52 protein-coding genes and 2 pseudogenes (1 of these 54 running past the window's edge) are annotated in these 55151 nt (G+C 67.9%); 25 read left to right on the top strand and 29 right to left on the bottom strand.

The genetic code is table 11. The annotated features are described in order from the left end of the window. The 4 genes from DFS13_RS35410 to DFS13_RS35395 form a co-directional block, all read left to right on the top strand. On the top strand, positions 1–183 hold the 3' portion of the coding sequence (locus tag DFS13_RS35410) for a 2-keto-4-pentenoate hydratase (protein ID WP_034203682.1). Its footprint begins 579 nt before the window's first position; the window shows 183 of its 762 coding nt (coding positions 580–762); the start codon falls outside the window, past its left edge; it ends in the stop codon at positions 181–183. A gap of 31 nt (positions 184–214) precedes the next feature. Then, positions 215–1627 (top strand): 3-deoxy-D-arabino-heptulosonate 7-phosphate synthase, encoded by a 1413-nt coding sequence (locus DFS13_RS35405; protein ID WP_111442748.1) that lies wholly within the window; start codon positions 215–217, stop codon positions 1625–1627. Positions 1628–1746: 119 nt separating this feature from the next. Further along, positions 1747–3915: a hypothetical protein gene (locus DFS13_RS35400; protein WP_111442747.1), complete on the top strand. Its 2169-nt coding sequence runs from the start codon at positions 1747–1749 to the stop codon at positions 3913–3915. A 7-nt stretch (positions 3916–3922) separates the two neighbouring features. Then, complete coding sequence (locus DFS13_RS35395) at positions 3923–4630, top strand: DUF3142 domain-containing protein (protein ID WP_077057187.1); 708 nt, start codon at positions 3923–3925, stop codon at positions 4628–4630. A gap of 42 nt (positions 4631–4672) precedes the next feature. On the opposite strand, the gene DFS13_RS35390 is transcribed toward DFS13_RS35395, so the two are convergent. Next, positions 4673–5047 carry a gamma-glutamylcyclotransferase family protein gene (locus DFS13_RS35390; RefSeq protein WP_006498446.1) on the bottom strand — a complete coding sequence of 125 codons (375 nt, stop codon included), beginning with the start codon at positions 5045–5047 and terminating at the stop codon, positions 4673–4675. Between the two features lie 57 nt (positions 5048–5104). Further along, entirely contained in the window at positions 5105–5755 is a 651-nt protein-coding gene (locus DFS13_RS35385; protein ID WP_111442746.1) for a LysE family translocator, read from the bottom strand. A 165-nt stretch (positions 5756–5920) separates the two neighbouring features. Between DFS13_RS35385 and DFS13_RS35380 the strand changes: the two genes are divergently transcribed. Continuing rightward, positions 5921–6841, top strand: a complete 921-nt coding sequence (locus DFS13_RS35380; RefSeq protein ID WP_109343123.1) for a LysR substrate-binding domain-containing protein — start codon at positions 5921–5923, stop codon at positions 6839–6841. Between the two features lie 96 nt (positions 6842–6937). On the opposite strand, the gene DFS13_RS35375 is transcribed toward DFS13_RS35380, so the two are convergent. Continuing rightward, positions 6938–7774: an alpha/beta fold hydrolase gene (locus DFS13_RS35375; RefSeq protein ID WP_034203689.1), complete on the bottom strand. Its 837-nt coding sequence runs from the start codon at positions 7772–7774 to the stop codon at positions 6938–6940. Positions 7775–7918: 144 nt separating this feature from the next. Further along, on the bottom strand, positions 7919–8752 hold the full coding sequence (locus DFS13_RS35370) for an oxidoreductase (RefSeq protein WP_111442745.1): 834 nt from the start codon (positions 8750–8752) through the stop codon (positions 7919–7921). 94 nt (positions 8753–8846) lie between these two features. Between DFS13_RS35370 and DFS13_RS35365 the strand changes: the two genes are divergently transcribed. Beyond that, positions 8847–9818 (top strand): AraC family transcriptional regulator, encoded by a 972-nt coding sequence (locus tag DFS13_RS35365; RefSeq protein WP_043205938.1) that lies wholly within the window; start codon positions 8847–8849, stop codon positions 9816–9818. Positions 9819–9866: 48 nt separating this feature from the next. Here the strand turns inward: DFS13_RS35365 and DFS13_RS35360 are convergent, their stop codons facing one another. After that, positions 9867–11072: an MFS transporter gene (locus DFS13_RS35360; RefSeq protein WP_109343125.1), complete on the bottom strand. Its 1206-nt coding sequence runs from the start codon at positions 11070–11072 to the stop codon at positions 9867–9869. Next, positions 11069–11434 (bottom strand): RidA family protein, encoded by a 366-nt coding sequence (locus tag DFS13_RS35355; RefSeq protein WP_006498454.1) that lies wholly within the window; start codon positions 11432–11434, stop codon positions 11069–11071. The genes DFS13_RS35360 and DFS13_RS35355 overlap by 4 nt, the downstream gene beginning before the upstream one ends. Before the next feature lie 133 nt (positions 11435–11567). On the opposite strand from DFS13_RS35355, the gene DFS13_RS35350 reads away from it, so the two are divergent. Together DFS13_RS35350 and DFS13_RS35345 are read left to right on the top strand one after the other, a co-directional pair. After that, positions 11568–12386: a TrmB family transcriptional regulator gene (locus tag DFS13_RS35350; protein WP_006498455.1), complete on the top strand. Its 819-nt coding sequence runs from the start codon at positions 11568–11570 to the stop codon at positions 12384–12386. Positions 12387–12402: 16 nt separating this feature from the next. Continuing rightward, positions 12403–13263 carry a PhzF family phenazine biosynthesis protein gene (locus DFS13_RS35345; protein ID WP_059721769.1) on the top strand — a complete coding sequence of 287 codons (861 nt, stop codon included), beginning with the start codon at positions 12403–12405 and terminating at the stop codon, positions 13261–13263. A gap of 27 nt (positions 13264–13290) precedes the next feature. On the opposite strand, the gene DFS13_RS35340 is transcribed toward DFS13_RS35345, so the two are convergent. Further along, the gene (locus DFS13_RS35340; protein ID WP_111442744.1) at positions 13291–14454 is read right to left on the bottom strand and encodes an aldose epimerase family protein; all 1164 of its coding nucleotides are present in this window, start codon (positions 14452–14454) and stop codon (positions 13291–13293) included. 106 nt (positions 14455–14560) lie between these two features. Here DFS13_RS35340 and DFS13_RS35335 point away from each other — a divergent pair, with 106 nt between their 5' ends. Next, positions 14561–15238 (top strand): hypothetical protein, encoded by a 678-nt coding sequence (locus DFS13_RS35335; RefSeq protein WP_111966243.1) that lies wholly within the window; start codon positions 14561–14563, stop codon positions 15236–15238. A gap of 125 nt (positions 15239–15363) precedes the next feature. On the opposite strand, the gene DFS13_RS35325 is transcribed toward DFS13_RS35335, so the two are convergent. From DFS13_RS35325 to DFS13_RS35300, 6 genes are all read right to left on the bottom strand, one after another. Further along, the gene (locus tag DFS13_RS35325; protein WP_111442742.1) at positions 15364–15633 is read right to left on the bottom strand and encodes a hypothetical protein; all 270 of its coding nucleotides are present in this window, start codon (positions 15631–15633) and stop codon (positions 15364–15366) included. Further along, on the bottom strand, positions 15630–15908 hold the full coding sequence (locus DFS13_RS35320) for a DUF4148 domain-containing protein (RefSeq protein WP_084752940.1): 279 nt from the start codon (positions 15906–15908) through the stop codon (positions 15630–15632). Before DFS13_RS35320 ends, DFS13_RS35325 begins: the two co-directional genes overlap by 4 nt. 173 nt (positions 15909–16081) lie before the next feature. Then, entirely contained in the window at positions 16082–16831 is a 750-nt protein-coding gene (locus tag DFS13_RS35315) for an amino acid ABC transporter ATP-binding protein (RefSeq protein ID WP_006493844.1), read from the bottom strand. After that, positions 16818–17468 carry an amino acid ABC transporter permease gene (locus DFS13_RS35310; protein ID WP_006484388.1) on the bottom strand — a complete coding sequence of 217 codons (651 nt, stop codon included), beginning with the start codon at positions 17466–17468 and terminating at the stop codon, positions 16818–16820. The genes DFS13_RS35315 and DFS13_RS35310 overlap by 14 nt, the downstream gene beginning before the upstream one ends. Next, a complete protein-coding gene (locus DFS13_RS35305) occupies positions 17465–18151 on the bottom strand; it encodes an amino acid ABC transporter permease (protein ID WP_006484385.1) in 687 nt (228 codons plus the stop codon). Before DFS13_RS35305 ends, DFS13_RS35310 begins: the two co-directional genes overlap by 4 nt. Positions 18152–18240: 89 nt before the next feature. Further along, a complete protein-coding gene (locus tag DFS13_RS35300; protein ID WP_006484387.1) occupies positions 18241–19047 on the bottom strand; it encodes a transporter substrate-binding domain-containing protein in 807 nt (268 codons plus the stop codon). Between the two features lie 471 nt (positions 19048–19518). Here DFS13_RS35300 and ansP point away from each other — a divergent pair, with 471 nt between their 5' ends. After that, on the top strand, positions 19519–21009 hold the full coding sequence (ansP, locus tag DFS13_RS35295) for an L-asparagine permease (RefSeq protein ID WP_069353387.1): 1491 nt from the start codon (positions 19519–19521) through the stop codon (positions 21007–21009). Positions 21010–21080: 71 nt separating this feature from the next. Here the strand turns inward: ansP and DFS13_RS35290 are convergent, their stop codons facing one another. From DFS13_RS35290 to DFS13_RS35280, 3 genes are all read right to left on the bottom strand, one after another. Then, entirely contained in the window at positions 21081–21386 is a 306-nt protein-coding gene (locus tag DFS13_RS35290; RefSeq protein WP_034204054.1) for a DUF4148 domain-containing protein, read from the bottom strand. Between the two features lie 180 nt (positions 21387–21566). Further along, positions 21567–21965 carry a PIN domain-containing protein gene (locus DFS13_RS35285; RefSeq protein ID WP_006484379.1) on the bottom strand — a complete coding sequence of 133 codons (399 nt, stop codon included), beginning with the start codon at positions 21963–21965 and terminating at the stop codon, positions 21567–21569. Beyond that, positions 21962–22207, bottom strand: coding sequence for an AbrB/MazE/SpoVT family DNA-binding domain-containing protein (locus tag DFS13_RS35280; RefSeq protein WP_012493780.1), 246 nt, complete (start codon positions 22205–22207; stop codon positions 21962–21964). Before DFS13_RS35280 ends, DFS13_RS35285 begins: the two co-directional genes overlap by 4 nt. A 208-nt stretch (positions 22208–22415) precedes the next feature. Here DFS13_RS35280 and DFS13_RS35275 point away from each other — a divergent pair, with 208 nt between their 5' ends. Genes DFS13_RS35275 through DFS13_RS35265 form a run of 3 tightly spaced genes read left to right on the top strand, consistent with a single transcriptional unit; the run spans position 22416 to position 28685 of the window. Continuing rightward, entirely contained in the window at positions 22416–25655 is a 3240-nt protein-coding gene (locus DFS13_RS35275) for an efflux RND transporter permease subunit (RefSeq protein ID WP_111442741.1), read from the top strand. 53 nt (positions 25656–25708) lie between these two features. Then, complete coding sequence (locus DFS13_RS35270; RefSeq protein WP_111442740.1) at positions 25709–27118, top strand: efflux RND transporter periplasmic adaptor subunit; 1410 nt, start codon at positions 25709–25711, stop codon at positions 27116–27118. A 31-nt stretch (positions 27119–27149) separates the two neighbouring features. After that, positions 27150–28685, top strand: coding sequence for an efflux transporter outer membrane subunit (locus DFS13_RS35265; protein ID WP_111442739.1), 1536 nt, complete (start codon positions 27150–27152; stop codon positions 28683–28685). Here DFS13_RS35265 and DFS13_RS35260 read toward each other — a convergent pair. The 3 genes and pseudogenes from DFS13_RS35260 to DFS13_RS35250 form a co-directional block, all read right to left on the bottom strand. Beyond that, positions 28663–30123, bottom strand: a complete 1461-nt coding sequence (locus DFS13_RS35260) for a heavy metal sensor histidine kinase (protein ID WP_111442738.1) — start codon at positions 30121–30123, stop codon at positions 28663–28665. The genes DFS13_RS35265 and DFS13_RS35260 overlap by 23 nt on opposite strands. Continuing rightward, positions 30120–30797: a heavy metal response regulator transcription factor gene (locus DFS13_RS35255; RefSeq protein WP_006489720.1), complete on the bottom strand. Its 678-nt coding sequence runs from the start codon at positions 30795–30797 to the stop codon at positions 30120–30122. The genes DFS13_RS35260 and DFS13_RS35255 overlap by 4 nt, the downstream gene beginning before the upstream one ends. A gap of 256 nt (positions 30798–31053) precedes the next feature. Beyond that, positions 31054–31425: pseudogene (locus DFS13_RS35250) on the bottom strand (2Fe-2S ferredoxin); the annotation flags it as partial. Positions 31426–31610: 185 nt separating this feature from the next. On the opposite strand from DFS13_RS35250, the pseudogene DFS13_RS35240 reads away from it, so the two are divergent. Continuing rightward, a pseudogene (locus DFS13_RS35240) lies at positions 31611–31889 on the top strand (LysE family translocator); the annotation flags it as partial. 30 nt (positions 31890–31919) lie between these two features. On the opposite strand, the gene DFS13_RS35235 reads toward DFS13_RS35240, so the two are convergent. Continuing rightward, positions 31920–33197, bottom strand: a complete 1278-nt coding sequence (locus tag DFS13_RS35235) for an ATP-binding protein (protein WP_034203719.1) — start codon at positions 33195–33197, stop codon at positions 31920–31922. Continuing rightward, positions 33181–33930: a response regulator gene (locus DFS13_RS35230; RefSeq protein WP_006489715.1), complete on the bottom strand. Its 750-nt coding sequence runs from the start codon at positions 33928–33930 to the stop codon at positions 33181–33183. Before DFS13_RS35230 ends, DFS13_RS35235 begins: the two co-directional genes overlap by 17 nt. A gap of 325 nt (positions 33931–34255) precedes the next feature. Between DFS13_RS35230 and DFS13_RS35225 the strand changes: the two genes are divergently transcribed. The 6 genes from DFS13_RS35225 to DFS13_RS35200 all read left to right on the top strand — a co-directional run bounded on the left by DFS13_RS35225 (position 34256) and on the right by DFS13_RS35200 (position 43897). Then, positions 34256–35512 carry an efflux RND transporter periplasmic adaptor subunit gene (locus tag DFS13_RS35225; protein WP_111442737.1) on the top strand — a complete coding sequence of 419 codons (1257 nt, stop codon included), beginning with the start codon at positions 34256–34258 and terminating at the stop codon, positions 35510–35512. Between the two features lie 12 nt (positions 35513–35524). After that, positions 35525–38719, top strand: a complete 3195-nt coding sequence (locus DFS13_RS35220; RefSeq protein WP_111442736.1) for an efflux RND transporter permease subunit — start codon at positions 35525–35527, stop codon at positions 38717–38719. Then, positions 38716–40143: an efflux transporter outer membrane subunit gene (locus DFS13_RS35215; protein ID WP_111442735.1), complete on the top strand. Its 1428-nt coding sequence runs from the start codon at positions 38716–38718 to the stop codon at positions 40141–40143. Before DFS13_RS35220 ends, DFS13_RS35215 begins: the two co-directional genes overlap by 4 nt. Positions 40144–40501: 358 nt before the next feature. Then, the gene (rbsK, locus tag DFS13_RS35210; protein ID WP_006489721.1) at positions 40502–41428 is read left to right on the top strand and encodes a ribokinase; all 927 of its coding nucleotides are present in this window, start codon (positions 40502–40504) and stop codon (positions 41426–41428) included. Positions 41429–41468: 40 nt separating this feature from the next. Continuing rightward, positions 41469–42842: an L-fucose:H+ symporter permease gene (gene fucP / locus DFS13_RS35205; RefSeq protein WP_048986049.1), complete on the top strand. Its 1374-nt coding sequence runs from the start codon at positions 41469–41471 to the stop codon at positions 42840–42842. A gap of 2 nt (positions 42843–42844) precedes the next feature. Further along, on the top strand, positions 42845–43897 hold the full coding sequence (locus tag DFS13_RS35200) for an aldose 1-epimerase family protein (protein WP_080324525.1): 1053 nt from the start codon (positions 42845–42847) through the stop codon (positions 43895–43897). A gap of 64 nt (positions 43898–43961) precedes the next feature. On the opposite strand, the gene deoR is transcribed toward DFS13_RS35200, so the two are convergent. Then, positions 43962–44732, bottom strand: a complete 771-nt coding sequence (deoR, locus tag DFS13_RS35195) for a DNA-binding transcriptional repressor DeoR (protein WP_006491525.1) — start codon at positions 44730–44732, stop codon at positions 43962–43964. A 146-nt stretch (positions 44733–44878) separates the two neighbouring features. Here deoR and deoC point away from each other — a divergent pair, with 146 nt between their 5' ends. The 3 genes from deoC to DFS13_RS35175 all read left to right on the top strand — a co-directional run bounded on the left by deoC (position 44879) and on the right by DFS13_RS35175 (position 47955). After that, the gene (gene deoC, locus DFS13_RS35190) at positions 44879–45559 is read left to right on the top strand and encodes a deoxyribose-phosphate aldolase (RefSeq protein ID WP_034203726.1); all 681 of its coding nucleotides are present in this window, start codon (positions 44879–44881) and stop codon (positions 45557–45559) included. Between the two features lie 433 nt (positions 45560–45992). Next, complete coding sequence (locus DFS13_RS35180; RefSeq protein ID WP_111442734.1) at positions 45993–46904, top strand: phytanoyl-CoA dioxygenase family protein; 912 nt, start codon at positions 45993–45995, stop codon at positions 46902–46904. Positions 46905–47088: 184 nt separating this feature from the next. Next, positions 47089–47955, top strand: coding sequence for a DUF2071 domain-containing protein (locus DFS13_RS35175; protein ID WP_012493784.1), 867 nt, complete (start codon positions 47089–47091; stop codon positions 47953–47955). Between the two features lie 8 nt (positions 47956–47963). On the opposite strand, the gene DFS13_RS35170 is transcribed toward DFS13_RS35175, so the two are convergent. After that, a complete protein-coding gene (locus DFS13_RS35170; RefSeq protein WP_069353749.1) occupies positions 47964–48905 on the bottom strand; it encodes an ATP-binding protein in 942 nt (313 codons plus the stop codon). 32 nt (positions 48906–48937) lie between these two features. Further along, positions 48938–49846 (bottom strand): DMT family transporter, encoded by a 909-nt coding sequence (locus DFS13_RS35165; RefSeq protein ID WP_006489731.1) that lies wholly within the window; start codon positions 49844–49846, stop codon positions 48938–48940. Between the two features lie 90 nt (positions 49847–49936). Here DFS13_RS35165 and DFS13_RS35160 point away from each other — a divergent pair, with 90 nt between their 5' ends. After that, a complete protein-coding gene (locus DFS13_RS35160; RefSeq protein WP_059721730.1) occupies positions 49937–50737 on the top strand; it encodes a helix-turn-helix transcriptional regulator in 801 nt (266 codons plus the stop codon). Positions 50738–50751: 14 nt separating this feature from the next. On the opposite strand, the gene DFS13_RS35155 is transcribed toward DFS13_RS35160, so the two are convergent. Together DFS13_RS35155 and DFS13_RS35150 are read right to left on the bottom strand one after the other, a co-directional pair. Further along, entirely contained in the window at positions 50752–51237 is a 486-nt protein-coding gene (locus DFS13_RS35155; protein WP_034203731.1) for a DUF1772 domain-containing protein, read from the bottom strand. Beyond that, positions 51234–52064: an NmrA family transcriptional regulator gene (locus tag DFS13_RS35150; protein ID WP_034203732.1), complete on the bottom strand. Its 831-nt coding sequence runs from the start codon at positions 52062–52064 to the stop codon at positions 51234–51236. The genes DFS13_RS35155 and DFS13_RS35150 overlap by 4 nt, the downstream gene beginning before the upstream one ends. Positions 52065–52158: 94 nt before the next feature. On the opposite strand from DFS13_RS35150, the gene DFS13_RS35145 reads away from it, so the two are divergent. Next, a complete protein-coding gene (locus tag DFS13_RS35145) occupies positions 52159–52824 on the top strand; it encodes a TetR/AcrR family transcriptional regulator (protein ID WP_006489724.1) in 666 nt (221 codons plus the stop codon). A gap of 71 nt (positions 52825–52895) precedes the next feature. Here DFS13_RS35145 and DFS13_RS35140 read toward each other — a convergent pair whose 3' ends face one another. The 3 genes from DFS13_RS35140 to DFS13_RS35130 all read right to left on the bottom strand — a co-directional run. After that, positions 52896–53750: a 3-hydroxybutyryl-CoA dehydrogenase gene (locus DFS13_RS35140; protein ID WP_006489742.1), complete on the bottom strand. Its 855-nt coding sequence runs from the start codon at positions 53748–53750 to the stop codon at positions 52896–52898. A gap of 38 nt (positions 53751–53788) precedes the next feature. Beyond that, positions 53789–54982 carry a beta-ketothiolase BktB gene (gene bktB, locus DFS13_RS35135; protein WP_034203733.1) on the bottom strand — a complete coding sequence of 398 codons (1194 nt, stop codon included), beginning with the start codon at positions 54980–54982 and terminating at the stop codon, positions 53789–53791. 49 nt (positions 54983–55031) lie between these two features. Continuing rightward, a partial coding sequence (locus tag DFS13_RS35130; RefSeq protein ID WP_010091541.1) for a 4Fe-4S dicluster domain-containing protein occupies positions 55032–55151 on the bottom strand: 120 nt, incomplete at its 5' end.

Raw genomic sequence — 55151 nt, 5'->3', positions numbered from 1 at the left:
GGCGATCCGCTGAAGCCGCTGGTGTGGCTCGTCAATTTCCTCGCGTCGCGCGGCGACGCGGTGCGCGCCGGCCAGATCGTGACGACGGGTTCGTACGCGGGTGCGATCGAGGTGCCGCTCGGCGATGCGCTGACGGTTCGCTTCGGCGAGCTCGGCAGCCTGTCGGTGACGTTGACGGCGTGACGGGTCACGTCTCTTTCACGCCCAACCCGCCATGTCGCTGACACCGCTTCCCGCCCTGCTCGACGCCACCCTGCGCACCGTCGCGCGCCGTTACCGGCTGCCGCCGCTCGAACGCGCGTCGTCGCTGACCGACGCGACGAACCCGGCCACCGCGCTGGCGATCGTGATCGAGGAAGCGCGCAGGGTGCGGGCGGATGGCCACGCGCCCGGCGCGGACTTGCGGCAGCGCTTCATCGATGCGCTCGCGCGGATGATCCGCGACGCGATGGACCCGTCATCCGGCGATCCGTCGTTTCAGGCGTCGGTGCTGCGTCACGATGCGCAGAACGTACGCGAATACGCGTCGTTGTCCGCGCACGCCGAGCAGGACCGGCGCGCGCTCCACTCCGCCGTCAATGCGATCGCGCATCCGGCCAAGCTCGAACGCAGCGCGCAGGCCTGGCAACGCGACGGCCTCGCGCGCCTGCATGCGGCCGCGACCGCGGCATCGTGGGCCGAACTGCATGCCGCGCTCGCGCAACTGCTCGCGCTGCCCGAGATGGCGACCGACGCGGCGTTCGAGCAGGACATCGTGAAGCTCAAGGACAGCCCCGCGCTCGAACGCATGCTGCGGCTCGACGCGCTGGCCGCGGACGAGGACGTCCGTCGATATCGCGCGCTGTGGGTCCGCCAGGGTCCGCTCGTCGGCAGCACGGTCGCCGTCGCGCAGGGCGCCGCGTCCCAGCAGCGCGGCGCCGCCGTCGAAGCACTGGCGGCGCAGGCGCTCGACGCACTGGCGCGCCGGCTCGACGCGGTGGACGCGCAGCGCACCTACCGCGTGGTCACGTCGATGCGCGTGCCTTCGTCGATCCCGGGCCGGCACGACCGCGCGAAAACCGAATGGGACGCGATCCTGCTCGAACGCGCGCGCGGCAGCGACCCGGCGTCCCCGTGGAACGTGCGCTTCCTCGTCGAAGCGAAGGCCTCCGCGGATGCCGCGACGACCGACCTGCCGCGGCTGCTGCGCGGCCTGACCCTGCTCGCGCAGGCGGCGCCCGACACGGTCTATGCATTCGAGACGCATCAGGGCACGGTGCACGTGCACGGCGCATCGCTGCACGCGTTGACGACCGACGAAACGACGCTGCCACGCGAAGTGCTGTATTGCTGCGACGCGTCCGCGGACACGACGCCGCGTCTGCTGGGCGCCGCGAGCCGGATGCAGTTGCTGTCCGCGCAGGCGAGCCTCGAATACGCGAGTGCGCTCGCGCAGCAGCCGGATGCCGATCCGGATGGCCTCGGCGTCATCTGGCATGCGCTGCTGACCCTGCCGCAATGGCAGGCCGTGCTGCATCAGTACCCGTCGTTGCGGCAGGTCCGCGAATTGATGGTGGCGATCGACGACTTGCGCGCCGCGATCGAAGACATCGACGAAGGCGGCATCGCCAGCAGCGTGTGCGCGTGATGCGCGAGCAGGGCCGCCGCTCGACGGGCGTGTGCGCGCCGTGAGGTACGATACGCGCCGGGGCAAAGCGCCCCCCTGAGAGACCCGGCCGTCGCGGCCCCCTACCCAGCACAACAAAAATGCGAAGAAACCCGACGCTGCACCGCAACCTGTTCGCCGCGCTGGCGGCCAGCCTGCTCTGGATGCCGGCCGCCCACGCCAGCGGCGACGACGGCTGCTACGTACCGAACACGCTCCGGCAGACTTCCTACTCGTGCGGCAACATACCGATGCTGACGCCCGCCAACGACACGCGCATCAACGCGATGCTGATGATGGTCGACAGCGCCAAGGTCGCGCAGGTGTTTCCGGACCCGAGGACCATCCCCGCGAAAGAGCGGATCAACCAGATCGTCGTGCCGTTCCCGATGGATTTCTCCGGCTGGATCTACATCGGTCAGAAGGAGCCCGACAAGGCCGGCGGCGCAGCGGATGCCGATGCGTCGTCGAGCCGGTACGCCGACGGCGAAGGCAGCATCTGCCGCAGCATGAGCGCGGGCGCGGCAGCGTTCGACGACGCGTTGGGCGGCGCAGGCGGCCTGCCCGCGGACGAAGCCGCCCGCCTGCGCGCGGCACGCGCCGACATCGCGCAGAAGACCTGCACCGCGGGCGGCGCGGGCGCCGCGTGGACGAAGCCGCCGGTCAAGTCGCCGCTCGGCCAGCAGTTCGCCGCGTACCTCGACGGCACGAACGCGTTCTACCGCGCCGACTTCCTCACCGCGACGCGGGCCTTCGCGAACGCATCGCACAGCGCGGACCCGTGGCTGAAGGAAACCGGCCTCTACATGGCCGGCCGCGCGCAGCTGAACGCCGCGCAGGCCAACGTATTCGACAACGACGGCCCGATGCCGTCGCGCGCACGCGTGACGAAGGTCTCGCTCGACGCGGCGAACACGGTATTCCGGACCTACCTGAAGGTGTATCCGAAGGGGCGCTATGCGGTTTCCGCGACCGGGCTGCTGCGGCGTGTCGCGTGGCTCGGCGGGAACGTCACGCAGCAGGCCGACCTGTACGGCCACGCGCTCGCGCGCTGGTCGCCGGCCACGTCGAACGTGCCGCTGATGCAGTTGGCGAACGAACTCGACAGCAAGCTGCTGTTCGGATCGGAATTCGACGCGAGCCAGATCCAGTCGCCGACCGTGCTCGCCACCGTCGACCTGCTGCGCATGCGCGCGTCCGACAGCAGCGACGCGAGCCGCAAGCCGATGACGCTGGACGAGCTGCAGGCGCAGAAGCCGCGCTTCGCGAACGCGCCCGCGCTCTACGACTACCTGCTCGCGACCTGGTACGTCCAGATCGGGCACAAGCCGGATGCCGCCCTCGAGTTGCTGCCGCAAGCGCCCGCCGCGCCGCTCGACTACTTCGGCCTGAGCCAGCAGGCGCTGCGCGGGTTCGCGCTGGAAGACAGCGGCCAGAACGACAAGGCCCGCCAGCTGTGGCGCGACCTGATCCCGCTCGCGAAATTCCGCTTCCAGCGCGAAATGCTGGAACTCGCGCTCGCGATCAACCTGGAGCAGGCCGGGCTCGTCAACGACGCGTTTGCCGACGATTCGCTCGTGCAGAACGCGGCGATCCGCGCGGTGCTGCTGCAGCGCGCGGCCAATGCCGACCTGCTGCGCGCGCAGGCGCAAAACCAGGCGACCGGCGGCGCGCTGCGCGACACCGCGCTGTACACGCTGCTGTACAAGGAGCTCACGCGTTCGCACTACGCGGACTTCCTCGCCGATACCGCGCTGGTGTCCGGCACGCCCGCCGATCCGTTGAAGCCGTTCGTCGCAGCCGGCGCGAAAAACGAGGACGGCTACACGTGCCTGTCGGCGCGCGACATCGCCGCGACGCTGCAGCAGAATCCCGCCGACCCGAAAGGGCTGAACTGCCTCGCGGATTTCGTGCGCCTGCATCCGCCCGCGGCCGGCATCGAAAGCGATCCGGTGCCGCCGTGGGTCCGCAATGCGTCGAGCACGGCCGCCACGCGCGTGCCGCCGACGCTAGGTGCGGCGCCGTCGCAGTTCGCGGGCAAGCCGTACGAGCGGATGTCGAGCTACGTGACGGTGATGGCCGATACGCAGGCGAACCCGAACGATCGCGCGTACGCGTTCTACCGCGCGATCAAGTGCTATGCGCCGGCCGGCGCGAACGAATGCGGCGGCAAGGAAGTGTCGAAGAGCACGCGCAAGCGCTGGTTCGACACGCTGAAGACCGCCTATCCGGGCAGCCCGTGGGCGCAGAAGCTCCGCTACTACTGGTAAGCGGCGCATGAAGCGCATCGCGGGCATCGCGCTGCTGCTGGCCGCGCGCGTCGCGCTGGCCGGCACCGTCGACGCCGCGCGGTACGACGCGTTCTGGCTGTGGGCGGGCGTGAAGCCGCAGGCGGTCGTGCACGGCGCGCGCGCCGTCTATGTGCTGCAAGGGCAGATCGAAGCGTCGCAGCGGGACGAGTCGCAGGTGCGAGTGATCGCGCAGGGCGTCGCGCTGCCGCCCGCGCCCGACGCGCGCGTGTGGCTCGTCTATCGTGCGCATACGCTGCGCTGGACGCCGCGCGTCACGCAGATCATGCTCGCGCAGCTCGCGCGCTGGCGTGCGTCGGGCCGCACGATCGCCGGCATCCAGATCGACTTCGATGCGGGCACGCGCCACCTCGAGGATTACCTCGCGTTCCTGCGCACGCTGCGCGACACCCTGCCCGCCGATTGCCGGCTGAGCATCACGGGGCTGCTCGACTGGAGCAGCCGCATCGATACCGACCAGGTCAACCAGCTCAAGGGCATCGTCGACGAGGTGGTCGTGCAGACGTACCAGGGCCGCCGCACGATTCCCGACTACGCGGCCTACCTGCCGCGCGTCGCGCGGCTGCAGCTGCCGTTTCGCATCGGCGTGATCCAGGGCGGCGAATGGGACGCGCCGCCGTACCTCGCAACGAATCCGTGGTTCCGCGGTTACGTCGTGTTCCTGCGCAACGGCTAGCGGCCGCACACGCGACGGCGTCGATCCGCCCGCGCAGCGGATTCAGTCGGCGCGCGGCGAACGCGCGTCCACGTACACCCATGCGGCGACACCCGATTCGAGCACGACGCGCTCGCGCCGATACGCATCGACTTCATAGTCGTCCGCGTGCTGCAGTTCGTCGCGGGTGATCGCGAACACGGTGCCCGTGACGCGGTCGCCCGTCTGCCCCGTATAGGTCACCACCGGATGATGGGTCCTCCCGCTCGTCGCGACCACGTCCGGATCGTCGATCCGCAGCATCGTCATCGCATAGCCGGGCATCGCGTCCGCGTGACCGTCGAGCTTGCGGCCGAACGTGGCGAGCTGCACCTGATCGAGCTGCAGCGTGCCATACGAGAAAAGGTGCTCGGAGAAAGCCGGGGCGGAACGGGACATGGTAGAACTCGATGAAAGAATCGGTGCCGACGAAGCGTAACGCAGATCGCCGATGCGCTACGCGGCGCCCGCGATCGTGCTGCCGAGCCCGGCGAGCGCAATCGCGAGCAGCGCAAGCGCCGACGAGGCCGAGATCCAGCGCTGCTTCCGATGAATCGCCGGATGGTTGATCGCGGCCATGTAGCCGGCGAGGATCGTGAAATCGACCACGATCCACAACGCGGCGAGGATCGCGAGGCTCACACGCGAATCGGGCGTGATGCCGACGAACTGCGGAAAGAACGCGACGAAGAACAGCAGGTCCTTCGGATTCGCGATGCCGACGAGGAAGCCGCGCACGACGCCGGGCAAACCGCGCGGCTGCGGTATCGGTTCGCCTGCCGCCGCGCCATCGCCATGCCGTGCGCGGTTGGCGCGCCATTCGCCGAGCAGCGTCCGGATCGCGAGCACCGCGATGAACAGGCACCCCGCGACATGCAGGCCGGCAAGCAGGCGAGCGCTGACCATCACGACGCCGAACACCATCAGCATCGCGCCCGCGATCATCACGAGGCTCGCGGCATTCGCGCCCACCGCGGTCAGCACGCCCTGGCGGAATCCGCGCCGCGCGACGGTGCCCGTCACGAGCATGACGACCGGGCCGGGCGTCGCGACGAGCAGCACGATCGCGGCCAGATAGGCGAACAGCAGCGGGTAATGGAGTGTCATGACAAAAAGTTGTTCGATGAGTCGAGAAGCACGCCCGTCACGATGGCATCATGGAGACCCGATGGATCGAAAAGCGCGGTTTCTGGCAGTATCACGCGCCCGGGCCGCCGACCGAAAACGGAAAATCCTGTCTGATGACATGAGTTTTATTCATACTCGAAACCCATGAAGGCCAAACCGCTTCCCCCCGTCTATGCGTTGCGCGCGTTCGAGAGCGCCGCGCGCACCGGCTCGTTCACGCTGGCCGCCGAGGAACTGAGCCTGACGCAAAGCGCGGTCAGCAAGCACGTGAAGACGCTGGAGGCCTACTTCGGCCGGAAGCTGTTCGTCCGGCGCGGGCCGAAAATGACCGTGACGGCGGAAGCCCACATCTTCGCGGCCGGCCTCAGGCGCGGCTTCCGGCAGGTCGAGGAAGCGTGCATGCTGTTCCGCACGCAACGCGACGTGCTGCGGCTCAAGGCGCCGTCCACGCTGACGATGCGCTGGCTGCTCGACGCGCTGGCCGCGTTTCGCGGCACGCGGCCGGCGTTCGAGGTGCAGATCGCGAGCGTGTGGATGGACGTCGATACCGTCGATTTCTTCAGCGAATCCTACGATTGCGCGATCCTGCTCGGCGCGGGCAGGTTCGGCGAGAGCACGCATTGCGTGAAGCTGTTCGACGAATGGCTGATTCCGGTGTGCTCGCGGGCCACCGCCACGGTCGCGCGCGCGAATCCCGCCGCGTGCGAGCTGATCCACCCGTCGCCCGACCGGCGCGACTGGCGCCGCTGGCTCAACGGCAGCGGTCACGATCTGGACCTGGACATCACGCGCGGGCAGGTGTTCGACATGCTCGAACAGGGCATCTCGGCGGCCATCGCCGGCCACGGCCTGTCGATCAGCGACCTCGCGCTGTGTGCGACGGCCATCGACGAGAAGCAGCTCGTGCTGCCGTTCAAGACGGCCGTCAGCACCGGCGATGCGTATTACCTCGTGTGGCCGGAAGATTCCGCCAAGGTCGCGCAGGTACGCGAACTGCACGCGTTCCTGGCCGGCCGGATGCCGCGTCTCGCGCATCCGGGCGTTCGTTTCGTCGGTCCGGGGTGAAGCAGATGGCGGGCGATCCGTCCTTTTCCACGCGCGTCCGGATCGCCCGCCTTCGATCGCGGCGCCGCCCGCCACGGCGGGCCGGCGCCGCCGTCATTACGCCCGTACGAACGCGAGCAAGTCGGCGTTGAGCACGTCGGCGTTGATCGTCAGCATCCCGTGCGAATAACCCGGGTAGGTCTTCAGCGTGCCGTTCTTCAGCAGCTTGACCGACTTCAGCGCGGAATCCGCGATCGGCACGATCTGGTCGTCCTCGCCATGCAGCACGAGCGTCGGGACGGAGATCGACTTCAGGTCTTCGGTCTGGTCCGTTTCCGAAAACGCCTTGATGCCGTCGTAATGCGCCTTCGCGCTGCCTTCCATCCCCTGCCGCCACCAGTTGCGGATCACGCCCTGGTGCACGGTCGCGCCTTCGCGGTTGAACCCGTAGAACGGGCCGCTCGGCACGTCGAGGAAGAACTGCGCGCGGTTGTCGGCGAGCGCTTTGCGAAAACCGTCGAACACGTCGAGCGGCAGGCCTTCGGGGTTCGAATCGGTTTTCAGCATCAGCGGCGGCACCGCGCTGACCAGCACCGCCTTCGCGACGCGGCCAGCCGGCTCGCCGTGCTTCGCGACGTAGCGCGCCACCTCGCCGCCGCCCGTCGAGTGACCGATATGCACCGCATTGCGCAGATCGAGCGCTTCGACGACCGCGAACGCGTCCGCCGCGTAATGATCCATGTCGTGGCCGTCCCAGACTTGCGCCGAGCGGCCATGGCCGCGGCGATCGTGCGCGATCACGCGATAGCCGTGCTGAACGAAGAACAGCAGCTGCGCATCCCAGTCGTCGCTGGACAGCGGCCAGCCGTGGTGGAACATGACGGGCTGCGCGTCTTTCGGACCCCAATCCTTGTAGAAAATCTCGACGTTGTCCTTCGTGGTGACGTATGGCATCGCGATGCTCCTGTGAGGTGGATGAACGTGGCGAACGGGCCGGTTGCCATTATCGGCCATTATTGTGAAACCACGATGCCATCGTGCAATGCAACGGCCGATCATCCACCGGCAGGAAACGAACGACACCGCGCGCGTCGGCCGTCAGCCGTCCGTCGACACCGTCACGGCTTCCCACGCGCGGATCTCGTCGTCCAGCGCCGCCAGCTTGTTGCGCACGAGCCGCAGCGCATCGCTGCCGAGCAGCAGATGCGCGGGCGGATGGTCGGCCGCGATCACGGCGAGCATCGCCCGCGCGGCCTTCGCCGGATCGCCCGGTTGTTTGCCGCTTTTTTCCTCGCGCGCGCGGCGGATCGGATCGAACAGCGCGTCGTAATCGGCAATCGAGCGCGGCGTGCGCGCCATCGAACGGCCGGCCCAGTCGGTGCGGAACGAACCCGGCGCGACGGCCGTCACCGCGATGCCGAACGGCGCCAGCTCCTTGCCGAGCGTCTCGGAAATGCCCTCCAGCGCGAACTTGCTGCCGCAGTAGTACGCGATGCCCGGCATCGTGATGTGGCCGCCCATCGACGTGATGTTCAGGATGCGGCCGCGCCGGCGTTCGCGCATGAACGGCACGACGGCCTTCATCATCGCGACCGCGCCGAACACGTTCACGTCGAACTGCCGGCGCAGCTCGCCGAGCGGCGCTTCCTCCAGGATCCCTTCGTGTCCGTAACCCGCATTGTTCACGAGCACGTCGACGGGCCCGACGTTCGCCTCGATGTCCGCGACGACGCCGTCGATGCGCGCGAAGTCGGTCACGTCGAGCACGCGCGCGACGGCCGCCTGCGCGGACAGCGCTTCGAAGTCGCGCGCCGCCTGCGCGCTGCGCACCGTGCCGACCACCGTGTGACCGGCGGCCAGCGCTTCCTGGGCCAGCGCACGGCCGAAACCGCTGCTGACGCCGGTAATGAGCATGATGTTGCCGGATGCCATCTGAGCTTCTCCCGAATGTCGATTGAAGCGTGCATACTAGTCTGACGAACCACGCCGAATAAGCCCGATTCCGCTGATTTTCTTGCACAAAACTATGAGCATCTCGCCCGCCTCCGTTCGCTCTTCAGCGCTGCCGCCGCGCGACCGGAAACGCCTGGTGACACTGCTGCGCACGCTGGCGCCCGACGAAGGCTACAACCTGACCGCGCTGCCGAGCGTGCGCATCCTGCGCGCGAACCGCGCGCTGTCGCGCACGCCGGTGCTGTACGACCCGGGCATCGTGATCGTGTGCCAGGGATCGAAGCGCGGCTACTTCGGCGGCGAGCGCTATCTGTACGACGAACACCATTACCTGGCCGTCTCCGTACCCGTCCCGTTCAGCATGGAAACCGACGCCACGCCCGAGCGCCCGCTGCTCGCGCTGTACCTGCACCTCGATTTCACGCTGGCCGCCGAACTCGCCGCGCAGATCGACCGCGCTGGCCGCGCGGAAACCGTGCAGGCGCCGAAGAGCATGATGTCGACGCCGATGGATCAAGCGATGCACGCGTCGGTGCTGCGGTTCGTCGAGGCGCTGCAGCGGCCGCTCGACGCCGCGGTGCTCGGCCCGGCGCTGCTTCGCGAGTTGTATTTCCGCGTGCTGACCGGCGCGCAAGGTGACGCGATGCGCAGCGCACTGGCGATGCGCGGGCAATTCGGCCGGATCGGACGATCGTTACGCATGATCCACGCCGATTACGCGCGGCCGCTCGACGTGTCGCAACTGGCCAACGAAGCCGGCATGAGCGTGCCGAGCTTTCACAGTCACTTCAAGGCGGTCACGCAGGTGTCGCCGATGCAGTACCTGAAATCGACGCGCCTGCATCAGGCGCGGTTGTTGATGGTGCGCCAGGACCTGACGGCGGAGGCGGCCGGCTACGCGGTCGGCTATACGAGCCCGTCGCAGTTCAGCCGGGAATTCAAGCGCCTGTTCGGGTTGACGCCGGCGAAGGAAACACAGCGCATGCGCGCGAGCTTCGCGATTCCGCAAGCGTTCGACGATGCGGTGTTCGTGTCGTCGCATTGAGGTGGGCGCGAACATCCGGCCGATGACCGTCGCCCGTCCCGCACGCACTCAACCGGCGGACGTCGGTTCGCCCGAGGCATCGACGCTCACGCGTGCGGCCCCGACCCACCCGGCTGCCGCCAGGGCAACGGCCGCGACGAACATCATCGCACCCCACCCGATCCGTTCGACGAGCATGCCTGCCGCCACGGCGCCGCCCGCGCCGGCCGCGTAGTACAGCGTCAGGTACGCGGCGCTCAATGCACCGGCCCGTGCGGGCTGAATCGCCACGACGCGGGCCTGGTTCGCGACCTGGGCAGCGAAACAACCGGCATCGAACCACGCCAGCCCGACGCCCAGCCAGCCTGGATGTCCGAGGGCGACGCCAAGCAGCAACGTGGAAAGCGCGGCCACCGCGAGCCCCCAGCCGATCACCGCCCGATCGCCGAAGCGATCGGTGAGCTTGCCGGCCACGCGCGTCACGCCGAGGCCGAGCACGCCGGCGAGACTGTATGCGCCGATCGCGGCCGCCCCCATGCTGTACGGCGGCGCGGCCAGACGGATCGCCAATCCGACCCAGACCAGATTGAACGCGAAGAACCACAGCATGCCGGCGCCGGTGCGGCGCCTCAATGCGGTGCTGTCGCGCAACAGCCGCGGAATCGCGCCGATCGTGGCTGCGTGGCCGGAACGCCGTTCGGGCCGACCGCCGGGCAACAGCACGCCACTGCCGACGGCCGCCAGCGCCACGCAGCCGGCCAGCGCGAGCAGCGCGCCCCGCCATCCGCACCACTGCGACAACGCGCCGCCGACGAAACGGCTCAGCAGGATGCCGGCGGAAATGCCCGCGGAAACCACGCCCATCGCCGCGCCCCGCCGACGCGGCTCCGCATGCTTGCCGACCACCGCGCTGCATTGCGCCGCGACCGTGGTGGCGGCCCCCACCAGCACGAAGCAGGCGTCGAGCGCGAGCGGCGTCGACGACAGCGACGCGCACGCGAGCAACACCGCGAGCCCCCCCATTTGCGCCGGAATGAGCGTGCGCGGACCGAACCGGTCGACCAGCGGCACCAGCAGCGCCAGGCCGGCCAGATAGCCGAGCATCGTCACGGACGCGAGGGTCGCCATCCGCGCAGCCGACACGCCGAAATCGCCGGCAATGGCCGACAGCGACGGCTGCAGCGCATAGCCGTTGGCGATCGCGACGCCGGCCGCGAGCGCCAGCATCGCGATCGCGGTGCGGGACAGGTAGGCGGGCGGGCCGGCGACCGTCATGCGGCGGTCCGCACCGCGATCGCCTCGACCTCGACGCGAATCTCAGGATCGACGAACGGCAACGCATGGACCAGCGAGAATGCCGGCCGGATCTCGCCGTATATCTCGCCGTGCGCACGTGCGGCGTCTTCCCAATGGTCGAAATCCGCGACCACCAGCCGGCTCTGGACGACATCCGACAGTGCGAATCCGCTGTCCGCGAGGACCTTGCCGAGCGTCGCCAACGCATCGCGCGTCTGCGCATACACGTCGTCGCCTTTGCCGGCCGTCCCCGATACGTAGATCGTGTTGTCGACGACCACGGCACGCGAATAGCCCACCTTCGGCTCCCACGGGGAGCCGGTACTGATCCGTTGACGCATCTCGATGATCCTCCTCGGTAAGGTTGGGAAATCTCGCTTACTACTTCAGTAGTAAGCGAGATCGATTCTATACTACTTCGGTAGTTAATCAAGCATCCCCTGAAGCGCGTCACGGCAATCCGAATCCATCCACATGAACGACAACGCGGAACTGATCACGTCACTGATCCGGCTTGGCTTCACGCAATACGAGGCGCAGGCGTACGCGGCGCTCGTCGGCCAAGCCGCGCTGACGGGTGCGGAAGTCGGCCGGCGCGCCGGCATGCCGCCATCGAAGGTCTACGAGACCCTGGGCCGCCTGGAGGCGCGCGGCGCGGTGCTCGTGAACCGCTCCGAACCGGTCCGCTATGCGGCCGTGCCGCACCGGTCGCTGCTGGAAGAACTGCGCACGCGCTTCAACGCGGATCTCGAGCTCGCAGCGGACGCGCTCGACCGGTTGCCGGTGCGGCAAGAGCCGGGGCTGGTCTGGTCGTTGAGCGGGCGGGAGGCGATCGTCAGCGCCTTCGCGCGCGTGATCGACCATGCGAAGACGGCGATCTTCGCGGGTGTCTGGGACGAAGAAATCGACGATCTCGGGCCGCTGCTCGAAGCAGCCGCGGCGCGCGGCGTGGATACGCACGTGGCGATCTACGGCAATCGCACGCTCAACGGCCCGCGCTGCTACGACATGGCCAAATGCGGCGCCAGCGCGCGACTTCGGCTGTCGGGGCGGAGGCTGGCCGTCGCGATCGCGGACGACACCGAAGCCGTGGTCGCGGAATTCGGCGATCAGTCGCCCGACCATGCGACGTTGACGACCAATCCGGTCATCGCGCTGCTCGCGGTCGAGTACATCAAGGCCGACGTGAGCGGCCGCGTATTGATCGACGCCATGAGTCCGGCGGAATACCGGAAAGTACTGAAGCATCCCGACATGCAGGCGATGCTTGCGCCGCTCGACAAGCCGAGCTGACCCGTACGAGATATCGATGCCCTCCTACACCTTCCGTCTGTTGAACGTCTTCGCCGAATCGACGTTCGGCGGCAACCCGCTTTGCGTATTCGACGATGCGCGCGGCATGGACGATGCGACCATGCAGGCGCTGGCCGTGCAGTTCAACCTGTCGGAGACGACCTTCGTGCTGCCGTCCGAACGCGCGCATGCACGCGTTCGCATCTTCACGCCCGGCTACGAGATGGCGTTTGCCGGCCATCCGACGCTCGGCACCGCGCACGTCGTGCGCGAGCGGCTGAATGCCGGCGACGCGCTCACGCTCGAATTCAAGGCCGGCGTCGTCGACGTCACGGCGCGCGACGACGTGTGGACCTTCACCGCGCCGCACTCAGGCATGCCGAACACGGCGCCGTGCGCGTTGTCCGCTGCGCAGGTCGCGGCGCTGCTCGGGCTCGCCGAGGACGATCTGCTCGCGCCGCCGCTGTGGGTCAATACCGGTGCCGACCAGTTGCTGGTCGCGCTCAAGGACCCGGCCGCCGTGCGGCGCGCACAACCCGACAGCGCGCACCTCGACATCTGGCCCCGGAGCAGCCTCGGCCGCAAGACCGCGTATGTGTTCGCGTTCGACGACGCACGCCCGGGAACGGTCGTGTCCCGCTATTTCTTCGTGAAGCAAGGCGGCGGCGTGTCGGAAGATCCGGGCACCGGTTCGGCCTGCGCGAACCTGGGCGGCTGGCTGCTGGCCGGAGGGCACGACCTGCCGGCCGCATTTCGGATCGAACAGGGCGAAGCCGTCGGCCGCCCTTGCCTGCTGCGCCTGTCGGTCAATGCCGCGGGCGAAATCGGCGTCGGCGGGCGCGTGATCGAAATCGGGCGCGGCGTGATCAACGTTTGACGAACGCGATGCGGCCGACGCCGACGCTCACCGCGCGCCCACCCGCCACACCGTCACTTCGTGCAGCGTCTCGCCGGGCTTCAGGACCGTCGACGGAAACGCCGGACGATTCGGCGAATCGGGAAAATGCTCGGCTTCCAGCGCGAACGCATCGGTTTGCCGGTAGATCGCGCCGCCCTTGCCCGCGACGCTGCCGTTCAACCCGTTGGCCGTATAGAACTGCAGCCCCGGCTGCGTCGTGTACAGCTCGAGGAAACGCCCCGACGCCGGGTCGTAGGCGCGCGCGGCAAACGCGGGAGCCGACTGGCCGCCCTGGTCGAGCACCCAGTTCTGGTCGTAGCCATGCGCGATCGCGAGCTGCAGATGTGCATCGCGCACATGCGCGCCGATCGGCGTCAACTGGCGCAAGTCCATCGGCGTGCCCGCGACGCTCGCCAGTTGCCCGGTCGGAATCGACGTATCGTCGGTCGGCGTGAAACGCGATGCGGCGATCTCGATCAGTTGCCGCTCGACGCTGCCGCCCGCCTGCCCGGCCAGATTGAAGTAGCTGTGGTTGGTCAGGTTGACGACCGTGTCCTTGTCCGTCGTGGCGCGGTAGTCGATGCGGATCTGGTTGTCGCGGGTCAGCGTGTAGGTCACGTCGGTCGTCAACGTGCCGGGGAAGCCGTTCTCGCCGTCGGGGCTCACGTAGCGCAGCGTGACGCTCGAACCGGTCGCGTCGCTGTGCGTGCCGGTAACCGTCCAGACCTTCGCATCGAAACTGTCGGGGCCGCCGTGCAGCGTGTTCGGCCCGTCGTTGACCGGCAGCTTCCACGTCTTGCCGCCGAGCGTGAAACGGCCGCCCGCGATGCGGTTCGCATACCGGCCGATCAGCGCGCCGAAATGGATGTTGCCGTTGTGCGCCTCGTAGTCGCGCAGCGAATCGAAGCCGAGCACGATGTCGGCCGCGTGGCCGGTTCGGTCGGGCACGTCCAGGGCGGTCACGATGCCGCCGTACGTGATGACTTTCAGCGTCACGCCGTGCCGGTTCGCGAGCGTGTACTGGCTCACCGCCTGCCCGGTCGCGGTCGTGCCGTAATCCGCGCAGCTGATCGAGACGTCGGGCGCCGCCGATGCAACGGCTGCGTGCAGCGCGAAGGCCGAGGCTGCACAGATCGCAAGCAGCGGACGTCGCGGCGGGATTCGTTTCATGGAAACCTCCGAAGTCGTGCGGTCCGTGCCCGCGCGCAAATTGCATGCCTGCACGGCGCGGCGTTTGCTATGCTGCGCGCATCGTCCGCCCGAGCCGAGCGCCGCCATGCACGCCGTCACCCCTGATCTCGAACGCACACTGCAGGTCGCGTGCGACGCGTGCTTCGGCACGGCGGCCGTGTGGCCGCTCGTCGCGCGCGCGTATGGCGAGCCGCAGCGCTTCTATCACACGCTCGCGCATCTGGCGGAACTGTTCGCGCACCTCGCGCCGTATCGCGCGGAACCGCTGTGGCCGGCCATCGAGCTCGCGGTATGGGCCCACGACGTCGTCTACGCGACGACGCTGCCGGACTACGCGGACAACGAAGCGCGCAGCGCGCAATGGCTCACGCAGGTCACGAACGCGCACTGTACCGCGTCATGGTTGCGCGCGCACGCATCGCATCGGTCCATGGCCCGCGATCTCGTGCTGGCGACGCGGTCGCACCGGCTATCCGACACGTTCGCCGCCGATCCGGAACGGCAGCGCGCGGGGCAGATTTTTCTCGATGCCGATCTCGCAATCCTCGCGGCCGCGCCCGATCGGCTTCGCGAGTACGACCGTGCGATCGCGCGCGAGTGGGCGCAGGATCCCGATGCGCCGTCGGCCAGTTTTCGCGCCGGGCGCAGGCGGGCGCTCGAACGTCTGCGCGGGCAGGCGCCGCTGTTTCGGTCGGTGGAATTCGCGCCGCTCGAGCGACGCGCGCAACGCAATCTCGACACGCTGATCGACTTCTACGCGTAAGCGCCGCGCATCGTGCGCCCGCACACGGCGGCGCGCGTCACGAAAGCGGCTGATCACACGCTCGGTCTTGCCGAAGCTTTGCGCGGCGCCGCGTTCGATGCCGCGCTGGCGGGCTGGGACGCCCGTCAGCGCGCCGCCAGCGCATCGATCGCCGCGCGCGGGATCGCACTCGGCGCGCGGCTGATGGGCGCGGCGTGAACATGCGCCGGCCGGGGGTCGACTGCATGGCGGTGCGGATCGAATTCGGGATTCATCGCGCGCAGCACGCTGGCGCGCCCGCCGTCGTCATCGGGCAGCTGCGGCTGCCCGCGCGCGAAACCCGGGGTCGCGACCGCCGCGAGCCACGCGGCGATCGCCAGCCCCGTCACGCGTCTCGATACGGCGCCCCGCTTCATTGCGCGCTCGCGGTCGATACGGCGGCCGACGTCGCGGTCATTGCCGAGTGCCGGCCGCCATGCGCGATCGCATACAGTTCGCGATTGCGCGCGATCGTCTGCGCGCTTGGCGGATAGTCCGTGTTCAACGTCGGCAGCGACCCGTCGCGCTCCGCCTGAATCAGGTCGGCGCGCACGTCGGCCCGCGTGACCGGATGGCCGGTGGTCTGCGCAAATGCGACGATCGGTGCGCTCAGCGCACAGGAAAGCAATGCTGCACGAATCAGGTGGTTCATGATGTTCACCTCTCGAAGATAGCGTGTTAGCGTCCGCAGATCAGGCCGGACATCCGCTCCGCATCGATGCGATGAGGAGTGGTGTCCATTCTGCGATTCGCGCGCTTTCCGGAAGGTGAGGCTTCGATTACGGTCCTGTCATCTATCGCGGCCGGGCTGCACCGCAGCGCCGGTCAGCGCGTCACGGTTTCGGTGTTTCGGACGCTGCCCAGAAACCGCGTCAACTCCACCGTCTGCGGCCGCTCGAAGATCTCGTCGGCCGTCCCGCTCTCCCACACGCGCCCCTGATGCATGAACACGATCCGGTCGCTCACCGCACGCGCGAAGTTCATCTCGTGCGTGACCATGATCAGCGTCATGTCCTCGCGCGCGAGTTGCTCGACCACGCCCAGCACCTCGCCGACCAGCTCGGGATCGAGCGCGGACGTGATTTCGTCGCACAGCAGCACGCTCGGCTTCATCGCGAGCGCCCGCGCGATCGCGACGCGCTGCTGCTGGCCGCCCGACAACTGTTCCGGAAACGCGTCGAACTTGTCGCCGAGGCCGACGCGCTCGAGCATCAGTTCCGCGATCGCGCGTGCCTGCTGGCGGTGCGCCTTCTTCACCACCGACTGCGCGAGCATCACGTTCTGACCCGCGCTCAGGTGCGGAAACAGGTTGTACTGCTGGAACACCATGCCGACCTTCAGCCGCAGCGCACGCAGGTCCGCGTGCCGCGCATCGACGCGTTCGCCGTCGACCGAAATCGTGCCCGCGTCGATGCTCTCGAGCCCGTTGAGCGTGCGCAGCAGCGTGCTCTTGCCCGAGCCGCTGCGCCCGATGATCGAGACGACCTGCCCGCGCTCGACGGAGAAATCGATGCCCTTGAGCACATGATGGGTGCCGAAGTTCTTTTCGAGACCCCGGGTTTCAACGAGCGGCATGCCATCTCCTTTGCAACGTGCGCGCATAACGGGTAAGCGGATAACAGAGCGCGAAATAGATCAGCGCGACGAGGCCATACACGACGAACGGCCGGAACGTCGCGTTCGAAATCGCGATGCCGACCTTCGTCAGCTCGGTGAAGCCGATGATCGACACCAGCGCCGTGTCCTTCACGGCCTGCACGCCGAAACCGACCGTCGGTGCGATCGCGATGCGCGCGGCCTGCGGCAGGATCACGTGACGCAACTGCTCGACGTAGCTCATCGCCAGGCTGGCCGACGCCTCCCACTGCCCTTTCGGCACGGCCTCGACACAGCCGCGCCAGATCTCGGCCAGATACGCGCTGGTGAAGAACGTGAGCCCGGCCGTGGCCGCGACCCACGGCGGCACGTCGAGCCCGACGAGCGGCAGGCCGAAAAACACGATGAACAGCTGCATCAGCAACGGGGTGCCCTGGAACACCTCGATATAGAGCTTCGCGACGCCGCGCAGCACCGTCGAGCCCGACACGCGCATCACGAGCAAGCCGAGGCCGACCAGGCCGCCCGTCACGAACGACACGATCGACAGCACGATCGTCCAGCGTGCGGCCAGCAGCAGGTTCGCGAGAATCTGCCCCAACGTGAAATCGGTCATCGCGCACCTCGCACGCGGCGGGTGAACAGGCGGCGGCCCATCGCGCCGAGCGTGGCGCGCAGCAGCAGCGCCATCGCCAGATACGCGAGCGTGATCACGAAGTACGTCTCGAAGGCGCGGAAGTTGCGCGACTGGATGTAGCTGGCCGCATAGGTCAGATCGGCCACCGAGATCTGCGACACGACGGCCGAGCCGAGCATCGTGATCACGATCTGGCTCGACAGCGCGGGAAACACCTTGGCGAGCGCCTGCGGCAACACGACGTGACGCAGCATCTGCGCGCGCGACATCGCCAGCGCGGACGCGGCCTCGAGATGCCCTTTCGGCACGGCGGCCACGCCGGCGCGCACGATCTCGACCGAGTACGCGCCGAGATTGAGCGTCATCGCGAGGATCGCGGCCGTGTACTCGTCGATGTGCACGCCGAGCGCCGGCAAGCCGAAGAAGATGAAGAACAGCTGGACGACGAACGGCGTATTGCGAATCGCCTCGACGTACGCGCCGATCAGCGGGCGCAAGCGCACGGCCGCGCGCGCGTCGGCGCTGTACGCGGCCGCGCCGAGCACGCCGACGGCGACACCCAGCACGGTCGCGACCGCGGTCAGCGCGAGCGTGATCGCCGCGCCGCTCGCGAACACGCCGACGTACTCGGCGAGCTCGCCGAATTGAAGCTGGTAGCTCATGGGAAGGGGATAAATTCAGGTTCGGACAACGACACGCACCACGCCGGGCACCCCGGCCGCGGCGACGTATCAGGCGACACGGCGATGCGTCACAGTCCGGCCGGCAACGGCTGGCCGAGCCACTTGCGCGACATCTCGCCCAGCGAGCCGTCCTGCTTCGCATGCGCGATCGCATCGTCGATCTTCGCGAGCAGGCGTGGTTCGTTCTTGTTGACGCCGACGAAGCACGGCGAATTCTTGATCACGAACTTGACCTCGGGGCGGCGCGGCGGATTCTTCGCGAGAATCGCCGCCGCGACGATGTTGCCGGCGGCGATCAACTGGACCTGCCCCGACAGGAACGCCTGGATCGTCGCGTTGTTGTCCTCGAAGCGCTTGATCGTCGCGTTCGGCGCGAGCTGCGACAGCGCGATCTCCTCGAGCGCGCCGCGCGTGGCGCCGACCGTCTTGCCGGTGAGGTCGGCCGGCGCGCTCACCTTCACGTCGGACGGCCCGAACACGCCCTGGAAATACGGTGCGTACGCGCTCGAGAAGTCGATGACCTTCTCGCGCTCCGGGGTCTTGCCGAGCGACGAGATCACCATGTCGACCTTGTTGGTCGTCAGGTACGGAATCCGGTTCGCGCTGTTTACGGGCACCAGTTTCAGCTTGACGCCGAGCGCCTTGGCAAGGAGTCCTGCCATGTCGATGTCGTAGCCCTGCGGCTGCATGTCCGTGCCGACCGAACCGAAGGGCGGATAGTCCTCGGGCACCGCGACGCGCAGCGTGCCGTTTTTCGCGATGGTGTCGAGCGCATCGGCATGGGCCGGCGCGGCGGCGAACAGCGCGATCACGGGGGCGGCGAGCAGCGCAGCCAGCCAGGTGCGTCGGGGGAACGGTCGGGTCGTCGGGCTCACGGTGAATCTTCCTTGTCTGGTATGTCGTCGAGCGACGCGCAACGATTGCGCGGTCCACACCACTCCAGCAAAAACCGGGCCATTGCCGTCAAACGCTTGCCCCACCGGCACGAGACGGAAATTTCAGCGAACCGCTCGGCGTGCCGAATTCCTCATTTCGGTGCACGAACCGGCGCCGTCGGTAACGGTTGCCCTCGCAGCGCGCGCCGGCGCACCAAATTACCTATCTGGTTCACCCGTCGCCGCGGCCCTATGCACGGATTCGAACAGGCCCAGTCCAAATTTGCATTCCGTTTGTGACGGCAATTACGGCTGAATACGTTCGCGACGTACCGTGCCTTTCGTCACGTCCGACGAATCGCGATCAGGACGGGCGTGCTCGATTCGGTGCGCTGCTCCTCCGGTACCGGTGGTCCCGATCATCCCGCGATCGGGGCGAATCCAATCCCATCCGCGCGCGAGGATACCGTCATGGCATCGATTCCCGACCCGTCGACAACCGGCGAAACCGACAAACGCAGCTGGCTCGAATCGCACGAAGCCGGCTATCACCAGACCCTCGGCAATCGACAGGTGCAGATGATCGCGATCGGCGGGGCCATCGGCACCGGGCTGTTTCTCGGCGCCGGCGCGCGGCTGCAGGCCGCCGGCCCGGCGCTCGCGATCGTCTATCTGGTGTGCGGCGCGTTTTCGTTCCTGATCCTGCGCGCGCTCGGCGAACTCGTGATGCATCGCCCCAGCAGCGGCAGCTTCGTGTCGTACGCGCGCGAGTTCCTTGGCGAAAAGGCCTCGTTCGTCGCCGGCTGGATGTACTTCCTGAACTGGGCGATGACCGGCATCGTCGACATCACCGCCGTCGCGCTCTACATGCACTACTGGGCGCCGTTCGCGGCCGTGCCGCAGTGGATCTTCGCGCTCGTCGCGCTGTGCATCGTCGCGACGATGAACCTGATCGGCGTGAAGTGGTTCGCCGAGATGGAGTTCTGGTTCGCGCTGATCAAGGTCGCTGCGATCGTGCTGTTTCTCGTGATCGGCGCGGCGATCCTCGGCACGGGCATGCCGGTCGCCGGTCATGGCACCGGCATGCATCTGATCACCGACAACGGCGGGTTCTTTCCGCACGGGCTGATGCCGGCGCTGGTGCTGGTGCAGGGCGTGGTGTTCGCGTTCGCGGGCGTCGAACTGGTCGGTACGGCCGCCGGCGAATGCAAGGATGCGCGCAAGGTGCTGCCGCGCGCGATCAACAACGTGATCTGGCGCATCGCGATCTTCTACGTCGCATCGGTCGTGCTGCTGGTCTGCCTGCTGCCGTGGAGCGCGTACAAGGCGGGCCAGAGCCCGTTCGTCACGTTCTTCGGCACGCTCGGCGTGCCGGGCATCGGCTCGGTGATGAACCTGGTGGTGCTCACGGCCGCGCTGTCGAGCCTCAACTCCGGCCTGTATTCGACGGGGCGCGTGTTGCGTTCGCTGTCGATGGGCGGCTCCGCCCCCGCGTTCCTCGCGCGAATGAGCGGGCAATCCGTCCCGTACGCGGGCATTCTGGTGACGGTCGCGATCTACGTGGTCGGCGTGCTGCTCAACTATCTCGTGCCGTCGAGCGTGTTCGAGATCGTGCTGAACATCGCGTCGCTGGGCATCATCAGCACCTGGGGCTTCATCGTCGTGTGCCAGATGAAGTTCCGCGCCGCGGTCAGGCGCGGCGACGTGGAAGACGTGTCGTTCAGGATGCCGGGCGCGCCCGTCACGTCGTGGCTCACGTTGCTGTTCCTGCTCGGCGTGCTGGTGTTGATGGCCTTCGACTACCCGAACGGGACGTGGACGATCGCCTCGATCCCGCTGGTCGCGCTGCTGCTCGTGGCCGGCTGGAAGTGGCTGAGCCGTCGCGCGCGCCGCGCGTTGCTCAAGCCGACGATTCCATCGATCACGCTCACGCAGAACGTGCTCGAGAAGGGCGAGAGCTGACGCGCGGCGGCATGCGCGCCGTCCGTTGAACGATCCGCCGCCAGGCTGCCGACGGCGGTCGCCAACCACGTTCAGTGATGCTCGTACAACGGCTGCGTGTCGAGCGACGCGAGCGATGATGTCGCCGTCCTGGCCGCGTCGGTCGGCTGGGCAGCGGCCGATTGCGCTTGCTGCGCGACGACCTTCGCTTCGGCGGCCTGGATGTCCTCCGGGTAGTACGGGTCGGTGCCGATCGGCCGATAACCAGCCTTCTCGACACGGACGAGATCGGCACGCACCTCGGCGCGGGTAACCGCATGGTCGGTGGTTTGCGCAAATGCGACGATCGGTGCGCTCAGTGCGCAGGACAGCAGGACTGCACGAATCAGGTTGTTCATGATGTTCACCTCTCAAAGATGGCGTGTTCGCGTCCGCAGATCAGGCCGGACATCCGCTCCCCATCGATGCGATGAAGAGTTGGATTCATTCTGCGATTCGCGCGCTTTCCTGAAGGTGAGGCTTCGATTACGGTTTTGTTATCTGATCGCCCGTTCTTCTATCGTCGGCTTGCGCCGTGATTACTTTATCAACCGCATGCCAGCGACCTTTGAGGCGGCCACGTCGAAGGTTGCTGTGTACTCGCACCCGACGACGTGTGCCGACCGCTCGATCAGGCAATCCGCAAAATCCGCCTTCGGTGATGCCGCGAAAACGCGAAGTGCCTTTCGCACCGTGTCAGCGCCTTCAACGGCCAGTTCCTTCGTAGCGGTCATCGAGTCGATGATGTCTGTTATCTGTTCGCGCTCTACGCCGTAGCAACGTCCCAGCACCCAGACGACCTCGACCAGCGCCACCTGCGAAACGTACCCCGGACGCTCCGCCGACAACGACTCCATCAGCGCGGTCGCCCTCTTTGATTGCACGGCATCGTCTTGAGCGAAATAGCGGACCAGCACGTTCGTATCCAGTCCTATCATCGCGCGGACGCTCCCTGTTCGGCGATGGCCCGATTCATGTCCTCGATTGACACCGATTTCTCGGGCTTTTTCACGATGCCCTTGAGCGAGGCGAGCGAGCGCGTGGCCGGGTAGATCTCATACCGGCCCGTTGCCTCGTTGAAGCTGAATTCGATCCGGTCTCCGGACTCCAGGCCTAGTTGATTGCGTACATCCACCGGAATGGTCACCTGACCCTTTGAAGTAATAGTAGCTGCTGTCATTTGCGGCACCTCCAATATTCCTTACTTTATGGTAAGGAATATGAAAAAGCAAGGGCGAGCTACCGGCGACCACCGCCGACGCTGCAGTGCGCCCGCACAGATAACGGTTTCGTAATCCTCGAGTCAGGGTCGGGTCAATGCCGCGCCGGCAGACTGCGTGCTCGTCGCATCGAATGCGCATCCGAGCCCTGCTTCGAGGAGCACCATCATGTGGATCGTCCGGCTGGCGTTACGCAGGCCCTACACGTTCGTCGTACTCGCGCTGCTGATCTTCATCGCGGGGCCGCTGGCACTGCTGCGCACGCCGACCGACATCTTTCCGAACATCGACATTCCGGTCGTCAGCATCGTCTGGTCGTACAACGGCTTCTCCGCCGAGGACATGGCCAAGCGGATCACGTCGAACTACGAACGCGCGCTCACGTCCGACGTCGACGACATCGAGCACATCGAGTCGCAATCGCTGAACGGCGTGTCGGTCGTGAAGGTGTTCTTCCACCCGGGCGCCGACATCAATCGCGCGATCGCGGAAGCCGCGAGCAACGCCGCGTCGATCCTGCGCATCCTGCCGCCCGGCACGCTGCCGCCGAACATCATCACGTACAACGCGTCGACGGTGCCGATCCTGCAGCTCGGGCTGTCGAGCGACACGCTCGCCGAGCAGCAGCTGTACGACCTCGGCAACAGCTTCATCCGCACGCAGCTCGCGACCGTCCAGGGCGCGGCGGTGCCGCTGCCGTTCGGCGGCAAGATCCGCCAGATCGTCGTCGATCTCGATACGCGCGCGCTGCAGGCGAAGGGGCTCGCGCCGATCGACGTCGTGAACGCGATCAACGCGCAGAACCTGATCCTGCCGGGCGGCACCGCGAAAATAGGCACGCACGAATACAACGTGCAGATGAACGGCAGCACGCAGACGGTCGCCGCGCTGAACGACCTGCCGGTGAAGACGATCGGCGGCAACGTCGTCTACGTGCGCGACGTCGCGCACGTTCGCGACGGCTACGCGCCGCAGACCAACATCGTGCGGGTGGACGGCAAGCGCGCGGCGCTGCTGACGGTCGAGAAGACCGGCAGCGCATCGACGCTGACGATCATCGACCAGGTGAAGGCGATGCTGCCGAAGATCGCGGCCGGGTTGCCGAACACGCTGCGCATCGCGCCGCTCGACGATCAGTCCGTATTCGTGAAGGCGGCGGTCCAGGGCGTCGTGCGCGAAGCGCTGATCGCCGCGTGCCTGACCGCGCTGATGATCCTGCTGTTCCTCGGCAGCTGGCGCGCGACGCTGATCATCGCGATCACGATCCCGCTCGCGGTGCTCACGTCGCTGCTCGCGCTGTCCGTGCTCGGGCAGACCATCAACATCATGACGCTGGGCGGGCTCGCGCTCGCGGTCGGCATTCTCGTCGACGACGCGACCGTCGCGATCGAGAACATCACGCATCATCTCGAGCTCGGCGCGCCGCTCGAGGAGGCCATCCTGACCGGCGCGGGCGAAATCGCGGTGCCGACCTTCGTGTCGACGCTGTCGATCTGCATCGTGTTCGTGCCAATGTTCCTGCTCACGGGTGTCGCGCGCTATCTGTTCGTGCCGCTCGCCGAAGCCGTGATCTTCGCGATGATCGCGTCGTACTTCTTCTCGCGCACGCTGGTGCCGACGCTTGCGATGGCGCTGATGCGCGCCAAAGGCAGCGGCCGGCCGCCGCGCGGCGCATTCGCACGCATCGCGCGGTTCCAGGCCGCGTTCGAGCATCGCTTCGAGGCCGTGCGGCTGCGCTATCGCGCGCTGCTGTCGGCGGCGATCGCGCGGCGGCGCCGCTTCGCGGCCGCGTTCCTGCTCGCCTGCGTCGCATCGACGGGCCTCTACGCGTTCGCCGGGCAGGACTTCTTTCCGTCGGTCGACACCGGCGAGATTCGCCTGCATCTGCGCGCGCCGACCGGCACGCGGATCGAGGAAACCGCGCGGCTCACCGACGAAGTGGAAGCGAAGATCCGCAGCGCGATTCCGGCGAACCAGCTCGCGGGCGTGCTCGACAACATCGGCGTGCCGGTGAGCGGGATCAACCTCACGTACGACTCGTCGGACCCGATCGGCACCGAGGACGCCGACGTGCTCGTCACGCTGAAGCCGGATCACGCGTCGACCGCCGCGTACGTCGCGAAGCTGCGCAACGTGCTCGCGCAGGCGTTCCCCGGCGTGACGTTCGCGTTCCTGCCGGCCGACATCGTCAGCCAGATCCTCAACTTCGGGCTGCCCGCGCCGATCGACATCCAGATCGTCGGCAACAAGCTCGACCAGAACCGTGCGGTCGCGAACGCGCTGCTCACGAAGCTGCGCGGCGTGCGCGGGCTCGTCGACGCGCGCATCCAGCAGCCCGGCGACGAACCGGCGATCAACGTGAACGTCGATCGCACGAAGGCGATCCAGGCCGGTCTCGAACAGCGCGACGTCGCGCAGAACCTGCTGATCGCGCTGTCCGGCAGCTCGCAGACGACGCCGAACTTCTGGCTCGATCCGCGCAACGGCGTCAGCTACCCGGTGCTCGTGCAGACGCCGCAATACACGGTGAATTCGCTGCAGTCGCTTGCGAACGTGCCGCTGCCCGCCGGCACCGCCCGCTCGCCGCAGACGCCGGCCGGCGGCCCGGCCGCGGGCGCGCCCGCGCAGAACCTGCTCGGCGCGCTCGGCTCGTTCTCGCGCGCGACGCAGCAGGCCGTGGTGTCGCACTACAACGTGCAGCCGGTGCTCGACATCTTCGCGTCCGTGCAGGGGCGCGACCTCGGCGGCGTCACGGGCGACGTGACGAAGCTCGTCGACGCCGCGCGCGCGCAACTGCCGCCCGGCGCGTCGATCGTGCTGCGCGGCCAGGTGCAGGCGATGCACGAGTCGTTCGCGGGGCTGCTCGGCGGCCTCGCGCTCGCGATCTCGCTGGTCTACCTGCTGATGGTCGTGAACTTCCAGTCGTGGCTCGATCCGCTCGTGATCGTCGGCGGGCTGCCGGCATCGCTCGCCGGCATCGCGTGGATGCTGTTCGTCACGCGCACCACGCTGTCGGTGCCCGCGCTGACCGGCACGATCCTGTGCATCGGCATCGCGACCGCGAACAGCATTCTCGTCGTGAACGCAGCGCGCGAGTTGCTCGCGGCCGGCGCGCCGCCATGGCAAGCGGCGCTCGACGCGGGCTTCAACCGCTTCCGGCCCGTCGTGATGACCGCGCTCGCGATGCTGATCGGCATGTTGCCGATGGCGCTCGGCCTCGGCGACGGCGGCGAGCAGAACGCGCCGCTCGGCCGCGCGGTGATCGGCGGCCTCGCGTTCGGCACGGTGTCGACGCTGCTGTTCGTGCCGGTGCTGTTCGGCTTCGTCCATGCGTGGCTCGCCCGGCGTCGCGACGCCGCGGCAGCGCGGCACGCGCAGCACGCACCCGATACGCCGGCGCTGCGTTGAGCGCGGACGCCCGCCCCTTCTCATCCTTCGATTCGCCCGCCCCCGGACCCATCATGAACGACTCGATCGAACCCGTCGCCCCGCCGCCCGCCGCCGAAGCGGCCACCGTGGCCGCAGCCGTGCCGCCCGCCGCGCGCGGCGCCGCCTCCGATACGCCGCCGCCCCGCCGCGGCCGCAAGCTGGCCGTGCCGCTCGCGGCCGTCGCGCTCGCCGCCGCGCTGCTCGCGCTCGGCATCGTGCCGCGTATCGACGCACGCGCCGCGCAGCGCGCGCAGGTCGCCTCGCAGCAGGCGCTGCCGGTGTCGGTCGTCGTGCCCGGCGCGGCGCCGGCCGACCAGACACTGACGTTGCCCGGCTCGGTGATGCCGTATGCGGACGCGTCGATCTATGCGCGCACGAGCGGCTATATCGCGCACTGGAGCGCCGATCTCGGCGCGCGCGTGAAGGCCGGCCAGACGCTCGCGCAGATCTCGGCGCCCGATCTCGATGCGCAGCTGCGCCAGGCGCGTGCGGACGAAGCGAGCGCGCAGGCGAACTACGACTATGCGAAATCGACCGCGCAGCGCTGGCAGGACATGCTGAAAACGCAATCGGTGTCGCAGCAGGACACCGACACGAAGGTCGCGGACATGAACGCGAAGCGCGCGATGCTCGCGTCCGCGCAGGCGAACGTCGCGCATCTTGCCGAACTCGTGTCGTACGAGTCGGTCACCGCGCCGTTCGACGGCGTGATCACCGCACGCAACGTCGACGTCGGCACGCTCGTCACCGCGGGCGGCACGCCGGGCAGCCCGGGCCTGTCCGGCGAACTGTTCCATCTCGAACAGACGGACACGCTGCGCGTGTTCGTCGACGTGCCACAGGACAGCGCGACCGGCGTGTCGGCCGGCACGTCCGTCTATCTGACGACGCCGCAGTATCCGGGCCGGCGCTTTGCCGCGCAGGTCGCGCGCAGCGCGGGCGCGATCGATCCCGTCACGCGCACGCTGCGTGTCGAGATCGACGTCGACAACCGCGACGGCGCGTTGATGCCCGGCGCGTATGCGCAGGCGCATCTCGTCGTGCCGAGCGCGGCGCCGGCGCTTGAACTGCCGGTCAGCGCGCTGCTGTTCCGCCCGAACGGCGTGCAGGTCGCCACCGTCGGCGCGAACGGGCGTACGGCGCTGAAGACCGTGCAGATCGGGCGGGATTTCGGCACGCGCGTGGAGATCGTCGCGGGGCTCGCGGCGGCCGATCGCGTGATCGACAACCCGGGCGATGCGATCACGGTCGGGGAAGCCGTGAAGGTCGTGTCGACTTCGCACGATGCGGCGCCGGTTGCGGCTTCGTCCGCTTCGTCTGCTTCGTCTGCTCCGCCCGCGCAACCGGCTTCCGCGGTCAGTGCACGCGACGTGCCGCCGCCGCACGCGGCCGGTGCCGCGCCGGCTGCGTCGACACTCGCTCCCGCGCCCGCCCACGGCTGACCCATCGACGACCACCCACGAGATGCCTGCCATGCGTCTTCCTCATCCGCTCCCGTTCGCTCGCCGCATCGTCGCGCTCGGCGCCGTCGCCGCACTGACCGCCTGCTCGACGCTGCCGCGCTATTCGCCGCCCGCCGTCGCGGTGCCCGCGCACTATGCAGGCGCACCGACAGCACCTGCCGAACAAACCGGCTGGCACGTCGCGATGCCGGCCGACGCCGCCGCGCGCGGCGCCTGGTGGACCGTCTTCGACGATGCCGATCTGAACGCGCTCGAAGCGCGCGTCGACGTGTCGAACCAGACGGTGAAGAAAGCCGTCGCCGATCTGCAGCAAGCCCGCGCGATGGTCGACTATCAGCACGCCGGGTTCCTGCCGACGATCACGGCCGGTGCCGCGCAGAGCCGCGCGCGCGTGTCGCAGAACCGGCTCGGCTCGTCGCTCGCCGGCAAGACGACGCCCGACTACCAGGTCGGCGTGGCCGCGAGCTGGGAGCCCGACCTGTTCGGCCGCGTGCGCGACGCGGTGACCGGCGCGCAGGCGAACGCCGCCGCGAGCGCGGCCGACCTGCAGGCCGTGAAGCTGTCGGTCACGGCCGAACTCGCGACCGACTATTTCGCGCTGCGCTCGCTCGACACGCAGAAGCAACTGCTCGACGACACGGTGCATGCGTACGCGGACGCGCTGACGCTGCTCAAGCAGCAACTCGCGGCCGGTGCGATCGACGCGTCGGCGGTCGCGCAAGCCGAGACGCAGCTCGAATCGACCCGCACGCAGGACACCGACATCGATGCGTCGCGTGCGCAGTTGCAGCACGCGATCGCGACGCTCGTCGGCGAAAGCGCGTCGACGTTCGCGCTGCCGCCGCACGTACAGCCGTTCCACGTGCCGGCCATTCCGGCCGGCGTGCCGTCGCAACTGCTGGAGCGGCGGCCCGACATCGCGGCGGCCGAGCGTCGCGTCGCGGCCGCGAACGCGCAGATCGGCGAGGCGCGGGCCGCGTTCTTCCCGGATCTCGTGCTGTCGGCGAGCGCCGGCCTCGAAAGTTCGTTCTTCGCGCCGTGGCTCGCCGCGCCGAGCCTGTTCTGGTCGCTCGGCCCGCAACTCGCCGGCACGCTGTTCGACGGCGGCCGCCGCAGCGCGTCGCTGCGCGGCGCGCATGCGGAATACGACGGTGCGGTCGCCGACTACCGGCAAACCGTGCTCGTCGCGTTCCAGCAGGTCGAGGATCAGTTGTCCGCGCTCGATGCGCTCGCGTCCGAGGCCGGCAGCCAGCAGCGCGCGACCGACGCGGCCGACCTGTCGCTGCGGCTGACGACGAATCGCTTCAATGCCGGCGCCGTCAGCTATCTGGACGTGGTGACCGCGCAGACGATCGCGCTGACGAACCGGCGCACCGCCGATCAGATCGACGCGCGCCGGATCGAGGCCGAAGTCGGGTTGCTGAAGGCGCTGGGTGGTGGCTGGCAGGTGAGCGCAGGCGCGAACGCGAAGTCGAAAACCGGCGCGAAGGAACACGCGGCCGCCGCGCGCCACGAACCCGCCGTCACGCAACAGGCGGCCGGTTGAACATGAGCACGAACCGCGTACCGCGCGCATCGCTTTCGACCTGCGCGCTGCCGCCGTGCAGCTCCATCACCGAGCGCACGATCGCGAGGCCGAGCCCGGCCGTGCCGCCCGGCGCACCGCCGCTGCGCGCGGGGTCGCCGCGCACGAACCGGTCGAAGATCCGCGGCAGCAGCGCGGGATCGATCGGCTCGCCCGAATTCGCGACGACGACGCGCACCGCATCGGCCGTTTCATCGACGCTCAGCGTGATGACGCCGCCGGCAGGCGTGTAACGCAGCGCGTTCGCGAGCAGGTTGCCCACGGCCCGACGAAACAGTTCGACATCGGCCGTCAGCTGCCCCTGCCCGTCGACGCGCAACGTCGAGCCCGCTTCGTCGGCGAGCCCCTCGAAATACTCGGCGATGCGCTCGAGTTCGTCGCGCACGTCGAACGCGCGCTGCCGCGTGACGAAACTCGGATGCTCGGCGCGCGCGAGAAACAGGACGTTCTCGATCATCCGCGCGAGACGGTCGTATTCCTCGAGATTCGATTCGAGCAGCGTCTGGTACTCGTCGACCGAACGCGGCCGCGCGAGCGCGACTTCGGTGGCGCCGCGCATGTTGTTCAGCGGCGTGCGCAGGTCATGCGCGAGATCGGCGCTGAATTGCGACAGATGCGCGAATGCCTGCTGCAGGCGGCCGAGCATCGCGTTCTGCGCGTCGACCAGCGCGCGCAGCTCGGGCGGCGCGCGCGACGCGTCGAGCCGCGTGTCGAGCTTGTCGACCGTGATCCGGCCGGTGTTGTCGACGATCTCGCGCAACGGCGCGAGCGCCGTGCGGATCAGCCAGTAGCCGAGCAGCAGCGCGAACAGCGCGCCGAGCCCGCCGGCGAGCTTGAGCCGGTCGCGGTAGCCGTCGAGCAGATCGGCCCGGTCGCGCATGTTGCGCGCGATCGCGATGCGGATCGGCGTGCGGTCGCCGAGCGCGGCCTCGATCACGACGCCGCGCATCGGCGTGCCGCCGTCGGCGGTCCACGTGACGAGCCGGTCGTCCGTGATCCGGTCGTTCGCCGGAACCGGCACCGCGCGTGGCGCAAAGAGCTGCGCGTCGGCCAGCGGCGCCGAGGCGGCTGCCGGCGCGTCGTCGAGTGCGGCGAGCCGGACGTTGTGGCGCGCGAGCACGTCGCCCCTCGCATCGACGACGACCATCGACAGCGCCTCGTTGCCCAGCACCTGGCTCGTCAGCCGCTCCGCGTGCGAGCGAACCGCGTCGAGCGACTCGAGTTCGCCCGCGAGCCGGCGCGTGTGGCGCGCGGCCAGCACGATGTCGAGATCGTCCTGGGTGTTCACCTGCCGCTCGAGGCCCGCATACACGTATGCGCCGACGAGCGCGAACGCGGCCAGCGTGGTCGCGGCGAACGCGAGCGCGAGCGTCGCGGCCAGCGAGCGCGGCCGCGTCATGCGTCGTCCTTCGGTTCGAGCACGTAGCCGACGCCGCGCACGGTATGGATCAGCTTGACCGGGAACGCGTCGTCGATCTTCGCGCGCAGGCGCCGGATCGCGACTTCGACGACGTTGGTGTCGCTGTCGAAATTCATGTCCCACACGTACGACGCGATCTGCGTGCGGCTCAGCACCTCGCCCTGGCGCCGCGCGAGCAGCTGCAGCAGCGAGAATTCCCGCGGCGTCAGGTCGATCCGCGTCGCGCCGCGCTTCACGCGGCGGCGCACCACGTCGATGTCCAGATCGCCGACCGCCAGATGCTCGGTCTCGCGCGGCGGCCCGCGACGCGCAAGCGTGCGGATCCGGGCGAGCAGCTCGACGAACGCGAACGGCTTCACGAGGTAGTCGTCGGCGCCGAGTTCGAGGCCGTGCACGCGGTCCTGCACGTCGTCGCGCGCGGTCAGGAACAGCACCGGCGTCGTGTGCGTGTCGCGCAGCCGCTTGAGCACGCCCCAGCCGTCGAGCACGGGCAGCATCACGTCGAGCACGATCACGTCGTAACGCTCTTCCTGCGCGAGCATCAGCCCTTCGCCGCCGTCCTTCGCGAGATCGACGCTGAAACCCGATTCCTCGAGCCCCTTCTTCAGGTACGCGCCCGTCTTCGGTTCGTCTTCGACTATCAGGATGCGCATCGCCGGCTCCGTCGCATTCGTGGGGACATGCGGCGATGTTACCGGGAAACGGCGACGCGGCGCCGCTGCGTGCAAGCGCGAATGGCGTAGATGACAAAACCGTAATCAGCCGGTCAGCCTGGCGTGCGGTTGCACGAAAACAGGGACACATTGGCATCGCGGGGCGGTTCGGCCGCGCGCGCCAACGCCGGCCGTCCATGCGGTTCATCGCTGTTCGCGCGCGCCGGACGGAACGGCGCGGCCGGCGCCGGTCAGGCTAACGCCGCCGGCTCGCGCAGGGCGGCTCGCTCACCCCGACGCGGGCGACCCAGCCGCGGTAGAACGCGCGGTACTTCAGCACGAGCGTGTCGTACCGGCTGTACGCACCGCCGCCGTCCGGCTTCATCCCGTTCCAGATCCTGACGTCGTACCCCGCCGCCTGTCGGGTCTGGAGCCCGGACAGCAGGTAGTCGATCGCGCGCCGCGGCACGCCGTGCGCCTTCCTGATCGAGAACTGGAGCAGCTTGTATTTGACGTCTGCGTCCAGCGCGACGGTCGTCACGCATCCGCCCGGGTAGCCGTCGAAGTGCAGGTTCATCTGCGACATGTTCATGCCAAGCGCGCGCGACAGCATGCCGAACGGCCCGAAGAGATCAGGCGCGCCGCGAGCGAGTGGATCGTCACCGCGGTGTCCTCGAGCCCGCGGGAGAACAGAAAGGCCATGAAGACGAGCACATTCACGGAAGCGCGAATCGCATTCGCGCTCAAACATTTCAACGGCGCGCCAGCGCTGGCCGGCCGCGAACCGCGACACTGACGAATCGAGGAGGCCGCGTGCCCATCCAGGAAGCCTTGCTGAAGATGTCGATGTACGTGTCGCTGGTGCCGATCGTGCCGGGGCCGACCAATACGCTGCTGCTGTCGTCCGGGTTGAAGGTCCGCCTACGTGGCACCTGGCCGCTGATCGTCGCCGAGGCGCTCGGCTACCCGATCGCGATTGCCGGATGGGGATTCTTCCAGTCCGCGCTCGCTGCGGGCCGGCCCTGGCTTTATGACGCGGTCAAGCTCGCGAGTTCCGTCTACATCTTTTTCCTCGCGCTGAAGATGTGGACGCATAAAGCAAGCTGGGCGGCGCGCGGCGCTTCATTGCGCGACGCCGCGCTTCGGAAACCGCATCGCTATGACGAGCCCGCCGTCGGCCGCATTGGCAATTTGCAGCGTGCCGCCGTGATGGCGAACGAGGCGGTGAACGATGGCCAGGCCCAAACCGCTGTGCGAGGTGCCGCCGCGAGCGGGATCGAGCCGGACAAACGGACGCAGCACGCGATCCAGATCAGGCTCGGATACGCCGGGCCCGTGGTCTCGCACCACGAGTTCGTAGTGCTCGCCATGCGCTCGCGTGGTGATCTCCACGGGCGGCTCGCCGTAGGTCAGCGCATTTTCGACGAGGTTCGAGAGCATGCGGTCGATGTCGACCGCGGGTAGCATGAAGTCGGGCCCCGCGTGAAGATCGAGCGTGACGAGCGCATCCCGGTGCGCCTCGCCGCTCGGACTTAGTGCGTCGGTGTAATCGCGACGGCAATGCGTGTCCACGCTGATCCGCGGCGAACCTTCGGGGATCTCGCGCGCAAAGTCGAGAAACTGCGTGATGACACGCGACATGGACTCGGTATCGCGCAGAAAGCCCTCGCGATCGCCACGATCGGTCAGCAGGTCTGCCCGCACCTGCATGCGTGTGATCGGTGTACGCAGGTCGTGCGCGATACTCGCCAGCATCACGGCGCGCTCGCGCTCGGCCACGGCCAGCTCGCCGGTCATGTCGTTGAAGTCGCCGATCAGCTCGCGCAATTCGCGCGGCCCGCGCTTGCGCACGATGTTCAGATGGTGGCCGGTGCGATGTTCGCGCGCGGCTGCGGCAAGATCGCGAATGGGGCGATTCAATTGCCACGCAAGCACGACGGCAACCACGATGGCGAACATCAGCGTCAACGCCAGCGCCCCGGTGAAACGGCTCAGCGGCACCTCGGCTTGCGGCAGCACGATGCCACGCGTGCTGCCCGCGGGGAGCACGCGCAGCGTGCCGTCGTCGTCCATTGCCACGTGAGTGCCCGGCGGCAGCACGTGCCGCAATTGCCGTTCGATGGGCCCGTTCGTGTCGTCGCGAAAGCGCCGCGCGTCGGCGGCCGGCAGTTGCTTCAGGTCCACGAACGAAATACCGAGGATGTCCGCCCCGGACCGCTCGCCGTCGCCGCCCCGCCCGTCCATGCCGGCGGCAACCTCCACGACGCGCGAAATATGGAAGGCGGCGAGGCTCGCGCGCGTTCGCTCGATCAACAGCAGCGACGTGAGATGAACCAGCATCAGCAGGCCCACCGTGGTGATGACGAGCCGGCCGAACATCGTATCAAGTGGATTCTTCATCGGCCGGGTGGTCGGGAATGAACATGTAGCCGATCCCGCGCACGGTTTGCAGCCGTCGGGGATTGGACGGGTCGTCCTCGATCAGGCGGCGCAGGCGCCATACCGGCACGTCGATGCCGCGCTCGGTCACTTCGGCATCCGGACCGTGGAGCAATTCGATGAGCCGCGTACGCGAAAGCGTTTCCATGGGGTGCGAGGCCAGCACCTCAAGCAGCGCGTACTCGCCGCCGGTGAGCTTCACGGGCGTGCCTTCGCACAGCAGCGTGCGCGTCGCGAAATCCAGTTCGAAGCGGCCGAACCTGAACGGGGCGGGCTTCTCCTGCACCGCTGTCGTCCGCGGTGGCCCTTGGCGGCGCAGCACTGCCTGGATGCGCGCGAGCAGTTCCTGTGGCATGAACGGCTTGCCCAGATAGTCGTCCGCCCCGAGTTCGAGCCCGAGCACGCGGTCAATGCCTTCGGCGCGCGCGGTCAGCATGATGACGGGAATCGTGTCGCCGCTCGCGCGCAGCTGCTTGAGCGCGGTGAGGCCATCCACGCCCGGCATCATGAGGTCCAGCACGATGATGGCCGGCCGTTCGCGCTCCAGCCGCCGCGCGAGATTCGTTGCATCGTGCAGAACGGAGAACTCGATGCCGCGCTGCTGGAAGAACCTGCGCAGCAGGTCGCGCAGTTCCGCATCGTCGTCGACGAGCAGGACTTGCGGCGCGGAGCCGGGGATGGAAGGTGGGTGCATTTCAGGTATTCAGGGCGGCGTGAGGACGAAATGATGGTAGCCCGGATACGATCTGACTGGCTTTCGAAATATTACTGTGATTTGCGATTCCTAACGGAACCGGCACAAGGGTCGGGCCGCGAGGGTATTACGTATGCCGAAATCCCGATTCTCTTCCCCCTCTCCAGGCGCGTCACTGGACAGTAAGTTTCCGTAAGCACAAAAAAATGCGCCGTCGGTAGCGTTACGCCTTGTCCAGCACCGGCACCGCCCAGGTCCCCCTGAAGCGTCCGGAGCCGTCCCGTTCTCGCATCGCGCGACATCGCGATGTCCAAACAGGTCAAAGATGAAGACGCCCATTCTCCCGAATCACGCGCACCGCCCCATGACGTACAGGCCGCGCCAGCTGTTTGCCGCACTCTCGATCCTTGCGATAGTCGGAACCGCCGGCTGCAACAGGCAAACCGGCGCACCGCCCGGCGGCTTCGCCGCGCAGACCGCCCAGGTGGGCGTGCTCTCGCTCGCGCCGCAGCGCATCGTCGAAACGACCGAACTCTCCGGCCGCCTTTCCGCGCAGAAGGTCTCCGACGTACGACCGCAGGTGAGCGGCATCATCCTCAAGCGCTTGTTCGTGGAAGGCGGCGACGTGAAGGCGGGCCAGGTGCTCTACCAGATCGATCCGGCCACCTACCAGGCTGCCTACGACCAGGCGCGTGGCACGCTGGAAAACGCCCGCGCCACGCTGGCTTCGGCGAAGACGAAAGCGGACCGCTTCACCGAACTCGTGAAGATCAACGCCGTGAGCAAGCAGGACTACGACGACGCCGTCGCCGCGGTTCGCGCAGACGCCGCGAGCGTCACGGCCGACGAGGCAGCGCTCGAATCCGCGCGCGTGAACCTCGAATACACGCACGTGCGTGCGCCCATCTCCGGACGCATCGGCGCATCGACCGTGACGGAAGGCGCGCTCGTGACCTCGAACCAGACCACCGCGCTCGCCACCATCCAGGCGTTCGACCAGATGTACCTCGACGTCACGCGCCCCAGCACGGAATGGCTGAGGTTTCGCAAGGCCTTCGCTTCCGGGCGCCTGAAGAAGACGGGCAGCGACAGCGCCGCCGTCACGCTCGTGATGGAAGACGGCACCGAATATGCCCGCCCCGGCGTGCTGCAGTTCTCCGGCGTCACGGTGGACGCCACCACCGGATCGGTCACGCTGCGCAGCACGTTCCCGAACCCCGAACGCGAATTGCTGCCCGGCATGTTCGTGCGCGCCCGCCTGGAAGAAGGCGAGAACGACAACGCGATACTCGTGCCGCAGATGGCCGTGACGCGCGCGTCGGACGGCAAGGCGAGCGTCTACGTCGTGGATGCGGCCGGCAACGCGCGGCAGGTGCAAGTCACGGCCGACAACGCATTCCGGGACCAATGGATCGTGACCTCGGGCCTGCACGCCGGCGACCGCGTGATCGTGAGCGGCCTGCAGAGCGTGCATGCGGGCGCGCCGGTCAAGGTGGCGGCCGATACGCCGCAGACGCAGGCGAACGCGGCATCCGCGGCACCCGCGACGGACACGGCCTCGACCGTGTCGGCACAACGCTAGGCGGAGAACGGCATGGCAGAGTTCTTCATCAAGCGCCCCATTCTCGCGTGGGTCATGGCCATCGTCATCATGCTGGTGGGCGCGGCGGCGGTCACGAGTCTTCCCGTCGCGCAGTACCCCACCATCGCGCCGCCCTCGGTGCAGGTGACGGCCACTTACCCCGGCGCCTCCGCCGACACCGTCGCGGCAACCGTGACCCAGGTGATCGAGCAGAAGCTGAGCGGCATCGACAACGTGCTGTACATGTCGTCCACGAGCAGTTCCGCCGGGCAAGCCACCATCACGCTGACGTTCAATCCCGGAACGAATCCCGACATCGCGCAGGTACAGGTGCAGAACAAGGTGACGCAGGCCACGCCTACCCTGCCCCAAACGGTGCAGGAGCAAGGTGTGCAGGTCGCGAAGGCGTCGACGAGCTTTCTCATGATCGTCGCGCTCTCGTCGCCGGGCGGCACCTGGAATTCGGTGGATCTCGGCAACATCATCGCGACCCGGATCGAAGATCCGCTCGCGCAGTTGAACGGCGTGGGCGACGTGACGCTGTTCGGCGCGCAGCACGCGATGCGCATCTGGCTCAACCCGGTGAAGCTGCACGGTTTCGGACTCACGCCCTCCGACGTGACCACGGCCATCACGAACCAGAACGTCGAGCTTTCCACGGGGCAGGTCGGCGGCTCGCCGGCAACAGCTTCGCAGGCGATCAACGCGACCATCCGCTCGTCGAGTCTGCTGACGAGCGCCGACCAGTTCGCCAGCATCCTGCTGCGCGTGAACAGCGACGGCTCCCGCGTGCTGCTGAAGGACGTGGCGCGCGTGGAGGTGGGCGGCGACAGCTACGACACCTCGTCGCGTCTGAACGGCAAGCCGGCATCCGCGCTCGCCATCAAGCTCGCCACCGGCGCCAACGCGCTGGATGCAGCCAACGCCGTGCGCGCGAAGCTCGCCGAGATCCAGCTGCAATTGCCGAAGGACGTCGCGATCAGTTACCCGTACGACACCACGCCGTTCGTTCGCATCTCGATCGAAGAGGTCGTGAAGACGCTGTTCGAAGCGGTCGTACTGGTCTTCCTCGTGATGTACCTGTTCCTGCAGAACGTGCGCGCCACGCTGATTCCGACCCTCGTGGTGCCCGTTGCGCTGCTCGGCACGTTCGGCGTGATGTCGATGATCGGTTTTTCGATCAACGTACTCTCGATGTTCGCGATGGTGCTCGCCATCGGCCTGCTCGTGGACGACGCCATCGTGGTGGTGGAAAACGTCGAGCGCATCATGAGCGAGGAGAAGCTCGGCCCGAAGGAAGCCACGCACAAGGCGATGGGGCAGATTACCGGCGCCCTGGTCGGCGTGACCACCGTGCTCACCGCCGTCTTCATTCCGATGGCGTTCTTCGCGGGCTCCACGGGCGCGATCTACCGGCAGTTCTCCATCACCATCGTCTCGGCGATGCTGCTGTCGGTCATGCTCGCGCTTACGCTCACGCCGGCGCTGTGCGCCACGCTGCTCAAGCGCGCCGACGTGGAGCACCACGACAAGCGCGGCTTCTTCGGCTGGTTCAACCGGTGGTTCGCCAAGCGCAACGCGGGCTACAGTTCCTCGCTCGCACGCGTGGTCGCGCGACCCGCGCGTTACATGCTGCTCTACGGCGCGATCGCCGGCGTCGTGGCGTTGCTCTACGTCACGTTGCCCTCCTCGTTCCTGCCTGACGAAGACCAGGGCTACTTCATCGTGTCGATCAGCGCGCCCGCGGGCACGCCGGCCTCGCGTACGCTGAAGACGGTGGAGGCCGTGGAGCAGTACGTGCTGAAAGACGAGCCGGGCGTCAAGCAGGTCATCGCCATCAACGGCTTCAGCTTCAACGGCCAGGGGCAGAACAACGCCATCGCGTTCGTGACGCTCAAGGACTGGAGCCTGCGCGGTTCGCGCGACAGCGTGTCGGCCATCATCGCGCGCGCCAACCAGCATTTCGCCGGCAATCGCGACGCGCGCATCTTCGTGCTGAATCCGCCCGCCATTCAGGAACTGGGTACGCAAAGCGGCCTCGACTTCGAGATAGAAGATCGCGGCGGCGCAGGCCACGACAAGCTGCTCGCGGTGCGCAACCAGTTTCTCGGCATGGCGTCGAAGGAGCCGACGCTCGCGATGGTGCGCCCGTCCGGCCTTGAAGACACGCCCCAGCTGCAGGTGGACATCGACCGCGAAAAAGCCAACGCGCTGGGGCTTTCCATCTCGGACGTCAACGCGACGCTGCAGACCGCGTTCGGTTCGTCCTACGTGAACAACTACATCGACACGGGGCGCGTGCAGAAAGTCTACGTGCAGTCGGACGCCCCGTATCGCATGATGCCTGCCGACCTTGGCGACTGGTATGTGAAGGCAAGCAGCAGTGCGTCGAGTTCGTCGTCTTCATCGTCCTCGAGCACCACGAGCACGACCGGCTACGACTCCACGATGGTGCCCTTCTCGTCGTTCGCAAAGAGCCACTGGACGTTCGGGCCGCCACAGATCGAGCGCTACAACCGGCAGCTCGCCACCGGCATTTCGGCCGCCACGCGGCCCGGCGTGAGCACCGGCGAGGCAATGACGGCAGTCGAACAGCTTGCACGCAAACTGCCGCCCGGCTTCGCCGTGGAATGGACGGGCCAGTCGTATCAGGAGAAGCAGGCCGGCTCGCAAGCCACGGTGCTCTATGCGATCTCGCTCGTCGTCGTGTTCCTGTGCCTGGCGGGCCTCTACGAAAGCTGGTCGATTCCGCTTGCGGTGCTGCTCGTCGTGCCGCTCGGTGTGCTGGGCGCGTTACTTGCCGCTCATGGGCGCGGGCTTTCGAACGACATCTATTTCAAGGTGGGGCTGCTGGCCACTATCGGTCTGTCCACGAAGAACGCCATCTTGATCGTCGAGTTCGCGAAGGATCTGCAAGCGCAGGGACGCAGCCTCGTGGACGCCGTACTCGAAGCCGCCCACATGCGGCTGCGCCCCATTCTCATGACTTCGCTCGCGTTCGTGTTCGGCGTCCTGCCGCTCGTCATCAGTACGGGTGCCGGCGCCGGCGCACGCCACGCCATCGGCACGGGCGTGACGGGCGGCATGATCGCGGCCACGGTGCTCGCCATCTTCTTCGTACCGGTCTTCTTCGTCGTGGTGCGCAGACTGTTCAACGAACACGGTCACACGACGGACTCCGCCGACATCAACGAGGGCAACGCATGAAACGCACACTGATCGCCCTTGTCTGCACGGGCATGCTGGCAGGCTGCACGCTGGACCCGACGTACCAAAGGCCGGCCGCACCGGTCGACAATACCTGGTCCACCGTGCCCTCGCGGTCGCAGCCGAAGGCCGCGCAGAGCACGGCTGCGGCACCGCTGGGAGCCGACCTCGGCTGGCGCGACTTCTTCAAGGATCCGCGACTGCAAAAGCTGATCGAACTCGCGCTCGCGAACAACCGCGACATGCGCGTGGCCGCGCTCAACGTGGCGCAGTACGAAGCGCAGTACCGCATCGCGCGCGCCAACGTCGGACCGGCCATCAACGCATCCGGCTCGATCACGCGCGAACGCGTGGCCGGCTCCACGGGCGCATACGGTTCGAGCAGCGCGAGCGTGGGCCTCACATCGTGGGAAATCGACTTCTTCGGCCGCCTGCGCAGCCTCAAGCGTCAGGCGCTGGAGCAGTACCTCGCCACGGACGCCGCGCGCACCAGCACGCAGATCAGCCTGATCGCGACCGTCGCCACCGACTATCTGCAACTGCGCTCCGACGAGACGTCGTTGCAGATCGCGCAGAACACCGTGGATGCGGACCAGCACACCTACGATCTCACGGTGAACATGATGAAAATGGGCAGCGCGTCGCTGCAGGACGTGCGCCAGGCCGAAAATTCGCTGGCGAGCGCGCGGTCGAGTCTCGCCTCGTACACGCGTGCGGTCGCGCAGGACCGCAACAACCTGGTGGCCGAAATCGGTGCGCCGCTGCCCGACGATCTGCCGCAGGGCCCTTCGCTGATGGAAAGCGAGCACACGTTCGCGGACATCGGCGAAGGCGTGCCGTCGGATCTGCTCGCGCGCCGGCCCGACATCGTCGAAGCCGAGCACACGCTGAAGGCCGCCAACGCCAACATCGGTGCGGCGCGCGCCGCGTTCTTTCCGAAGATCGAGCTGACGGCTTCCGCGGGCACCACGAGCGGCAGCCTCTCGAACCTGTTCAAGGCGGGCACGGGGGCGTGGACGTTTGCGCCGACCCTCTCGGTGCCGCTCTTCGATTTCGGCTACAACCGCGCCACGCTGGACGTGGCGAAAGTCGAGAAGGACATCGACGTCGCCCACTATGAAAAGGCCATCCAGACGGCGTTCAAGGAGGTGTCGAATGCACTCGCGGGACGCACCACGTACGTCACCCAGGTCGCCGCGGATCGCGACTACGTCGAGTCCGCGCGGCAGTACTACGACCTCGCGCAGGCACGCTACCGCAGCGGCACCGACAGCTTCCTGACCCTGCTCGACGCGCAGCGCACGCTCTACGCCGCGCAACAGCAACTGGTCACGGACATGCTCGCCAAGCAGTCCAATCTCATCACGCTGTACAAGGTGCTGGGCGGCGGCTGGCGGGAAACGAGCGCGGTGGCGCAGCGGTAGCCTCCGTACGCCCGTGACCGACGCGCTTTCGCACATCACGGGCGTCTTGCCATCGATGCCTCGTTCCCCCGCAGGAACGGACTGCTAAAAACAGCGATGCGCACGACGGATCGCGCGCGGTTCTCGCGAAAGCCCGTCTTTCTGGCCCATCCTCGCCCGGCCCTCCCACGTGCAATCTTTTTGCATGCCGACAGCGGCATGCGGGCGTCTCGTCCGCCTGGCCAGCGGCCGAAAAGTGACCCTCCTAACATCATAGGATTGCATTTTCACATTTAATGTGATTTTATTATCACCTGTCGCGAGCGGCCGCCGACCATGCGCGCGCCGCGGCGCATCCCATACCAAGGAAGAGACGCAGATGGAGACAATCGCCGTCATCGGCAGCAACATGGTCGACCTCGTGACCTATGTCGCGCGCATGCCCGCCCGGGGCGAGACGCTGGAGGCCCCGAACTTCGAGCTCGGCTGCGGCGGCAAGGGCGCGAACCAGGCCGTCGCGGCCGCGCGCCTCGGCGCGCGCGTCGTGATGGTCACGAAAGTCGGCGACGACGTGTTCGCCGACAACACGATCCGCAACTTCGAGCGCGAAGGCATCGACACCACGCACGTGCGCAAGGTCGCCGGCGTGCCGAGCGGCGTCGCGCCGATCTTCGTCGAACCCGATTCGAGCAACAGCATCCTGATCGTCAAGGGCGCGAACCGCCACCTGCGGCCGGCCGACATCGACGCGGCCGCGCCGATGCTCGCCGAATGCGCGCTGATCGTGCTGCAGCTCGAGATCGAGCTCGACACCGTCTATCACGCGATCGAATTCGGCGCGCGGCACGGCATTCCGGTGCTGCTGAATCCCGCACCGGCGGTCGCCGACCTCGATTTCGAACGCATCCGCTCCGTCGAATTCTTCGTGCCGAACGAAACCGAGCTCGCGATCGTGTCGGGTATGCCGGTCGATTCGCGCGAAAGTGCGACCCGCGCCGCCGAAGCGCTGGTCGCGCGCGGGCTCAAGCACGTGCTGGTCACGCTCGGCAGCAACGGTTCGCTGCTGGTATCGCGCGACGGCGTGCGGCACGTGCCGGGCGTGCCGGTCGACGCGCGCGACACGACGGGCGCGGGCGATGCCTATATCGGTTGCTTCGCACGCTGCTACGCGGCGTCGCGCGACGCGATCGATGCGATGCGTTACGCATCCGCGTACGCCGCGCATTCGGTCACGGGCCTCGGCACGCAAAAGTCGTACGCCGACGCCGCGACGTTCGAACGCTTTCTCCGCGACGCCGGCTTCTGACCGGCGCCTTCATCGACGAGACATTGGGAAGGAGACACCCATGAGCCGAACCCGGATCGAACACGCCCCCGACGGCTATTACCTGAATCGCACGCCGCTCTTCGCGTTCACGCTGCTGTGCTGCCTGTTCGCGCTGTGGGGCACCGCCGCGAACCTGAACGACGTGCTGATCGCGCAGTTCAAGAAATCGTTCTTCCTGTCCGATTTCGAATCGGCGTTCGTGCAGTCCGCGTTCTATCTCGGCTACTTCTTCCTTGCGATTCCGGCCGCGACCGTCGTGAAGAAGTTCAGCTACAAGACGACGATCCTCGTCGGCCTGCTGCTCTACACGACCGGCTGCCTGCTGTTCTTCCCGGCCGCGTCGATGGCGAAGTACGGAATGTTCCTCGTCGCGCTGTTCGTGATCGCCGCGGGCCTGTCGTTCCTCGAAACGGCGTCGAACTCGTATTCGACGCTGATGGGCCCGCGCGACACCAGCACCCGGCGCCTGAACATCTCGCAGACGTTCTATCCGTTCGGCGCGATGGCCGGCGTCTACATGGGCAGCTTCCTGATCTTCAAGGAAGGCGACGCGTCGCATGCGCAGCTCGCGGCGATGTCGGCCGCCGACGCGCACACGCATCAGCTCGCGATGATCCAGGCGACGCTCGAGCCGTACAAGTGGCTGATCGTCGTGCTCGTCGCGGTGTTCATCGTGTTTGCGCTCACGCCGTACCCGGCCTGCAAGGGCAACGGCACGGGCGCGGTCACGCACCGGATCGACGCGCGCGGCACGCTCGCTCGGCTGTTCGGCAACCGGCGCTTCGTCGCGGGAGTCGTCGCGCAGTTCCTGTACGTCGGCGCGCAGGTCGGCGTATGGAGCTTCACGATCCGGCTCGCGATGCAGATCGGCGGCCTCACCGAGCGCGGCGCATCGCGCTACCTGCTCGCAACCTTCTTCGCGTTCTTCGTCGGCAAGCTGGTCGCGACGCTCGTGATGAAACGCGTCGGGCCGGCCAAGGTGCTGATCGTCTACGGCATCCTGTGCATCGCGCTGCTCGCGTACACGATCAGCGTACACAACATCACCGCCGTCTATGCGGCCGTGTGCGTGAGCGTCTTCCTCGGCCCGTGCTGGCCGACGATCTACGGGCTGACGATCGACGGCCTCGGCAAGGACACCGAATACGGCGGCTCGATCCTCGTGATGAGCATCGTCGGCGGCGCGGTCGTGCCGCTGATCCAGGGGCTGATCTCGGATCACACCGGCGGCAACATGCAGCTCGCGTTCGTCGTGCCGCTCGTCTGCTTCGTCGTGATCGTCTACTACGGCTTCTACTGCCTGCGTCACCTGCCGGCGGCGACGCCCGACGCGGCGGCCGACGGCCACGCGTCCACGCGCTACGCCGCGACGCGCAACACGTCGGGAGCCTGACGATGCGGGGCGAGATCGAACTGCGGCGCGACGACTTCCGCGAAACACCGCGCACGCTGTACCGCACCGACGGCCTCACCGTGACCGCGTTCGCGTATCCGTCCGGCGTCGAGGCGCTGAAGCTCGAGAACCGCCGCGGCCATCTCGTCGTGCTGCCGTATCTCGGCCAGATGATCTGGGCGGCCGAATTCGACGGCCGCGACCTGACGATGAAGCACATGTTCCGGCAGCCGAAGCGCGTGGCGTCGATCATCGACACCTACGGCTGCTTCATGTTCCACAGCGGACTGCTGCGCAACGGCTGCCCGGGGCCGGACGACACGCACGCGCTGCACGGCGAGATGCCGTGCGCGCCGATGGACCGCGCGAGCCTCGTCGTCGGCGCGGATGCGCGCGGCGCGACGGTCGAGGTGACCGGCGAGTACGAATACGTGCAGGGCTTCGGCAGCCACTACGTCGCGCGTCCGTCGGTGCGGCTGGCCGAGCACGATGCGCGGATGACGATCGCGATGGACGTGACGAACCTCGGCGGCGCGCCGATGGACCTGATGTACATGGCCCACCTGAACTACGCGTACGTGCCGGGCGGCCGCTTCGAGCAGTCGCTCCCGCCTGGCGGCATGCGGCTGCGCGACAGCGTGCCCGCGCACGTGAAGCCGACCGCCGCGTGGCGCGACTACACGGCCACGCTCGCGCGCGATCCGGCGCGGCTCGCGACGCTCGATGCGCCCGCGCTGTACGACCCCGAGATCGTGTTCTTCATGAACGAGGTTGAAACGGACGGCGACGGCGTCGCGCATTTCCGGCTCGCGCATCCGGACGGCGGCGCGTTCCACACCGCGTACCGCCCCGCGCAATTCCCGCATGCGACGCGCTGGATCCTGCACAACGCGGACCAGCAGGTCGCCGCGTTCGCGTTGCCGTCGACCTGCGAGCCCGAAGGTTACGAAGCCGAACGCCACAAGGGCCACGTCGCGGCGCTGGCGCCGGGCGCGTCGCGCCGCTTCGACGTGGTCACCGGCTACCTGAGCGCGGCGGAAGCGCGCGATGCGTGATGTGATGGAAAACGTGATGAAAACCGCGACGAAAAGCGAAAGCGCGCCGCACGCCCGCGCCGCCTCACGTCACGAGCGCGATCCCGTGCTCGCGGATCGCGGTTTCGTAGCGACGGCTCAGTTGCCCGTCGGAGATCACGTAGTTGAAATCGGTCAGTTCCGCGAAATAGGCCGCGCGCACTTCGTCGAACTTCGTGTGGTCGACCAGCAGGAAGCGGTTCTGCGCGCGCGCCATCACCTTCTTCTTCGCATCGACTTCGTGGAAGTTGAAGCACGTGACGCCGCAGCGGTCGCTCACGCCAGCGGCCGAGATGAACGCCTTCGACACGCGCACCGAATCGAGGATGCCCGTTTCGGCGACCGATTCGAACACCATGTTCTGGCGGTGATACGCGCCGCCGCACAGGATCACGTTGCAATGCGGCTTCTGCTGCAGCTTCGCGAACACGTTCAGCGAATTGCAGACCGCCGTGAATTCGAGGTCGTCGGCAATGAAATCGACGATGAACGGCGTGGTCGACCCGCAGTCGACGAAGATCGTGTCGCCGGTCGTCACGAATTGCGCGGCCAGCTTGCCGATGCGGCGCTTTTCCTCGGTCTGCCGGTTGTTCTCGGCGCTGATCAGGTATTCGCCGATGTCGCTGCGCTGCGCGGCGAAATGGCGCGTCACGTAGCCGCCGATCAGGCTGAGGCCGTGCGGGTTGTCCGCGAGATCGCGGCGGATCGTCATTTCGGACACGCCGAACAACTCGGCGACTTCCTTCAGATGAATCGCGTTCTGCCCTTGCAGCACGTTCATCAATGTCTTGATCCGCTCGCCCTTCTTTGTTTCCATGCCTGTATCCTGCGTGCCCGCCGCGTGAGTCGCTCGTCGTGCCGGGCGCGCGGGCCCGGCCGGAATGTCGTATTTGTAACAAACCGATGTGAAAACATCAACTTTCCGTGTGCCCTTTCCGCACACGATCCGTGGAGTCCTGACACATGCCGCTTTCCAACGCCCAACTCGCCCAAACCATCGATCACACGCTGCTCGCGCCCGACGCGAGCGACGCGCAGATCCGCGAACTCTGCCGCCAGGCGGCCGAGCATCGCTTTTACTCGGTCTGCGTGAATTCGGCGAACGTGCCGCTCGCCGCGCGCGAGCTGGCCGATACCGGCGTGCTCGTGTGTGCCGTGGTCGGCTTTCCGCTCGGCGCGGGGCTGTCCGCCGCGAAGGCATTCGAAGCCACCGCCGCGATCGCGGCGGGCGCCGGCGAGATCGACATGGTGATCAACATCGGCGCGCTGAAAAGCGGCCGCGCCGACGACGTGAAGGCCGACATCGACGCCGTGCATCGCGCGTGCGGCACGGTGCCGCTCAAGGTGATCCTCGAAACGGGGTTGCTGACCGACGACGAGAAGGTGCGCGTGTGCGAGATGTGCCGCGATCTCGGCGTCGCGTTCGTGAAGACGTCGACCGGGTTCGGCCACGGCGGCGCGACGCTCGCCGACGTCGCGCTGATGCGCCGCACGGTCGGGCCGACGCTCGGCGTGAAGGCGTCGGGCGGCGTGCGCGACCGCGCGGCCGCGCTCGCGATGCTCGAAGCCGGCGCGACGCGGCTCGGTACGAGCTCGGGAGTGGCGATCGTCAGCGATCAGGCGGGCGGCGGATCGGGGTACTGACGCGCGAACGGCCGGCCTTCGCACGCGTGCATCACGCGTCAAGACTGGCCGTCGAAACGCCTCGCGCAGGTTCCGGCCGGACCCGGTCCGACGTCGGACGCACGCCAGGCGACGCTCGGTGCGGCACACGCCATCGACGGCCAGCACGGCGATGCTGCGATCGGTGGTGCACACATCGGCTGCACCACCGCTACGGCGGCGCCGGCCGGGTACTGCGCTCGCCCGGCACGTGGCGGCATCGCGACGTCCACGTTGCCCCGCCCGCGCCATTCACGACCCGATAGCCCTTGTCGCAGAACGCGTCGGGCTGCTCGGCCGTCGGCAACCAACGTAAGGTATCGAACAGAAGCGTCCTTCGCGAAAATACGAAAATCGAAAAATCAGAGGCCGTCTGCATCGCTTCGCGATCCGTGAACTCATCGTCAAGGCTCCAATGCAAGCCAATCTTCGGTCCCGGTTCCATCACGACGGCTTTGCGGTCATCAACGGGCTGATCGACACCGCGGAGATCGAAGACTTGCGCGAAATCGGCCATCGTCTGCTCGGCAGTCGCACGGGCTACGCCGAGGGCCTGATGTTCGATTTCTATCCCGAGTCGAACGGGGGCGATTCCGGGCCTCAACTTCTCCAACTTCACTGGGCGTCCTATTTCGAGCGTCGGCTGGCGAAACTCCGTATCCGCTGCGCCGCGTTCGATATCGCCAAGGCGCTGCTCGGCCCGAATGTTCGTTTTGCCGGCGACAGCTTTTTCCTGAAGCAGTCGCGTACGGACACCGTGACGCCATGGCATCAGGACGACGCGTTTACCGACGCGCGCATCGACCATCGCGAAGTCAACTTCTGGATTCCGTTGCAAGCCGTGTCGGTCGACAACGGGTGCATGCGGTTCATCCCCGGGTCTCACCTGTACGACGTCCTTCCGCACGTACCGCTCGGGGGCGACGTGACCGCCCATGGGCTCGAGTGCGTCGGCGGATTCGATCCGGCGCGCGCCGTGACGTGTCCGTTGATGCCGGGAGACTGCACCGTGCATGCGGGGCGCACGCTGCACGCCGCGGGGGCAAACTTCTCGGATCGGCCGCGGTACGCGTATGCGCTCAATTTCCGGTTACCACGACGGTGCTCGAGTACGACGACGAACTTTCCCTGGCACGACACGTGGCGCCCCTCGCGCATCGAGCGCTCCCAGGCGTCCCGGAATCTACGTGGGTGCTGGCCGTCCCTTCTGCACGAACTGTACACGTTCGATTTTCGCAATCCGTTCGAGTGGCGACTCGCGGGCGGCAGGATCGCGCGTTGGCTGAACGCGCCGCGGCAACCGATGCGCGAACCCGAGCCGGAATGAATCGCGGCGGGATCGGTGGAGCGCTGCCCCATCTCCCGTACGCGCGGGTCGGCGGAAATTTTCCATCGATTCCGGCGCGATCCGTCGCACGAGCGTGCATCATGCGGGCGGCGTCCGGCAAATGCACGGCGTTCGGCCAAGGACGCTGGCTCGCCTCTTCCGCACACATGACAACCCCGGCACAATGCCGCCCATGCGCTACGACAATACCTTCGTCTACCCGTCCTCCGGCTTCGCCGGCCGGCTCGCCAACCGGATCGTCGCGAGCGGCCCGCTGCTGCGCGCACGCCGCGCGCTGCTGTCGCGGCTGCCGTTCCTGCAGCTCGCGAGCGACGTCGAGCACGTCGTGTATTGCACGTGGGTCGTCGATGTCGCGGCCGTCGCGCCGCTCGTGCCGCGCGGCGTCACGCTCGCGAGCCGTGGCGGCCGCACGCTGTTCACGACGCTCACCTACCGGCACCGCCACTTCGGCCCGCGGCTCGCCGGCCCGCTGCGGCGCGTGTTTCCGTCGCCGCTGCAAAGCAACTGGCGGCTCTACGTCGACGCGCTGCCGGACGGCGCGCCGGCCGGGCGCACCGTGCTGTTCGTGAAGAACGTGTTCGACCACCCGCTCTATGCACTCGGCAGCCGGCTGTTCAGCGACGCGCTGCCGTCGCATCTCGCGCGGCCCTTCACGCATGCGGCGCGCGACGGACGCTACGACACGCTGCTGGCCGCGAGCGGCGGCAGCGCACCCGACTTCCGCTGCACGGCCGAAGCGTCGCACGACCGCACGCTGCCCGACGCCTTCGCGCCGTTCTTCGACGACTGGCGCGCGGCGGTCGCCGCGCTGTCGCTGCAGCACGCGGCCGTCGCCCATGTGGCAGACTGCGATCGCCTCGCGCATGCGTCGATCGACCTGCCGATCGACGTCGACGCGGTGCGGCCGCTCAAGACGATCGGCCCCGCAGGCGGCGGCGACTTCCTCGCCCGCATCGGCGCGACCGGCGAGCCGCTGTGCTTCGTCGTGCCGGACGTCGCATTCCGCGTCCTGTCCGAGCGGCTGCTGTAGCGCGCGGCTCAGGCGCGCCGGCGCCCCGGCGGGCGATCGTCCGCACCGCTTTCGTCCGCGAGCCGTCCCGCGTAATCGCGCGCGAACTGCACCGCGATGCGGCCCGAACGCGCGCCGCGTTCGAGCGCCCACTGCAGCGCGGGCTCGCGGGCCGCGCGAACCTGCGCGTCATCGAAACCGGCGGCGCCGAGCCGGCTCTCGACGACGGCCAGGTACTCGTCCTGCGTGAAGCCGTAGAACGTGACCCAGATCCCGAAGCGCTCGGACAGCGAAATCCGCTCCTCGACCGCGTCGCCCGGGTGCAGCTCGCCGTTCTCCGCACGCGTCACGTTCGCGTTGTCGCTCGCCTGCTCGGGCATCAGGTGGCGGCGATTCGACGTCGCGTACACGAGCACGTTCGACAGGTCGCTCGCCACCGAGCCGTCGAGCACCGTCTTGAGCCCCTTGTAGCCGGTCTCGCCGGCCTCGAACGACAGGTCGTCGCAAAACACGAGGTAGCGCTCGGGCCGCGCGCGCACCAGCTCGACGATCGCCGGCAGATCGTTCAGCCCTTCCTTGCTGACCTCGATCAACCGCAGGCCGTGCGCCGCGAACGCATGCAGGCACGCCTTCACGATCGACGACTTGCCGGTACCGCGTGCGCCGGTCAGCAACACGTGATTGGCCGCGAACCCGTGCACGAACTGGCGCGTGTTCCGCTCGACGATCGCCGCCTGCCGGCCGACGTTGCGCAGCGCGTCGAACCCGACGAGCGCGGGCGTGGCGATCGGTTCGAGCGGCGCCGTTCGATGGCCGCCGCCGACACCGCACCAGCGAAACGCAATGGCCGCATCGAAATCGATCGCGGCCGGCTGGCGGATGCCCGCCAACGCCTCGAGCGCGGTCGCGATCCGTTCGAGCTGGCGCGCGAGCGCCGGCGCGGCACCGGGCGCGCGTTCGTCCGGCAGCATGGCCATCAGATCCTGGAGGTCCGCATGCGCGCTCATTGGCGGGCTCCTTGCGATGCACCGGCTTGAAACGGAAACCGCTGCGCGAGCGCGACGCCGAGCAGCGCGACACCGCCGCCGATCAGGTGATACAGCCGCAGCGATTCGCCGAGCAGCACGATCGCGCCGCCGGCCGTCATCACGGGCAGCAGGTTCATGAACATCGCGCAGCGGCTCGGGCCGAGCAGCCGCACGCCCTGCATCCACAGATACGGGAGCACCACCGACGCCAGCACGCCGGCATACAGGATCAGCGGCACGCTCGCGCGCGTCGGCCATGCGGCCTGCGCGGGCAGCCGCAGCAGCATCGGCGCCATGAACACGAGTGCGGCCAGCGCCTGCACGTAAGTCGACTGCCACGCGGGCAGCGCGCCGATGCGCCAGCGCTTGAGCAGCACGCCGTACAGCGCGTACGCGGCCGACGCGGCCAGCATCAGCAGGTCGCCCAGTTGCACGCCGCGCGCGGCGATCGCCGTCGGGTGCCCTTCGGCGATCAGGTAGACGACGCCCGCGAGCGACAGCACGCCGCCGCCGATCATGCCGGCGCCCGGCGGATCGCCGAGCAGCAGCGAGCTCAGCAGCATCGTCATCAGCGGCACGAGCGCGGTGATGATCGCCATGTTGGTCGCGCTGGTCGTTTTCGCGGCCTCGTAGGACAGGCTCTGGAACAGCGCCATCGCGAGAAAGCCGAGCACCGCGAGCTTCGGCAGGTGCGCGACGAGCACCGCGCGATTGCGCCACGCGGGGCGTAGCGTGAAGACGCTCATCAGCGCGACGGCGAGCAGCAACCGGTAGAACGTGATGGCCGACGGGTCGATCGTCGACGCGGACAGCTTCGAGACGACGACGTTGCCGGCCCACAGCGCGATCGCGCAGAAGGGGAGCAGAAAAGGAGACTTGTTCATCGCGTTGGACGGATTAATATCGTGACAGGGAGGCTGGCGTGAATCGGAACGCCATCGTGCCCGCCCGCCCACTGCCTGTCTCACGCCAAAATGTCACGACTTGTCGCCAATCGGACACTCGAGTCCACCCCGCCGTTTGCGCACCTGCGCTACGAATCGACGCCGATGCCCGTGTCGGCGATGGCGGCCACCTACGTGCACGGCACGTCGATCGCGCCGCACCGCCATCGGCGCGCGCAACTGCTCTATGCGATCGAGGGCGTGATGCACGTCGAATCCGAAGGTGCATCGTGGGTCGTGCCGCCGACGCGCGGCGTATGGCTCGAAGCCGGGCTCGACCATACGGTGCAGATGAGCGGCGACGTGCAGATGCGCACGGTGTTCGTCGAGCCGGGCGCGGTCGAGCACCTGCCCGCGCGCAGTTGCGTCGTCGAAGTGCATCCGCTGCTGCGCGAGCTGATTCTCGCCGCAGTCGACGTGCCGCTCGATTACGCGCCGGGCTCGCGCCACGATCACCTGATGCACCTGCTGCTTGCGGAAGTGACCGTCGCGCCGCTGCTGCCGCTGTACCTGCCGTGGCCGCACGACGCGCGCCTGCGGACGATCTGCGACACGCTGGTCGCCACGCCCGACGACCTGCGCACGATCGCCGAGTGGGCCGACCTGCTCGGCCTGTCGGTCCGCACGCTGCATCGCGCGTTCCGGCGCGAGACGGGGCTCAGCTTCCGCCGCTGGCGCGAGCAGGCGCGGCTGCTGCTCGCACTCAAGCGTCTGGCGCACGGCGAAAAAGTGCTGACCGTCGCGATGGATCACGGCTACAGCAGCCAGAGCGCGTTCTCCGCGATGTTCAAGCGGCACTTCGGGATGTCGCCGTCGGCGTTTTACGCGTAACGGCGGCGCTGCCGCTAGCGCGCCGCGAGTGCCGCGATGAAGCATGCGCATGCGACCGCCGACGCCACCGTGCGCACGTGATTCCACCTCGTCCAGTCGTGCAGGTAGCGCGTCCACAGCGCCGCGCCTTGCGCCGTGGCCGGATCGGCTGCGGCGAGCGCATCGTTGAGCGGCACGTTGACGGCCAGCGTCACCGCGAACATGCCGAACACGTACAGCACGCCGCCGGCGAGCGCCGCCATCGCGCCCGGCGAATCGCGATCGAACAGCGCGATCACGACGAGCGCGAGCGCCATCAGCGTCGTGACGAGAAACAGCGGCATGAACGGCGAACGCACGATGTCGACGTTGATCGCGTTCATCGCGGCCGCGCCGGCCGGCGGCGCGAGCCGTCCGAGCGACGTCATCACGAACGTCGAGAACGCGAAGTACACGCCGGCCATCAGCCCGCAGCCGATGGCGGAACCCCACAGCAACGCGGCCGTCACGAACGCGATCATGGTCGGGCGCTCCATACGCCGGTCGCGGCGACCGCGCGCGCATAGTCGGAGAAATCGCGCGCCGGGCGCCCGAGCGTGGCGTCGACGCCGTGCGTCACCGCGCTGTTGCGCCCGTCGAGCACCCCGTCGAACAGGTCGTCGAGCAACGCGACGACCGGCTCCGGCACGCCGACCTCGCGCAGCCCCGCGACGAATGCATCGTGCGGAATCTCGCGGTAGGCGATCGGCCGCCCGGCGGCCCGCGCGATTTCGTCGACCGCTTCCGCGAACGTCAGCGCGCGCGGGCCGGTGACCTCGATCACGCGGTCCGCGAACCGCGCATCGGTGAGCGCGGCCACGGCCACGTCCGCGATGTCGTCCGCATCGACGAACGGCTCGCGCACCGCGCCGGCCGACAGCGCGACTTCGCCGGCCAGCACGCCGTCGAGCAGATAGCCTTCGGAGAAGTTCTGGTTGAACCAGCTTGCCCGCACGACACCCCAGCCCACGCCCGACGCCTGCAACGCAGCCTCGGCGGCCTGTGCGCGCGGCTCGCCGCGCCCGGACAGCAGCACCACGCGCTCGACGCCGAGGTCCCGCGCGAGCCGCGCGAATCGGGCGATCGCGTCCACCGCGCCTTCGACGGCCAGATCGGGCTGGTAGGTCACATAGGCGGCCGACACCCCATCGAGCGCGGCCGGCCACGTTTCGGGCGCCGTCCAGTCGAAGCGGACGGCCGACGTGCGCGATACCGGCCGTGTCGCATGGCCGCGCGCACGCAGCCGGGCATCGACGCGGGCGCCCGTCTTGCCCGAACCGCCGACGATGAGGAGGGGAAGTGCCGACATGTGCGTCTCCTTTTGGAACAACACGAGAATCTCTCGTGTTTCAAAAACACGATAGACTCTCGCATTAGGAACGTCAAGCTTTTCGGGAGGCGGCATGGGCCGACAAAAATCGGGGCAGAGCGACGAGCCCGACGCGGCGGCAGCGGACGCGCCGGCGCGCGCGCGGCTGGTACCGACGCAGCAGCGCAGCCGCGAGCGGTTCGAGCGCATCCTCGCGTGCGCGTCGGAAGTGATGATCGAGAAAGGCTGCGACGCGTTCCGGATGAGCGACATCGTCGAACGCACGGGCATCTCGTTCGGTTCGCTGTACCAGTACTTTCCGGACAAGGCCGCGGTGATCGGCACGCTCGCGGAGCGCTACAACGCCGTCGGCCACGACTGCGTGCGGCGCGACCTCGCGGGAATGAAGACGATCGACGATCTGCACGCCACGCTCGCGCGCATCACGGACAGCTACTACCGGATGTTCGTCGACGAGCCGCTGATGCGCGACATCTGGCGCGCGACGCAGGCCGATCGCGCGCTGCAGGCACTGGATCGCGCGGACGGCGAATTCCTGGCCGGACTGTTCGCGGATGCGCTGGCGGAAGTCGCGCCCGACACGACGCGCGCACAGCGCAGCGCATTCGCGGAACTGATGATGATCCAGATCGCGGCGGCCGTACGCCATGCGATCACGCTGCCGCCGAAGGCGGCGCGGCACATGCTGGCGATGTTCAAGCGCGCGCTGCCGCGCGACCTGTCGGTGCTCGACGCGTAATCGCGCCGCGCGCGCCGCACCATGCACGCGGCCGCCCGAAGGCGGCCGCGCGAAGTGGCATGACGCGCCGCTTACTTGCTGTAGTCGTACACGCCGCGCCCGGTCTTGCGCCCGAGCCGCCCGGCCGACACCATCTCGCGCAGCAGCGGGCACGCGCGATACTTCGGATCGCCGAAGTCCTTCACGAACACGTCCATCACCGCGAGGCACACGTCGAGGCCCACGAGGTCGGCCAGCGCGAGCGGCCCGATCGGGTGGTTCGCGCCGAGCTTCATCCCCGCGTCGATCTCCTCGGCCGACGCGATGCCTTCGGCCAGCACGAAGAACGCTTCGTTGATCATCGGCACCAGGATCCGGTTCACGACGAAGCCCGGCGAATTGCGCACGCCGATCGGCGACTTGTCGAAACGCTCAGTCAGCGCGCGCACGGCCGACGCGGTCGCGTCGCTCGTCTGCAGCCCGCGGATGATCTCGACGAGCGGCATCAGCGGCACCGGGTTGAAGAAGTGCATGCCGAGAAAACGCGACGGATCGGCGAGCGGCGCCGCGAGCGCGGTGATCGAGATCGACGACGTGTTGGTCGCGATGATCGCGTCCGGGCGTGCGACGGCCTCGATCTGCTTCAGGATGCGGCCCTTCAACTCGACGTTCTCGGTCGCGGCTTCGATCACGATGTCGACGGCGGCGAGCTTCGCGTAGTCGGTCGACGTCGTGATGCGCGCGAGCGCCGCATCGCGTGCAGCCGCGTCGAGCTTGTCCTTCGACACGAGCCGCTCGAGGCTGCCCTTCAGCGTCGCGAGGCCCTTGTCGAGCGCGGCGTCGCTGACGTCGATCATCACGACGTTCAGTCCTGCAACGGCCGCCGTTTGCGCAATGCCGTTACCCATGGTTCCGGCGCCCACGACGCCGACGGTTTCGATGGCCATGAAATGTCCTGTGTGTTCGGATGCTGAGCGGTCGATTATCAGATGTTCTCGAAGATCGCCGCAATCCCCTGGCCGCCGCCGATGCACATCGTCACGAGCGCGTAACGCCCGCCGATGCGCTTCAGCTCGTACAGCGCCTTCACCGTGATCAGCGCGCCGGTCGCACCGATCGGGTGACCGAGCGAGATGCCCGAGCCGTTCGGGTTGACCTTGGCCGGATCGAGGCCGAGCGCCTGCGTGACCGCGCACGCCTGGGCCGCGAATGCCTCGTTGGCTTCGATCACGTCGAGATCGCTGATCTTCAGGCCCGCGCGTTCGAGCGCCTTCTGCGTGGCCGGCACCGGGCCGATACCCATGTACGCCGGATCGACGCCCGCGTGCGCATACGCGACGAGGCGGGCGAGCGGCTTCACGCCCTGCGCGCGCGCGGCGTCCGCGCTCATCATCAGCACGGCGGCGGCGGCGTCGTTGATGCCCGATGCATTGCCGGCCGTCACGGTGCCGTTCTCCTTCGCGAACACCGGCTTGAGCTTCGTGAAATCGTCCGCGCTCGCGTCGTGACGCACGTGCTCGTCGGTGTCGAACGCGACTTCGCCCTTCTTGGTGCGGATCGAGATCGGCAGGATCTGGTCCTTGAAGCGCCCTTCCGCGATCGCGCGCGCCGCGCGACGATGCGATTCGAGCGCCAGCGCGTCCTGCGCTTCACGCGAGATGTCGTATTTCTTCGCGACGTTCTCGGCCGTCACGCCCATGTGGATCGTCTGGAACGGGTCGTGCAGCGCGCCGAGCATCATGTCGACGAGCTTGCCGTCGCCCATGCGCTGGCCGAAGCGCGCGGCCGGCACGGTGTACGGCGCGCGGCTCATGCTCTCCGAGCCGCCGCCGATCGCGACGTCGGCATCGCCGAGCATGATCGTCTGCGCGGCCGACACGATCGCCTGCAGGCCCGAGCCGCACAGGCGGTTCACGGTCAGCGCCGGCGTGTGCTGCGCGACGCCGCCGTTGATCGCCGCGACGCGCGCGAGATACATGTCCTTCGGCTCGGTGTTCACGACGTGGCCGAACACGACGTGCCCGACCGCATCGCCCGGCACGTTCGCGCGCGACAGCACTTCGGCGACCACCTTCGCGCCGAGATCGGTCGGCGAGAAATCCTTCAGGCTGCCGCCGAAATCACCGATCGCGGTACGGACACCGCTCACCACCACGACTTCCTTCGCTGCATTGCTCATCGTCTCACTCCGGTTCGTTCGCGCCCGCGGGGCGCGGGGATGCGTTGCGTTACATGTTCGGGTAATTCGGCCCACCGCCGCCTTCCGGCGTGACCCACACGATGTTCTGCGTCGGGTCCTTGATGTCGCAGGTCTTGCAGTGCACGCAGTTCTGCGCGTTGATCACGAG

The organism is Burkholderia sp. 28_3 (genome assembly GCF_003253915.1).
Classification (GTDB): domain Bacteria; phylum Pseudomonadota; class Gammaproteobacteria; order Burkholderiales; family Burkholderiaceae; genus Burkholderia; species Burkholderia cenocepacia.
The sequence above is the reverse complement of the archived record's forward strand: the minus strand, read 5'-3'. Positions and strand labels throughout refer to the sequence as shown.

What these genes read in the sequence shown, in the direction of transcription:
- DFS13_RS35405 (WP_111442748.1), top strand. Translation starts at nt 215, where the DNA reads ATGTCGCTGACACCGCTTCCCGCCCTGCTCGACGCCACCCTGCGCACC.
- DFS13_RS35400 (WP_111442747.1), top strand. Translation starts at nt 1,747, where the DNA reads ATGCGAAGAAACCCGACGCTGCACCGCAACCTGTTCGCCGCGCTGGCG.
- DFS13_RS35395 (WP_077057187.1), top strand. Translation starts at nt 3,923, where the DNA reads ATGAAGCGCATCGCGGGCATCGCGCTGCTGCTGGCCGCGCGCGTCGCG.
- DFS13_RS35390 (WP_006498446.1), bottom strand. Translation starts at nt 5,047, where the DNA reads ATGTCCCGTTCCGCCCCGGCTTTCTCCGAGCACCTTTTCTCGTATGGC.
- DFS13_RS35385 (WP_111442746.1), bottom strand. Translation starts at nt 5,755, where the DNA reads ATGACACTCCATTACCCGCTGCTGTTCGCCTATCTGGCCGCGATCGTG.
- DFS13_RS35380 (WP_109343123.1), top strand. Translation starts at nt 5,921, where the DNA reads ATGAAGGCCAAACCGCTTCCCCCCGTCTATGCGTTGCGCGCGTTCGAG.
- DFS13_RS35375 (WP_034203689.1), bottom strand. Translation starts at nt 7,774, where the DNA reads ATGCCATACGTCACCACGAAGGACAACGTCGAGATTTTCTACAAGGAT.
- DFS13_RS35370 (WP_111442745.1), bottom strand. Translation starts at nt 8,752, where the DNA reads ATGGCATCCGGCAACATCATGCTCATTACCGGCGTCAGCAGCGGTTTC.
- DFS13_RS35365 (WP_043205938.1), top strand. Translation starts at nt 8,847, where the DNA reads ATGAGCATCTCGCCCGCCTCCGTTCGCTCTTCAGCGCTGCCGCCGCGC.
- DFS13_RS35360 (WP_109343125.1), bottom strand. Translation starts at nt 11,072, where the DNA reads ATGACGGTCGCCGGCCCGCCCGCCTACCTGTCCCGCACCGCGATCGCG.
- DFS13_RS35355 (WP_006498454.1), bottom strand. Translation starts at nt 11,434, where the DNA reads ATGCGTCAACGGATCAGTACCGGCTCCCCGTGGGAGCCGAAGGTGGGC.
- DFS13_RS35350 (WP_006498455.1), top strand. Translation starts at nt 11,568, where the DNA reads ATGAACGACAACGCGGAACTGATCACGTCACTGATCCGGCTTGGCTTC.
- DFS13_RS35345 (WP_059721769.1), top strand. Translation starts at nt 12,403, where the DNA reads ATGCCCTCCTACACCTTCCGTCTGTTGAACGTCTTCGCCGAATCGACG.
- DFS13_RS35340 (WP_111442744.1), bottom strand. Translation starts at nt 14,454, where the DNA reads ATGAAACGAATCCCGCCGCGACGTCCGCTGCTTGCGATCTGTGCAGCC.
- DFS13_RS35335 (WP_111966243.1), top strand. Translation starts at nt 14,561, where the DNA reads ATGCACGCCGTCACCCCTGATCTCGAACGCACACTGCAGGTCGCGTGC.
- DFS13_RS35325 (WP_111442742.1), bottom strand. Translation starts at nt 15,633, where the DNA reads ATGAAGCGGGGCGCCGTATCGAGACGCGTGACGGGGCTGGCGATCGCC.
- DFS13_RS35320 (WP_084752940.1), bottom strand. Translation starts at nt 15,908, where the DNA reads ATGAACCACCTGATTCGTGCAGCATTGCTTTCCTGTGCGCTGAGCGCA.
- DFS13_RS35315 (WP_006493844.1), bottom strand. Translation starts at nt 16,831, where the DNA reads ATGCCGCTCGTTGAAACCCGGGGTCTCGAAAAGAACTTCGGCACCCAT.
- DFS13_RS35310 (WP_006484388.1), bottom strand. Translation starts at nt 17,468, where the DNA reads ATGACCGATTTCACGTTGGGGCAGATTCTCGCGAACCTGCTGCTGGCC.
- DFS13_RS35305 (WP_006484385.1), bottom strand. Translation starts at nt 18,151, where the DNA reads ATGAGCTACCAGCTTCAATTCGGCGAGCTCGCCGAGTACGTCGGCGTG.
- ansP (WP_069353387.1), top strand. Translation starts at nt 19,519, where the DNA reads ATGGCATCGATTCCCGACCCGTCGACAACCGGCGAAACCGACAAACGC.
- DFS13_RS35290 (WP_034204054.1), bottom strand. Translation starts at nt 21,386, where the DNA reads ATGAACAACCTGATTCGTGCAGTCCTGCTGTCCTGCGCACTGAGCGCA.
- DFS13_RS35285 (WP_006484379.1), bottom strand. Translation starts at nt 21,965, where the DNA reads ATGATAGGACTGGATACGAACGTGCTGGTCCGCTATTTCGCTCAAGAC.
- DFS13_RS35280 (WP_012493780.1), bottom strand. Translation starts at nt 22,207, where the DNA reads ATGACAGCAGCTACTATTACTTCAAAGGGTCAGGTGACCATTCCGGTG.
- DFS13_RS35275 (WP_111442741.1), top strand. Translation starts at nt 22,416, where the DNA reads ATGTGGATCGTCCGGCTGGCGTTACGCAGGCCCTACACGTTCGTCGTA.
- DFS13_RS35270 (WP_111442740.1), top strand. Translation starts at nt 25,709, where the DNA reads ATGAACGACTCGATCGAACCCGTCGCCCCGCCGCCCGCCGCCGAAGCG.
- DFS13_RS35265 (WP_111442739.1), top strand. Translation starts at nt 27,150, where the DNA reads ATGCGTCTTCCTCATCCGCTCCCGTTCGCTCGCCGCATCGTCGCGCTC.
- DFS13_RS35260 (WP_111442738.1), bottom strand. Translation starts at nt 30,123, where the DNA reads ATGACGCGGCCGCGCTCGCTGGCCGCGACGCTCGCGCTCGCGTTCGCC.
- DFS13_RS35255 (WP_006489720.1), bottom strand. Translation starts at nt 30,797, where the DNA reads ATGCGCATCCTGATAGTCGAAGACGAACCGAAGACGGGCGCGTACCTG.
- DFS13_RS35235 (WP_034203719.1), bottom strand. Translation starts at nt 33,197, where the DNA reads ATGAAGAATCCACTTGATACGATGTTCGGCCGGCTCGTCATCACCACG.
- DFS13_RS35230 (WP_006489715.1), bottom strand. Translation starts at nt 33,930, where the DNA reads ATGCACCCACCTTCCATCCCCGGCTCCGCGCCGCAAGTCCTGCTCGTC.
- DFS13_RS35225 (WP_111442737.1), top strand. Translation starts at nt 34,256, where the DNA reads ATGAAGACGCCCATTCTCCCGAATCACGCGCACCGCCCCATGACGTAC.
- DFS13_RS35220 (WP_111442736.1), top strand. Translation starts at nt 35,525, where the DNA reads ATGGCAGAGTTCTTCATCAAGCGCCCCATTCTCGCGTGGGTCATGGCC.
- DFS13_RS35215 (WP_111442735.1), top strand. Translation starts at nt 38,716, where the DNA reads ATGAAACGCACACTGATCGCCCTTGTCTGCACGGGCATGCTGGCAGGC.
- rbsK (WP_006489721.1), top strand. Translation starts at nt 40,502, where the DNA reads ATGGAGACAATCGCCGTCATCGGCAGCAACATGGTCGACCTCGTGACC.
- fucP (WP_048986049.1), top strand. Translation starts at nt 41,469, where the DNA reads ATGAGCCGAACCCGGATCGAACACGCCCCCGACGGCTATTACCTGAAT.
- DFS13_RS35200 (WP_080324525.1), top strand. Translation starts at nt 42,845, where the DNA reads ATGCGGGGCGAGATCGAACTGCGGCGCGACGACTTCCGCGAAACACCG.
- deoR (WP_006491525.1), bottom strand. Translation starts at nt 44,732, where the DNA reads ATGGAAACAAAGAAGGGCGAGCGGATCAAGACATTGATGAACGTGCTG.
- deoC (WP_034203726.1), top strand. Translation starts at nt 44,879, where the DNA reads ATGCCGCTTTCCAACGCCCAACTCGCCCAAACCATCGATCACACGCTG.
- DFS13_RS35180 (WP_111442734.1), top strand. Translation starts at nt 45,993, where the DNA reads ATGCAAGCCAATCTTCGGTCCCGGTTCCATCACGACGGCTTTGCGGTC.
- DFS13_RS35175 (WP_012493784.1), top strand. Translation starts at nt 47,089, where the DNA reads ATGCCGCCCATGCGCTACGACAATACCTTCGTCTACCCGTCCTCCGGC.
- DFS13_RS35170 (WP_069353749.1), bottom strand. Translation starts at nt 48,905, where the DNA reads ATGCTGCCGGACGAACGCGCGCCCGGTGCCGCGCCGGCGCTCGCGCGC.
- DFS13_RS35165 (WP_006489731.1), bottom strand. Translation starts at nt 49,846, where the DNA reads ATGAACAAGTCTCCTTTTCTGCTCCCCTTCTGCGCGATCGCGCTGTGG.
- DFS13_RS35160 (WP_059721730.1), top strand. Translation starts at nt 49,937, where the DNA reads ATGTCACGACTTGTCGCCAATCGGACACTCGAGTCCACCCCGCCGTTT.
- DFS13_RS35155 (WP_034203731.1), bottom strand. Translation starts at nt 51,237, where the DNA reads ATGATCGCGTTCGTGACGGCCGCGTTGCTGTGGGGTTCCGCCATCGGC.
- DFS13_RS35150 (WP_034203732.1), bottom strand. Translation starts at nt 52,064, where the DNA reads ATGTCGGCACTTCCCCTCCTCATCGTCGGCGGTTCGGGCAAGACGGGC.
- DFS13_RS35145 (WP_006489724.1), top strand. Translation starts at nt 52,159, where the DNA reads ATGGGCCGACAAAAATCGGGGCAGAGCGACGAGCCCGACGCGGCGGCA.
- DFS13_RS35140 (WP_006489742.1), bottom strand. Translation starts at nt 53,750, where the DNA reads ATGGCCATCGAAACCGTCGGCGTCGTGGGCGCCGGAACCATGGGTAAC.
- bktB (WP_034203733.1), bottom strand. Translation starts at nt 54,982, where the DNA reads ATGAGCAATGCAGCGAAGGAAGTCGTGGTGGTGAGCGGTGTCCGTACC.